Consider the following 56,236-nt stretch of genomic DNA (forward strand, 5'->3'; position numbering starts at 1 on the left):
ACATCAACTCGGACCACTTCAATGGGGGGAGATCAACGTGCTGTTCTCCACCGGTCCGAATACCGAGCTCGGCGGAGACAACGATACGCCCTGCCATCTCGACATGCCGTTGCGCGGCTGCAGCCTGTTTCTCGATGGCCAGCAGGTGCTGAAGGATGGCGAGGTGTTGATCCCGGAAATGCGCGCCCCCGGTCGCTGACGCGGGTTATTGCTGAAGGAGCGGGTTTATATGTCTGCTGATAACACATTCCTGTATGGCGCTCATCAGCGCGCCAATGGCATTCGCCAGCATTATCTGCGGTTTGGCGGCTCCGGTATGCCGTTGGTTCTGGTGCCCGGCATCACCAGCCCGGCTGCGATGTGGGGTTTTGTTGCCCGTCGGCTTGGCCGGCATTACGATACCTATGTAATGGATGTGCGCGGGCGCGGCCTGTCTGAAAGCGGAGCGCATCTCGATTATGGCCTCGATGCCTGTGCCGCCGATGTGGCGGGCTTTGCCGCCGCGATGAAGTTCGACCGTTTCGTGCTGATGGGCCATTCCATGGGGGCGCGCATCATTCTGCGTGCCGCACGCCATGCCGCCATGCCGCTCGAACATCTGGTGTTGCTCGATCCGCCGGTCAGCGGGCCTGGTCGCCGGCCTTATCCGATGCCGCTGCAACCTTATCTTGATCTGCTGCGCCACGCCGAGCAGGGCAATGCCTATGATGTACTACAGGGCAAAACCAGCTGGCCAGAGGAACTGGTAAGGCTGCGTGCGGAATGGGTGCATACCTGCGACGAGCGTGCCATCGTGGAAACCCATCGCAGTTTCCATGAGGATGATGTGCATGCCGACCTGCCGCATATCCGTTGCCCGACCGCGTTGATGGTGGCAAGCCGCGGCGATGTGATCCGTTCCGAAGATGAAACGGAAATACAGCGCTTGCTGCCGGGGATTGCCATTGCTCGGGTGCCTGATGCGGGCCATATGATTCCGTTCGAAAATTACGACGGCTTCTTCACGGCGCTTGGCGATCTGCTCAAGAAGGCGATCTAGCCCTTCAACCAGCGCACTTTGTTCATTGTCATCGATAAAAAGCCCCGGAAGTTCTGCTTCCGGGGCTTTTGCATGCGTCTTGTGCTCTAGTCGGCGGAAATCTCGAAGCGATTTTTCAGCTTACTTCTTTGATAAATATATTATTAAATTTAAATAATTATAAATTATATTCCGCATTGCGGAACTAAGTTCCATTTTATTTGCGGGTCGATTGCCGGCCCTCTAGCATCCAGCACAGGAGAAACGCCCATGAACACCAACCAGCGCGCACGCCATCTAAGGCTGCCCGAAGCGACGGCTGAGGATGAAGCCGGTGCGGCGGATCGTCAGTTCGTCGCTGCCCTGGGCCGTGGTCTCGATATTCTGCGGTGTTTCGATGAGGGCGATGCAGAACTCGGCAACCAAGATTTCGTGCAGCGTACGGGCCTTCCAAAGGCCACGGTATCGCGGCTGACCTATACCCTGGCTCGCCTCGGTTTCCTCACCTATGTGGAACGCAGCGGCCGTTACACCATCGGTGCCGGCGTGGTTGCCCTGGCGCGCACCATGTTGAACAACCTGGATATCCGACAGCTCGCCCGCCCTCAGATGCTGGAATTGGCCGAGCGTTTCGGCGCCGTGTGCTGCATGGCGGCGCGGGATCGTAATCATATCGTGTTCATCGAAATGGCGCGCAGTTCGTCTGCGATCACGCTTTCCACCGATGTCGGCTCGCGTGTGCCGATCGAAAGCACGGCACTGGGTCGTGCCTATCTTGCCGTCATGCCCGCCGATGAGCGAACGGCCTTGCTGGCCGATTTGAAGCAGGCGCGCGGCAAGGATTGGCCGGCGGCGAAAGCTGCGATCGCGCAGGGGCAGGAGCAATTCCGCCGTCAGGGTTTCGTGGTGTCGCTGCAATCCTGGCAGCGCGATGTGAATGCCGTGGCGGTGCCGCTGGTGATGCCCAATGGCAGCGGCATCTACAGTTTCATGTGCGGCGGGCCGTCTTTCCTGATCAAGCAGGCGGCGCTGGAAAACGAGATCGGACCGGCTCTGCGGCAGATGGTTTATCGGCTGGAAGTCGGTATCGGCGGACGGCGCGGCGTGCATCGCCTGCGCGATTGAAAAGTATAGAACGGAGGGGTGGGATGGCCGAACGATTGGCGGATTATATGGCGACGGGCGATGGCCCGGTTACGGTATTCCTGTTGCATGGCGGTTATGGCGCGAAGGAATACTGGCGGCCCGAAATCGCAGCGCTTGCCCAGGCCGGCTATCGCGTGATTGCGTGGGACGCGCCCGGCTACGGCCTCAGTCCCCTGCCCGAAGGCACATACAGCATCGAGCGATTGGCCGATGCGGCTGCGCAATTGATCCGTGCACGCGGCAGCAAGTGCAATGTGGTTTTCGGCCACAGCATGGGCGGCCTGATCGCACCGAAACTGGCGGCTGCCTATCCGGATCTGGTGCAGGGGATGGTGCTGTCGGCCACCATGGCTTCGCTGGCTCAGGGCGGTGCGAATTTCAAGGACGACTTCATGAAGAAGCGTCTCGATCCGATCAACATGGGGGCCACCCTGGCCGATGCGGCAATCCCGCTGGTGCGCTCCATGATGGCGCCGGGTTCGAGCGGGCCGCTGGTGGATTTGATCGTGGAAACCGCGGCGGGTACGCCATCGGCCACGTTCCGTGCCGCGCTGCAGGCCATTGCCAGTTATGACGGCACGCCGGTTCTGGCGCAGGTGAAGGCGCCGACTTTGTGCATCGCCGGCGAGCATGATCCGGTCGGTTCGCCGGCCAACATGCAGAAGTTGGCCGACATGATCAAGGATGCGGAATTCGCCGCCATCGCTGGTGCCGGCCATTATGCCTGGGCGGAAAAACCGGATGCATTCAATAAAGCCCTGTTCGATTTTCTCAAACGCCGCGTGGCGTGAGCAAGCGAGGAGAAAGCCATGCTGAACGTCGATGCGGAAATCAACCTTACGCTCCGCCCGGATACCGACAATCCTTTCCTGCTGGGGCCGTTTCAGCCGAACAGCAAGGAATATACCGCCGATTCCGACAGCCTGAAGGTAATCGGCGAGATACCGAAGGATCTGCACGGCATCTATGTGCGCAACACGCATAACCAGGTGCATGAGCCGATGGGCACGTATCATCCCTTCGATGGCGACGGCATGCTGCATGCCATGCGCTTCGAAAATGGCCGTGCGGTCTATCGCAATCGTTTCGTGCGCACCACCGGTTTCTATGCCGAGCAGGCGGCCGGTCGTTCGCTCTGGCCGGGCTTGCTGCAGCCGCATCTGGGCTCGTTGCGCGGCTGGGGCGCGATGCATTCCATGAAGGATAATGCCGGCACCGATGTGATCTGCCATGCAGGCAAGTTACTGGCTTCGATGTCGCAAGGCAGCGAACCCTGGCGGCTCGATCCGATCACGCTGGAAACCCTCGGTCCCGATCCGGCCTGGACCCGCAAGGTGCCAGATGGGCTTTCCTCGCATTACAAGGTGGATCCGGAAACCGGCGAGATGATGTTCTTCAACTATCCGGAACATTGGCCCTACATGCATTACGGCGTGATCGACCGCGAAAACCGCCTGGTGCATTACACGGCGGTGGAACTGCCCGGCGCACGCTGGCCGCATGATCTCGGCATCACCCGCAACTACACCATCCTGCATGACTTGCCGCTGTATTTTGATCCGGAGGGGTTGAAGCAGGGCCAGCATAACCTGGTGTTCAACCGCGATCAGGCGGCGCGTTTCGGCGTCATTCCGCGCCATGGCGATGGTAAAACAGTCCGTTGGTTCGAGGCTTCGCCCTGTTTCATCCTGCACCTCACCAATTGCTATGAAGAAGGCGATGAAGTGGTGATGGATGGCTGCATCATGCCGGATTTCAAGAAGCCGCCTGTGGGGGCGACGGAGAATGTCTACGAGCGCATCCGCGCGAATCTGGACAAGCATAACAACCCGACCAAGATGCATCGCTGGCGTTTCAACCTGAAAACCGGGCAGACCCGCGAGCAGTATCTGGATGACGAGATCACGGAATTTCCGGTTTGCAGCAACGATTTCGTCGGCCGGCCTTACCGCTACAGCTACAATGTTCTCTACAAGAAGGGCGATTGGTTGTTTTCCGGCTTGAAGCGTTTCGACTTGCAGACCGGGCAGACCCAGCGCCATGAATATGGCGAAGGCCGCTATGGCAGCGAGCCGCAGGTGGCGCGTCGCATCGGCGCCAAGGCGGAGGATGATGGTTATCTCATCACTTTCGTTGCCGATATGAAGGAAAACACCTCTGAATGCCTGATCCTGGATGCAGCCAATATAGATGCCGCGCCGGTTGCGCGCATTCTGCTGCCCGAGCGGATCAGCATCGGCACCCATGCCTGCTGGGTGGAAGGCGAGCGCATCCATGGCGAACGCAGCGTCGCCTGAGGCTTGATGCATGGCTGATCTGGTTCTGTTGCCCGGCGTAAACAACACCGCCGAGACATTCCATGCGGTGATTGCGGCGTTGCCCGCGAACATACGCGGCCTTGCGCTGGACTGCCCGCCGCTGGAAAGCGTGGAGGCCATTGCCGATGCATTGCTGCCCGGTTTGCCCGCGCGGTTCTATCTCGGCGGTTTCTCCTTCGGCGGTTATGTCGCTCTGGCGATGTTGGAACGCGCTCCCGAACGCGTGCTCGGCATAGCCATGATCGCCTCGGCCTCCTTCGCGGATACGCCCGAGCAGCGGCCGGCGCGCGAGGCCGCCATTGCGGCTGCGCAGCGGGGTGAGCATCTGAAGCTGGTGGCAGGCCAGGGCGCGGTGGTGATGCATCCGAAAGCCGCTGCCGATGCCGCTCTGGTGGAATTGCGCATGAAACTGGCTGCCGATTATGGCGCCCAGCGTCTTATCGCTCATGCCCGGGCGATGATGGCGCGGCCGGATCGTACCGCATTGCTGACGAATTCCGGCAGGTCTGTATTGCTGGCGGCGGCGCGGGAGGATCGGGTGGTGCCGCCGGCTTTGATGCAAAAAATGGCCGATGCCGCACCTCATGCCGTATTCGAAACCATCGCGGAATCGGGGCATCTATTGCCGCTGGAACAGCCCGCGCTGCTGGCGGCTAGCCTGGCACGCTGGATCGGCGCGGCGGAAGGCCGGAATAGCTGAAGGCGCCAGTTTGCATTCCACAGCTTGCATTCGATTGAGTGAGTTAAAAAACATAAAGCGGAGGAAAACATGTCCAAAACAATGCTTGCGCTCGCCCTGGGCGCGGTATTCGCACTGACGGCAGGCACCGGTCAGGCGCAGAACGATTGGCCGAACAAGCCGATCACCATGATCGTGCCATATCCCGCAGGCGGTTTTGCCGATAGCGTTACCCGGGCCGCCTCGGCGGAGGCGGCGCAGATCCTGAAGCAGCCTATCGTGGTGGATAACAAGCCGGGTGCCGCCGGTCGTATCGGCACCGATGCGATCACCCGCGCCGCGCCGGATGGCTACACCATCGGTATCGCGGTGCCGGCCACGCTGTCGCTGCTGCCGCTGATCGACAAGCGCTATGAGAATCTGTCGAAGCAATACACGCCGATCACCATCGCCGTGCGCACCTATTCGGCGCTGGCGGTGAATCCCGATAAGGTGTCGGCCAAGACCTTCAAGGAATTCGCCGCGCTGGTGAAGCAGAAGCAGCTCAGCTACGGCTCGGCCGGCATCGGCACCAGCTATCACCTTTGGGTGGAAAGCATTCTGAACCAGTTGGGCGCCGAAGCGGTTCATGTGCCGTATCGCGGCGAGGCGCCGGGCGTGGCCGATCTGGTGGCGGGCCATGTCGATTTCATGATGATCAGCGGCGCTTCCAAGTCGCTGATGGAAAGCGGCAAACTGCGTGTGCTGGCCACCACGGGTCCGGTGCGCTGGTCGGTCTATCCCGATGTGCCGACCTTGAAGGAGGCCGGGCTGGACCAGTTTTCCGCCATCGGCTGGCTCAGTTTCATCGCGCCGCCGGGGCTGCCCAAGCCGCTTCAGGATAAGCTGAATGCGGCCTATGTGCAGGCGTTGAAATCCGAGGCGGTGAGCAAGATGACGGTCAGCCAGGGCTACGAATTGGTAGCCAGCCCGCCGGAGGCCCTGCCGCAAACCGTGGCCGAGGATATGAAGTTGTTTGCTCCGATCTTCGCCAGCGGTCGCGTCAAATTGGAGTGAGGCTGCGAAATGGGTTCCGAGATCGGGAAACCGGTCTCGGAATCGCGGTTCTTGAAGAAAAATGCCGGCGGCCTTGAAAATCTTCGGCTGTTTCTTGGTTTCCTGTCACAGCGGGGCTGTCAGGCTCGTCTAGCTGTCATGGTGTTTAAAAAGGAGAAAGCCATGACCCCTCGCATGACCGATCATTTCAAGCGCGCGGCCCCCGGCTACAAGGCGTTGCTGGGATTCGAGATGGCGCTGAAGGAAAGCCCGCTGGAGCATACGCTGCTGCATCTGATCAAGCTGCGCGCTTCGCAGATCAACGGCTGCGCCTTCTGCCTGCAGATGCATGCCGCCGAGGCGCTGAAGGATGGCGAGACGCAATTGCGCCTGCATCTGCTGGCCGGCTGGCGCGACAGCACATTGTATTCGGCGCGCGAGCGGGCGGCGCTGGGCTGGACCGAAGCGCTTACCCTGGTGGCACAAACCCATGCGCCGGAAGCCGACTGGCAGGCGGTTTCGGCCGAATTCAACGCCGATGAACTAGCCTGGCTGTCTTATGCCATCGGCATGATCAATCTCTGGAATCGCGTGCAGGTGGGCTTCCGCGCCCCGCATGGCATGGATATGCCCAAGGAGCGTTGATGGCAGAGCGTTGCTGCCTCAGCCTGGATGCAGGAATTGCTGCAGGCGCGGCACCATGAAATCCAGAAACGCCCGCACTCGCTGGGGCAGATGCGGTCCGCCCAGATAAACCGCGTGGATTTCCTCTTCGTCGTTTTCCACCGCATCGCCTAGCACTTCCACGAGTTGACCGGCGGCCAGGTCGTCGCGGATATGATATTCCGCCAGCCTGGCCAGTCCGGCGCCGGCCAGCGCCAGTTGGCGCACCGTTTCGCCGTTATTGGCCAGCAGCAGGCTGTTGACGCTGCGCTCGACCGCGCGGCCGTTTTCACGCAATGGCCAGACCGGGGCAATGCGGCGGAAATTGAAGCTCAGGCAAATATGCCGTGCCAGCTCGTTCGCCGTTTTCGGAATACCATGGCGGGCCAGATAGGCGGGCGAGGCCACGATATGCCGACGCGGCACACCAATCCGCCGCGCCATCATGCCCGAAGATGGCAACCGGCCGGAGCGGAAGGCGATATCGGTGCGGTCGAGATACAAATCCACCACTTCATCGGATAGCGACAGGTCTACCGCGATATTCGGGTAGGCCTGCCAGAAGGCCGGCAGCAAAGGCTCCAGGCCATGCATGCCGAACGGCACCGAGGAATTGATCCGGATGATGCCGCCGGTGGCTGTTGCACCCTGCGATACCGCGCGTTCGATCTCATCCAGTTCCCCCAACAGGGCCTGGCTGCGCTCATAGTAAATCTGGCCTTCGGCAGTGAGCGAAAGGCGGCGGGTGGAGCGTTCCAGCAATCGCACCCCCAGCCGGGTTTCGATACGGGCGATCAACTTGCTGATGGTGGAGGGCGTCATGCGCAGCAGGCGAGCGGCTTCGGAAAAGCTGCCGGCTTCCACCACCCGCAAAAACACCTGCATTTCGCCGGTACGGTTATCCATGGCGCCCTCATTTGTGACTTCATTTCACAGATGATGTGGCTCCGCGCTGGATATTCAAGCACCATACCGGGGGTTATATCCAGGAATACACAAAAACCTGCCCCTAAAAACGAGCCTTCCCATGAATGCGATCACACAAGCCTCCGCCCTGCGCGGCGAATCGTCCGATCTGCCCGACACGCCGCCACGTCATGCCGGCCTGGCACTTTTTGCCCTGGCGATCGGTGCCTTCGGCATTGGCACAACCGAATTTTCTCCCATGGGCCTGCTGCCGGTGATTGCCCAGGGGGTGGATGTTTCGATCCCCACGGCGGGGTTGCTGATCAGCGCCTATGCCATCGGCGTGATGGTGGGAGCGCCGATCATGACTCTGGCATTCAGCCGCTTGGGCAAGCGGAGCGCGCTGATGCTGTTGATGGGCATCTTCACCATCGGCAATATCATGTCGGCCCTGGCGCCGGGCTATTTCACCCTGCTGTTGGCGCGTCTGGTCACCAGCCTGAATCATGGGGCGTTTTTCGGCCTCGGCGCAGTGGTGGCGGCCAATCTGGTGCCGAAAGACAAGCAGGCCAGTGCGATTGCGACAATGTTTCTCGGCCTCACCATTGCCAATGTGGGCGGCGTGCCGGCGGCCACCTGGATCGGTCAGCAGATCGGCTGGCGCATGGCCTTTGCCGGCACGGCTCTGCTCGGGCTGCTGGCGATTGCGGCGTTATGGCTGGCTTTGCCCAAGGGCCGGCCTGGCAAAGCCCCCGATCTGCGCCGCGAATTGCGCGTGCTGGTGCGGCCTGCCGTGTTGCTGGCCATGGCCACCACGGTGCTCGGTGCCAGTGCGATGTTTGCGCTGTATACGTATGTGGCGCCGACCCTGACCGAGCTTACCGCCGCATCCGATGCCTTCGTCACCCTTGGTCTGGTGTTGATCGGCGTCGGCTTCACCCTGGGCAACATGCTGGGCGGGCGGCTGGCCGATTGGTCGCTGGATCGCGCCACGAAGATTTTCCTGGCCGCGCTGGCATTGATCATGCTGCTGCTGCCGGTGGTTTTCGCCAGTCATCTGGGCGCGGCAATCGGCTTGCTGGTATGGGGCGCGGCGGCTTTTGCCATCGTGCCGCCGGTGCAGATGCGGGTGATGCAGGCCGCTGCTGAAGCTCCCGGTCTGGCTTCCTCGATCAATGTGGGCGCGTTCAATCTCGGCAATGCGCTGGGGGCTGCCATCGGCGCTGCGGTGATCAGCGCAGGCCTGGGCTATGCCGCGATTCCGATTGCGGGCGCGTTGCTCGCCGCTGCCGGTCTGTTGCTGGTCTGGCTTGGCCGGTCGCGCCGCCATGGGGTCTGACGGCAAGAAACGGCCATACATTCAGGCCGCCACGCCCTTGCGGTAGGTCGTGTAGAGGATCACCTCCGCATCCAGACCGGCCAGATGCTTTTCGATCAACGGACGCACATCGGCCCAATCCAGGCCGCCCACGCCGGTGGCCAGCCGGGGCAGCGCCACGCTGCGCGGCTTTTCATCGCCGATCATTTGCGCCAGCGCTTTCAAGGCATGGTTCACATTCGGCAGACTGGCCTTGCCGGGTTTGCCGCCGGCGCCTTCCGATGGTTCCTGCGTCAGCAGGTTGATGATCCGCACGGTGCCGCCCTCCGGCTTGGCGCCGGCCCATGACCAGATTTCGCCGGGCTTGGGATGGTTCTGCTGGCAGTAATGCCGGAAATCCTTCGCCATGGCCGGATAGCGTTCACGCAAGGCCAAGGCCAGCCCGCTATCGAAATGATCATGCGGCGCCACGCCATGGGCGATGATATCGGCCTGGCTCAAGAGGATGTCGCCTTCAACGTCGCGGATCACAGAACTCTCCTTCGTTTGATACGGGAGAAACCTTAATCGCGCGCAGCGGAAGCCGCCTTGCGTTAGATCAATGGCGCAGCCTGTTCCACACAAAAATTGATGTTCACTGGGCTGTGAGCAGCGCCTTGCGGAAACGCAGTGCGGCCAGGGCGAAGAACACCACGCCGGTGGCACCCAGCGCAATCATGCGCGGCCAGATGATGGCGATGTCGGCGCCGCGATACAGGATCGCCTGGGCCAGACCAACGAAATGCAGCGCGGGCGATACCTGCATGGCGGTTTGCAGCCAATCCGGCATGCTTTCCATCGGCGTGGTGCTGCCGGAAAGCAGATTCATCACCATCAGCAGCGGGATCGACAGCAACCCGAATTGCGCCATCGACGTGGATATGGTGGCCACCAATATGCCCAAGGCAGCCACCGAAAACATGTAGAGCGCCGATGCGGTGATAAAAAGCGGGATCGAACCCGATACCGGCACGCCCAGCAGGATTTCCACCACCACGATCAGCGAAAAGCTGGCTGCGGCCAGGATCACCAGGCCATTGGCCCAGATCTTGGCCAGCATGATTTCGATGGGCGTTACCGGCATGACCAGCAAATGCTCGATGGTGCCATGTTCGCGCTCGCGGATCAGCGCGGCGCCGGTCAGGATCACCGCCAGGATGGTGATGTTGTTGATCACCTGCATCACGGCGGTGAACCAGTCGGATTTCAGATTGGGATTGAAGCGCGCCCGCACCACCAGATCGATCGGCAAGGCTTGGGTGCTGCCAGGCAGGGCGGCAGCCACTTCCTGGTAGATGATGTTTTGCAGATAGGCCGCGCCATTGCCGGCCTGCGACATGGCTGTGGCATCTATATTGATCTGTACCGATGGGTATTGCCCGGCCAGCACATCCTGTTCGAATTTCGGCGGTATCTCGATCACGAATACATATTGTCCGGCATCCACCGCCGTATCGATCTGACGGGCGTCTATCAGTACCGGGGGTTTGAAGAAGGGCTGCTGGATCGCATCCTGCAAGCGGCGCGATAGCGGCGAACGGTCTTCATCCACCACCGCCACGGCGGCATTCTCCACCTCGAATTTCGCGCCCGTTGCCACGGCGTATACCGCGAAGGTGAAGGTGTAGACGATCAACCCAAGCAGTATGGGATCGGCGCGCAGGCTGCGCAATTCCTTGATGCCGAGGCGGAAGATACGGGCCAGGAAGCGCAGCATGCCTAGGCTCCCTGTTTGCGCAAGGCGGCCACCGAGGCCAGGATGAAACCGATGCCGAACAGCGCCAGAATGATGATGTTGCGCCACACATCGGCCAGGCCCAGCCCTTTGGCGAACACGCCCAGGCTGACCGGTTGATACCAGGCGGCGGGAAACCCCAAGCCGATCAACTGCCCGGTCCCCGACAATGATGCCACCGGCACCAGCAGGCCTGAGAAATTCACCGCCGGAATGATAGCGAGGATGGCGGTGGCGAAGATTGCCGCCACCTGGCTGCGCACGAAACTGGAAACGAACAGACCGAAAGCCGTGGTGGATAGCACATAGGCCAGCGACCCCAGCGCCAGTGCCAGGAAAGAGCCGGTAAGCGGCACCGCGAAGATTATGCGCGCCAGTATGATCAAGCAGAAGAAACTCAGGAAACCGATCACCACATAGGGCAGTTGCTTGCCGAGCAGGAATTCCAGTTTGCTCACCGGTGTGGATTGGAAATTGGCAATCGAGCCGGTTTCCTTTTCCTTCACGATGCCCAGCGCGGTCATGATCGCGGGGATCAGCACCAGCAGCAGCACGATCACGCTGGGTACGATGGCATTGGCGCTTTTGAAGGATTGGTTGTAGCGAAAGCGGGTTTCGATGCCGATGGGATAAAGCGGCTGTGCCTCGCCTTTATGGCGCCGGGTCTGATCGGCCAGATAGCTGGCGGCCAGGCCGCTGACATAGCCACGTGTGGTTTCGGCGCGGAAGGGCATGGCGCCATCCAGCCAGATGGCAATGGCCGGGGTTTCGCCGCGCATCAGCTGTTTGCCGAAATCCGGCGGAATTTCGATGGCCAGTGTAAGCTCGCCATTCTGCAGGCGGTGATCCAGTTCGTGCGCCGAAGCAATTGGTGGCTTCTCGATGAAATAGCGCGAGCCCTGAAAGCTTTCCAGCAATTGCCGACTTTGCGCCGATTGATCCTGGTCGTAGGCGGCAAAGGGCAGTTTCTCCACATCGAAGGAAATGCCATAGCCGAAAGTGAGCAGCAGCAGCGCCGGCCCCAGCAATGCAAAGGCCAGCCGCAGCGGGTCGCGCAGGATTTCCAAACTCTCGCGCAGGGCATAGGCCCAAAGCCGGCGCAGATCCACCCTTCGCGGTTTTGCCGGAGGCGCGACTGCTATCGCGGCCCGTGGCGCGGCATCCTGTTCGGCGTTGCCCATGCCGGCTTCCTGCAGGATTTCGATGAAGGCATCTTCCAGATCGGCTTTGCCGCGCGCGGCGGCCAGATCGGCGGGTTTGCCCACTGCCAGCACGCGGCCGGCATGCATCAGCGAAATGCGGTCGCAGCGCTCGGCCTCGTTCATGAAATGGGTGGACAGGAAGATCGTCACTCCATCGCGGCGCGACAGCGCGATCAGTTCACGCCAGAAATCGTCGCGGGCCACCGGATCCACGCCCGAGGTGGGTTCGTCCAGGATCAGGATTTCCGGGCGATGGATGATCGCCACGGCCAGTTGCAGGCGCTGGCGTATACCCAGCGGCAGGTCTTCCGGCCGGCTATCGGCCATCGCCGCCAGATCGAACCGCGTCAGCATCTCGTTCACCCGGGCATCTATGCTGTCGGCGGGCAGGCCGAATAATTGCGCATGTAGCAACAGGTTCTGCCGCAAAGTCAGTTCGCCATAGAGCGAGAAGGATTGCGACATGTAGCCAACCCTGCGGCGGGTTTCCATGTCGCCTGCATGCAATGGCTGGCCAAACAACAATGCGCTGCCCTCGCTGGCCGGCAGCAGGCCGGTCAGCATCTTCATCGTTGTGCTTTTGCCGCAGCCATTGGAACCGAGAAAGCCGAAGATTTCGCCTTTGCCGATGCGGAAGCTTACAGTGTCCACTGCCGTGAAGCCGTTGAAACGTCGGGTCAGGCCTTCCGCTTCGATGGCGGGCGGGCCGTCGGTTTCGGCACGGGGCGGTATTTCCGGCGGGCTGGCATCCTTGCCGGCGCGGCCGGGCATCAGCGCAATGAAGGCGCGCTCCAGGCTGGATGCTGCGGCCTGCTGCTTGATCTCGGCTGGATTGCCGGTGGCGATCACCTTGCCGCCATGCAGGGCGGCCAGCCAGTCGAAACGCTCGGCTTCTTCCATATAGGCGGTGGCAACCACCACGCTCATGCCTGGCCGTCGCGCCCGCATGCGCTCGATCAGCGCCCAGAATTGCCGGCGCGACAGCGGGTCGATGCCGGTGGTGGGTTCGTCCAGGATCAGCAGGTCGGGATCGTGGATCAGCGCCGCGCAGATGCCCAGCTTCTGTTTCATACCGCCGGAAAGCTTGCCGGCCGGCCGGTCATGAAAAGCGGAAAGCCCCGTGGCTTCCAGCAATTCCGCGATGCGCGCATCGCGTTCCGCTCCGCCCTGGCCGAACAGCCGGCCGAAGAAATGTAGATTCTCCGCCACGCTCAGGGTGGGATACAGATTGCGACCCAGGCCCTGCGGCATATAGGCGATGCGGGCGCAGATGGCGTGCCGCGCAGCAGGCTGGCCGATATCCTCGCTCAAGGCCTGGATGCTGCCCTGTTGAATCCGCGTGATGCCGGCGCCCAGGCCCAGCAGGGTGGATTTGCCCACGCCTTCCGGGCCGATCAGGCCGGCCATGCAGCCCGCCGGTACGATCAGGCTTACATCATCCAGCGCCAGCGTCTTGCCATAGCGATGCGAGACGCCATCGAAACGCAGTGCGGCCTCGCTCATTGCGGCAGTTTCACCGCTAGTTCGGCGGGCCAGGCGGCATTGCCGTCGCTGCGCACGTATCCCACGCCGCGTATGCCCACCTTCACCTGGGATTCGTATTGCTTCAGGATTTGCGGCGAGATGCGCAGTTTCACGCGGAACATCAGCTTCTCGCGTTCATCGCTGGTTTCCACTGCCTTGGGCGTGAATTGCGCTTCGGCGGCCACGAAAGAAACGCTGGCCGGCAACATGTATTCAGGGGCCGGATCGAGTTGCAGCCGCGCTTCATCGCCGATGCCCAACCGCCCCGCCACGCGGGCCGGCAGGAATACGGTCATGTACACATCCGACAAATCGAGCAAGGTTGCCACCGGCGCGCCGGCAGCCACCACTTCGCCGCCCTGCACCAGCTTGTATTCCACCCGGCCGCGTCGCGGTGCTTTCAATTCGGCATCGGCCAGTTGCGCTTGAATGCGCGCCAGATCGGCGCGGGCCGCATCGGTGCTGGCGCGGCTCTCGTCCAGGCTGGCATTGGCCGCGCGCAGGGCTGCTTCGGCGGCATGCAATTGGCTGCGGCGCAGGTCCAACTGCTGATTGGTGCCATAGCCCTTGGCATTCAGCTCGGCAGCGCGTTGATGCTCTTGCTGAGCCAGCAGCAATTCGCTCTTGCGCTGGGCGATGGCGGCCTGGGCGGCAATGCCGGCATTCTCGGCGCGCCGGATCTGTGCCTCGGCGCCGCTGCGTTGGGCCTCCAACTCGGCGGTATCCATGCGCGCCACGATGGCGCCGGCTTCCACGGTCTGGCCTTCCTGTACCAGCATCTGGGCGATGCGGCCGCCGTATTTAGCCGCCACCAGCACTTGCTCGGCTTCGATGCGGCCATTGGCCAGAGCCACGTGGGCGGGCAGTTTTCTGCCGCTCAGTTTGCTCCATAGGCTGCTCAGGCGTTCGCTCAGGCGCGCGCCTTCGCTTTGGGCCAGAGCGGGTGGGGCGCTGCCGAGCATCAGCAGGGCGCAGAACAGGATCAGGCTATGGCGCAGCAAGGCGGTACTCCAGATGTATGACAAGGGGAGGCGATGTTTTTTCATTTTCCGAGATCGAGCAGGATGCGGAAGGCCACCAGATCGGTAACCACCACCAGCAACAGCAGGATCAGCAGGATGGTGAAGCGATGGATGTCGCGCGACAGGCTGCCGCGATGGCCCAGAATGCTGCGCAGATGGCTGGAAAAGCCCTGCATCAATTCCTCGCGTTTACGGGCTTCGCCGAATTGCCAGACCTGCAGCATGCCCAGGGTGAGTATCATCGCCGCGCCGGCAAAAAGCAGGAAATACGCCACGAAATGCGCGATGCCAGCGGCCACCGGGGCCAGCGCGCAGAGCGCCACGATGCCCAGGCTGAGCAGGGTGAAATATTCCAGCACACGCCATTGCTGGCGTTTTGCGAACAGGATGTTCTGACCGCTTTCCTCGAACAGCATGCGGAATTCGGCATGGCTGAGATCATCGAGATCGCTGGGCTGATTGGGTTCGTGCCGATCTTCGGCTTCCGCCGGCGCGGCTGCGGGCTTCGGTTTGGCCGGCGCTGCGGAAGCTGCCGGGCGGGTAGTGGGTGCGGTTGCCATGATCCGTCTCCTTGTCGAAGAACTGGGTCGAAGAGCTGGGTCGAAGAACTGGGTCGAAGAGCTGGGCTCAAATCCACATCCGGGCTAGCGCCCCATCACATAACTGCCGGGCGCGTCGCCAAGCGGCTTATAGCCGGCGGCGGCATTGCCCATCTCTTTCGGTGCCGCCACCTGCTTGCCGGATTTGGCCGCCAGCCAGGCCTGCCAGGCCGGCCACCACGAGCCTTCATGCACATCCTGCCGTTCCATCCAGGAGGCGATGTCGATCTCGCCATCATGGCGGCTGCGATGTTCGAGGCGAAAGCGCCGGTTGCGCCGGCCGGGTTCGCTCACGATGCCGGCATTATGGCCGCCGCTGGTCAGCAGCAGGGTGATATCGGTATGGGTGAGGCGGTCGATCTTGAACACCGAACGCCACGGCGCCACATGGTCCTGCTCGGTGCCGATGGCGAAAACCGGCGCGCGGATATTGCCCAACGACACCAGTTCGCCATCCAGCCGATAACGGCCCTCGGCCAGGTCGTTGTTCAGGAAAAGCTGGCGCAGATATTCGCTGTGCATGCGATAGGGCATGCGGGTCTGGTCGGCATTCCAGGCCATCAGATCGTTCAACTGGCCGCGTTCGCCCATCATGTATTCATTCAGCATGCGCGACCAGATCAGATCGTTGGAACGCAGCAATTGAAACGCACCGGCCATCTGCTTGGTATCGAGAAAGCCCTGTTCCCACATCATGTCTTCCAGGAAGCGCACCTGGCTTTCGTCGATGAACAATGTCAATTCGCCGGCTTCCTTGAAATCCACCTGGGCCGCCAGCAGGGTGAGGCTGGCCAGGCGTTCGTCGCCGCGCCCGGCAAGGGCGGAGGCGGCAATCGATAGCAATGTGCCGCCCAGGCAATAGCCGGCGGCATGCAGGCGCTGGCCCGGCTGGATGGCGGAAACCGCATCGATGGCGGCCAGTGCGCCCAGCCGCAGATACTCTTCCATGCCGAGATCGCGGTCGTCGTATTCCGGATTCTTCCACGACACCATGAAGACGGTGTGGCCCTTGCTCACCAGGTAACGCACCAGCGAATTCTGCGGCGAAAGATCGAGGATATAATATTTCATGATCCAGGCCGGCATGATCAGAACCGGCTCGGCATGCACGGTCTTGGTGGTGGGTGCATACTGGATCAGTTCGATCAGGCGATTGCGATATACCACCTTGCCCGGCGTAACGCCCACATCGCGGCCGACCTGGAAGGCCTCGGCGCCCACCGGCGGCAGGCCCAGCAGATTGCGCTGGCTGTCTTCCATCAAATTCTGCCAGCCATGCAGCAGATTCTGGCCGCCGGTTTCGAGGGTTTTCTGTTGCAGCACCGGATTGGTGAGCAGGAAGTTGCTGGGCGAAAAAATGTCGAGCAATTGCCGCGCGGTGAATTCCATCACCTGCTCATGATGGCGCGAAACACCGGGCACGCCGGTGGTGGCGTTGTACCACCATTGCTGGGTGAGCAGGAAAGACTGGTAGATCATGTTATAGGGCGGTTGCTGCCAGGCCGGATCGCTGAAGCGGCGGTCTTGCGCCAGCGGCTGGATGCAGGGCTCGGGGCTGTCATTGCGGGTGGCGCAATGGGCGGCATGGGTGGCCATGCGCAACACCTTGCGGCCGGCCTTGCGCAGCAGATCGGTGCGCTTGCCGGGCGCGCTCAGCAGATGCGCGGCCCAATCGGTATAGGCCAGGGTAAGCGAGGCGGGCGACAGGCCGGCGGTGAGCCGGGCCAGAAAGGCGTTGGCAAAACGGTCGGCCAGAAAATCGCTGTGATCGGGTTCGCCGATGGCCACGGGCTGTGCTGCCTGCACAGCGGGAATGGCCACGGGCTGTGCTGCCTGCACAGCGGGAGCCGGCTTGCCGACGGGGCCGGTTCCCGGCTGGCTGGCCGATACGGGAAGATTGGTTTTGGCTTTACGCGTGGCCATAAGATGGATCCGCTTGCTTTTGGGAGGTTGCAAGCAGTATGCACCGTATTGCCAGGGCTGGCATTGACTTCTGTCAATGCCAGAAAATCCCGAAAATCAGCTATCGAAGCCTGGATCCGAGGCGGATACCCGGCGCAGAAAGGCCGCCCATTCGGTATCGGCAAGCGTGCCTGCCGCCATTCTGTCATATGTGTTGGAATATTGCCTGGCCACCTTTTCGGGTATGCCCGGCGGCACCGGCGCGGCGGGCTGACCGGCTGCCTGGAAAGCGAGCTGCGCCTGGCAGGACCGCTGCAGGTTATGCATCAGCTTGAAGGCTTCCGCTACGGAACGGCCGCAGGTGAGCAGGCCGTGATGGCGCAGGATCATCACTGGTTTTTCGCCCAGATCGGCTACCAGGCGCTGACGCTCATCCAGATCCAGGGCGAGGCCTTCATAGGTGTGATAGGCGATTTTGCCATGGAACTGCATGGCCCACTGATTCAGCGGCAGCAGGCCATCCTGCTGACACGATACGGCCACGCCGGCCACGGTATGGGTATGCAGCACGCAAGCCACATCATGCCGCGCGGCATGGATGGCGCTGTGGATGGTGAAGCCGGCTGGGTTGATGCCCAGGCCCAGTTTATCTTCGATCACATTGCCGTCGATATCCACCGCCACCAGATTGGAAGCGGTCACCTCCTCGAAGCGCATGCCGAACGGATTGATCAGAAAGCATTCGCGCCCGCTGTCATCGCTGGGCAGGCGCGCCGAGATATGGGTGAAGATACTGTCGTCCATACCCAGGCGATGAATCAGGCGATAGCAGGCAGCCAGATCCACGCGCGTCTGCCAGGCGGCATCCGAAGGCTTGGCAAGTGTGAGATGGGACGGCTTCGTTTTCATTGGCTGCATGGCGCTTTGGTTCCTGATTGGTGCCGCAGGGCGATCACTAGGCTGGGATCACTGGACTGAGATCACTGGACTGGGATCAGATGCATGTCGTTTTCGCGCCAGGCGATACGAATGGTATCGCCCTCATGCAGATGCGAAGCCTGCACGGAAGGAAGCCGTGCGCGGAGGTTCAGACCCGCGGCGCTGCCGATCAATAGCACGGAATCGCCATAATGGACCAGACCTTCGATCAGGAAGGATAGCACGCAATGGCCCTGTTCGTCGCCGCCCGTCCACAGGCCGATGGCTTCAGGCCGCACCAGGCCGTGAAACTTGCCGGCCTGCGACGGCGCGGCGATGTTCAGTGCGCCTATCCCCTGGGCAACCAGGCCGTCATTCTGGCGGGTAACGTCCAGGAAATTGCTGTCGCCGATAAAGCTGCCGACAAAACGTGTGGTCGGCCGCTGGTAGATATCCAGCGGCGGCGCAAATTGCTCCACCACGCCCTGGCTGAACACCGCGATGCGGTCAGACATGGTCATCGCTTCGCTCTGGTCATGGGTCACGTAGATCGTGGTGATGCCCAGTTCGCGGTGGATACGCTTGATCTCCACCTGCATCTGCTCGCGCAGATTTTTGTCCAGCGCGCCCAGCGGTTCGTCCAGCAGCAGCACATCGGGGCCGAAAACCAGGGCGCGCGCCAAAGCCACGCGCTGTTGCTGGCCGCCAGACATTTCGCGCGGATGCCGCCCGCCGAATGCGGCCAGGCCCACCATGTCCAGTGCTTCTGCGGCGCGCCTGGCGATTTCGGCGGCCGGGGTTTTGCGCATGCGCAGCGGAAAGCCCACATTCTCCAGCGCGGTCATGTGCGGAAACAGCGCGTAATTCTGAAACACCATGCCGATATTGCGCTTATGCGCCGGCACCGGGGCGATCTCGCGGCCGCCCAGCAGAATGCTGCCGGAGGTGGGCATCTCGAACCCGGCCACCATCATCAGCGTGGTGGTCTTGCCCGAGCCGCTGGGCCCCAGGAAGGACACGAACTCGCCCTTGCGTATATCCAGCGAAATGCCGCGCACCGCCTGCTGTTTGCCATCGTAGGATTTCACCAGATCCCGGATTTCGAGATAGGCCTGCGTCATCACCACCCCCTGGGAATGCGTTTGAGACAGTGCATTCATATGTCTATCGAAAACCGTCATGCCGCGCGGAATTGGCTGCGGGCCTTCACGATGGCACGCCAGGCCAGCGGGCTCAGCACCGCCAGCAGCACCACGGCGAACAGCAAGGTGGATACCACCGATATGATCGGGTCCGCCTCGATACGGATACTGTCGAACATCTTGCGCGGCAGCGTGGAAGCCGCCTGGCCGGAAATGAAGATCGCCACCACCGCTTCGTCGAAGGAATGGATGAAGGCGAACAGGCCGCCCACCAAGAAGCCGGGCCGCAGCACCGGGAACGTAACTTCCCAGAAGGTGCGCAGCGGGCTGGCGCCGAGATTCATCGCCGCGCGTTCCAGGTTGCGGTCGAAGCCCTTCAGCGATGCGGCGATGATCAGATAACAGACCGGCACCGAAAGGCAGGTATGCGCCAGCACCACGCCCAGCGGCGAATGGATGATCTTCAACTGGCTGAAATAGGTGTAATAACCCAGCGCCATCACGATATTGGGCACGATCATCGGCATCATCAGCAGCAGATTGATCGCGCTGCGGCCCATGAAGCGCTGGCGCACCATGGCAAAGCTGGCCGGGATCACCAGCAGCATGGTCAGCAGCATGGTGGCCAGGCCGATGCCGATGCTGTTGAAAACCGGGGTAAGCCAGCGTTCGTCGCCGAAGAACGAACGGTAATAGCCCAGCCAATAGCCCGGCGGCGGAAATTCAAAGGAATTCGCGGTGCTGAACGACATCGGCACCACGACCAGCAACGGGCCGAGCACGAAGAGCGCGACGAGCAGAGCGAGGGCGAGGGTGATGCGCATCGGCTCAGCCCCACAACTTGTCGAGACCGACAAAGCGGTTATACAGCGCAAACACCGTGAGCGTGACCGCCAGCAGGATCACCGAAGTGGCGGAGGCCTCGCCGAATTCGAGGAATTCCTCGATCTGCTGGCCGATCAGGCCGGCGATCATCTGCTCGCGCGGGCTGCCCAGCAGCACCGGCGTTACGTAAAAGCCCAGGCACATGATGAAAACCAGCGTGCAGCCATTCACGATCCCGGGCGCGCTGAGCGGCAGGAAGATGCGGCGGAAGGCATCGAAAGGCGAGGCACCCAGGCTGCGCGCGGCGCGCGTCAGGTTGGGGTCGATCTTCTTCATCACCGAATACAGCGCCAGCACCATGAACGGGATCAGCAGATGCACCATGGCCAGCGTGGACGAGAAGCGCGTGAACAGCAATTGCGGCGCAGGCACGATGCCCAGCATCTCCATGGCGGCGCGCAACGGGCCGTTATTGCCCAGGATCACCATCCAGGCAAAGGTGCGGACCAGGAAGCTGGTCCAGAAACTCATGGTCACGATCAATAGAATCGTGGTGGCGAAGGCGCCGCCCAGCCGCACCACCATATAGGCCAGCGGATAGGCCATCAGCAGCGCCAGCACGGTAACGAAAGCGGCGGTCTGGAAGGTGCCGAACAGCACCTTCCAGTAGAAGCCGTCGGTGATGAACGCGGTGTAATGCTTCAGGGTGAAGCCCGGATCCATCACGCTGAAATACAGCACCTGGCTGAGTGGGACGAGGAAGAATACGGCGAGGAAGCCCACCACCGGCAGCAACAGCAGCCAGAGCAGCGCCCTCTCATTACGAAGTGTGGTCATCCTCGCCTCCACCCAGGCAGGTTAATCTATCAGCGTGCGATCCAGCGATCGAACTGCTTGCTGGCTTCCGCCAGTTGATCGCTCGCCTTGGTGGTATCCTGCAACACCACCTTCTTGATGTTTTCCGGCGAGGTAGGCATCAGCTTGGCATCCTCGGCCGGAACGAAATCGAACGCCTTGGGATTGAGCGGACCATAAACATTGGCCAGGCTGAATTTCGATACATTGTCGCCGCGCACGGCGGTCTGCACGAATTTCCAGGCCAGCGCGGCGCGCGGCGAACCCTTGGCAACCACCCAATAGGCGCGGTCGAGCAGGGCCTTGTCCCAGATCATCTCGATCGGCTGGCCTTCGCGGATCAGGCGCACCGGATAGGTCTGCCAGATGCCGATCATGTCCACTTCGCCATCGCGCAGCAGCTGGCCGGATTGCGGGCCCTGGGTCCACCACACGCGGATATGCGGCTTGATCTTGTCCAGCTTGGCGAATGCGCGATCCAGATCCAGCGGAAACAGCTTGTCGGGATCCACGCCATCGGCCAGCAAGGCAATTGCCAGCACGCGGCCGGCATGGCGCTGCAGGCAGCGCGAGCCGGGGAATTTGATCGGATCGAAGAAGTCGGCCCAGGTCTTCGGGCCGCCATTGGGGAACTTGTCCTTGCGATACGAAATCAGCGTGGCGAAGGCGTGCGAGGCCACGCCGTTCTGGAAGATCGCGCCATCCCACAGGGCAGACTTGTCCAGCGGCGCCTTGCTCACGTCTTCCAGCAGTCCGGCCTCGTTGGCGCGCACGATATCGGCATCGCCAAGCGTGGTCACGTCGAACTCGTACACGCCGGTTTTCACCTGGGCGGCCAGTTTGGCGAAAGACACCGGGGAGACGGTCTTGATCTCCACGTTGTTCTCGCGCATGAACGGCTCGAACAGGTTCACCTTGGCGGATTCTTCCCAGGGGCCGCCCCAGGTATTCACATACAGCACGTCGCGCGCATGGGCGCGGCTGATGAACGGGCCCGGAAAGCTCAGCGCGGCAGTGGCGCCGGCCAGAGTAAGGGCCTTGCGGCGGTTCACCACCAGCTTGCTGCCCATGTTGGTTTTTTCGTCAGTCATTGTCTCACCCTCTTTGTGTTTTCCCTGCGTAAAAATAAAAGCGGTTCCTACTCGAAATCCTCAGCCGAACACGGCCTTGTAAACGCGATGCCAATTGCCATGGGTCAGCTTGGCCACTTCGGCGGCATTGAATCCGCGGCGCGCCAGGCCATCCGATACCAGGCCGAGATTTTCCGGCTCCTTGAACCAATCGGCCGGCGGCGCCTTGCCGGTATTGGTGGCCGAGCCGGCGCCGTAATCCGGGCCGCGGGTCCAGCGCCCGGTGCGCATCCAGTCCAGATCCTTCACCGTGGTGTTGTGGCTGCGGTCGGTGCCGATGCCCACATGGTCGATGCCGGCGATATCCACCGTGCGCGCCACCATCTCGCACCAATTGTCCACCGAGGCGCAGTAATGGTTGCCGGTGATGTTGCGGTAGGTGGCGCAGCCGATCACGCCGCCATTGTCGCGCAGGGCATGCAGCACGTCGTCGGTCTTGTTGCGCTTATGCGGAAACAGGCTGTCGGCATTGGCGTGGCTGATCGCCACCGGTTTCTGCGAATGCTTCACGGCATCCAGCGTGGTGCGATTGCCCACATGGGAAAGATCCACCAGCATGCCGCAGGCATTCATCTCGCGGATTACTTCCTTGCCATAGCGCGCCAGGCCGGAATCATGCTCTTCGTAGCAGCTGCCGCCCAGGTCGTTCTGATTGTTGTAGGTGAGCTGCACCACGCGCACGCCCATATCGGCGAACAATTCCACGAAGGCGATGCGGCTTTCGAACAGCACGGCATTCTGGAAGCCCAGCAGCAGGGCCAGCTTGCCCTCGCTCACCGCGCGGTCGATATCGCCGCTGGTCAGCGCGATCGAAACGATATCGCTGTTGGCGCGCGCCAGGGCCCGCCAGCGGGTGATCGATTCCATCGATTCGATGGCATTCTCCCAGAAGCCGAGCGTAACGGTGACGCAGCGCACGCCGCCCTTGAGCAGCGATTCAAACACCGCGCGGTCGAAATGCCCGCATTGCAGGCCATCATAGATGAGTGGTTTGGCAGCAGACATCCCAGGTGTTCCTTATGCGGCGGCTGTGGAATCGGCGGCGCCGGTCAGCAGCGAAAAATCGGTTTCGTCGTCGTCGGTGCGCCCGATGATGCGACCTTGATCATCCAGGATGATCGGGCCGGCATGGCGGCGCGACACCACTGAATCCGGCGTCAGCGAACGGTTGGACAATTCGTAGATATCGGCCCAGAGCGCGCGCTCGGTTGGGAAACCGCGTTTCAGCATGCCGGCCAGGAAGGCATCGGTGCCCACGCTGTCGGCTGCCGCGATCTGGCCACGCTTGTCGGCAGCGGTGATGCGATAGGCATTGCCTTCGGCCGTCACCGTCACATCTGCCTGCTGGCGCAGGGCCAGCGGCACAAGGGCGGCCAGGAATTCGCCATGCCGCACGTTGCGCAGCAGCAGGCTTGCCGACTTGCCGGTCTCGAAGGCTTGCGCCACGGCGATATCCAGCACGGCCGGGCCTACCGACCAAGCATGTTCGCCCAGGGCATCAAGCTGGGCATCAAGCTGGGCATCAAGCTGCGCATCTGGCGCGTCAACGCTCAGCAGCTTCAGCCTGGTGGGCTGCATGCCGCGCAGGCTGTCGAAATTGTCGCGCAGATGGGCCAGGCCGTTCAGGCCCAGGCCCTCGGCGGCGATCACCATTTCGCGCGCCGCTGAAACCGCACCCGGCGGCAGGCCGGTCAGCAGCATGATGCGCTCCACCATCAGGCGCGTTTCGCGCACCGACAGCAGTACATCGGGGCCGTCTTTCAGCAGGGATTCAGCGCTCATCGTGTGGGCTCCGCAGGATAGAACCAGTCGTCATGGGTGCCGGCGCGCAAATCCTCCGGCAACGGCGCGCCGTGATAGATCACGCCGCGCAGGTTGCGGTTGAGGAAGTCGCGGGTCTTGTCGATGCCGTGCAGGCCGATATTGAGCATCCGCACCATCTGGATGGGCAGGAATTCCTCGCCCATGATGTTCATGTGCGGCGAGTGGTAGCGCAGGCCATGCAGGGTTTGCACACGCGCGACGATGCTGCGGAATTGCGGCTGTTCGAGCAGGAAATAGGCCAGCATGCGGTCGGCCGGCTGCTGTGCCAGTGCGGCATCCAGTTCCTGGATCAGGCGCGGCAGATCAAGGCCCAGATTGAAAGCCCATTCCACTTCCTCGCGCGGACCGCGGCGCGGTTCCTCGGCCGTGGCCGATTTGTACCAGACATAGCGGCGCGAGGCTTCGGTGCTCAGATCCATCTTGAAGCACCAGGCATATTCATCGCGCAGAATCTGCCGCAGCAGCCCGGCCTTCATCTGCGGCTGGGTGGCGGTTTCCTCGCTCACGATCAGGCTTTCCGCCAAACCGTCGGCGATCTCCGGCACCAGGTCGATCAGCATGGAATGCAGGGTTTCCAGGGTTTCCGGCAACATGCCGGCTTCGGCATGGGCGCAAAGCGCCACGAACGGCAATTCCGGTTTGCTGCCCAGCAATTGCCCGCTCGCGGCGTAATCGGCCACCAGCTTGCGCAGGGCGGCCAGTTCTTCCGCCACGCGGGTGGATGGCACCAGTGCGTCGTAGACCATGCGGTCTTCCTGGCGGAAGCGGATGGCACGCTCCAGCAATACCAGCAGGCGCTTCACTTCGGCGCTGTCGGGCCGGGCCGACAGCGACTTGCCGTGCGCCAGCGCGGTTTCGCGCGCGGTGATGAAGCGGTCGATCAGCTTGGGGTGGTTGTTGGCGAACAGGATCAGGCCCAGCGCCGAACCATTGCCCACACCGAGGAAGCGGCGGTATTCCGGCGCCAGTTCGGCCGAGCCGGCCGAGCGATGGCGGGCCAGGCAATTCACCAGGTCGGTGGCGAATTCGCGCATCAGATAAGCGCTCAGCATCTGCGCTGCCAGCGGCTTGCGCAGGGCATGATCGTTTTCCAGCGTGAGGAACGAGCGGGTGCCGAAGGTGCCGTTGCCATCCAGGCCGGTATTGCGCATCAGGTAGCAGACCTGGGCGATGGTGGCGCTATCGGGCTGGCGGCCCTGTGCCAGGCTTTCGACGGTGTGATCGAAGGCGCGCGACGAGCGGTTGGAGCGCGCCCAGACCAGGCTGCGTTCGGTGGCGCGCCCGGCATACAGCTTGGGCAGTTCGGTCTGCGTCTGCTCGATATCGGCGGCGCTCATCGGGCCTTCCACCAGAGCGCCCATCATGTCCCACGAACGGCCGATGATGCGGCCGGTGCGGCCGCGCGGATTGTATTCGAAGGAAAAGACCGGGAAATCGAACACCCCCTTTGGGGTTTCGATGCGATATAGCGCACGGCCCTTGGCGCGCTCGTCGATATCGAATTGCAGCTTGCGCACCGACCAGCGTTCGCGGCTGGCCTCGGCGATGAAGGCGCGCGAAACGCTTACCCGGCTGGGCTGCAAGGCGGCCAGGGTTTCGGGTTTCATCAGCTTTTGCGGATCGCGCAGCGGTACCAGCGGCTGTTTCGGTAGAGCTTTCTCGGCGGCGCTCATCAGCTTTGCCCTCGCAGCATTTGGGTGATCTTGGCGGCAGTCTCGCAAAGCGCGGGACGGGTTTTTTCGGCATCGAAGCGCGGCTTCGGGCCGACCAGCGACAGCGCCGCGATGCAGCGGCCGCTGGCTTCGAAAACCGGCGCGGCACTGGCCAGGATGCCTTCCAGGCGCGGACCCGAAACCGCATAGCCATCGCGGCGCACGCGCTCCAGCAATTCGGGCGCCGGCGCGGCAATGCCGCTATCGATCATCCGTTGCAGGCGGTCGGGCGGCAGATAGGCGGCCAAGATCTGGCCGGATGCCGAATTGTCGAAGCTCAGCATGGCGCCCACTTTCAGCTCGGCGCGCAGAATGCCTTCCGATTCCACGCGCTGCACGATGCGGGCGCCTGGGCCATCCAGCACCGCCAGCGAGGCGGTTTCGGATGTGGCATCCACCAGTTGCTGCATCAGCGGCACAATCCGCACACCCAGATTGGCCTGTTCCAGGGCGGCATTGGTCAGGCGGGCGGCATGCATGGTGAGGCGGAAGCTGCCGTCTTCCAGCTGCTCCACCCATCCAGCTTCGATCAGGGTGACCAGGCGCTGATACACCGTGGCGCGTTCTGCCCCCAGCATGCGGGCCAGTTCGACCAGGCGCAGGCTCTTACGCATCTCGGCCATGGCATCCAGCACTGCCAGCGTCTTCAGCACGCTGCTCAGGGGCCTTACGCCCTTGGCGGGCTCGGAGGAATTGGGGCTGTTCATGTATTCTATTAAAATACGTTGTCTTGTATTAATATACTCACAGAGAATCCGCCCTTTGGTCAAGCAGAATTTTTCGCGTCGCTATGGCAGCGACCCGCTAATACCGGTCAGTGGGAGGGGCCTGTCAGCGGCCGATCGCTCAGGTGAGCTTGAAGCCCAGCTTGTTCAGCACGTCGCGCAGGCAATGGCGCCCCATCAGGGCTTCCGGGCTGCCCACGCGGCGCATCATCTGCCGGCTCCAGTCGATGGACGGCATGCCCTGGCTGTCCTGGAAGCGATGCATGGCGCCATCATATTCGGCCACCAGCTGCTGCTCGGTCTCGGCCGGAATTTCATAGCGTTCGCGGTGCAGGATGGCTTGCGGCTTCAGGCGCGGGCGGATCGCGGCCTCGCGCTGCGGATCGGGATAGCCCACGGTGAGGCCGAATACCACGAAGGCTTCCGGCGGCAGGCCCAGCTCGGCGGCCACTTCAGCCGGCTTGTTGCGCATGGCGCCGATGAAGCAGCAGCCCAGCCCCAGCGATTCCAATGCCACCACGGTATTCTGCGCCGCCAGCGCGGCATCCACGATGCCCAGCACGAAGCTTTCCAGATAATCCAGGCCCGGAGTTGCTGCCTGTTGTGCGTCGCCGATGCGGCGCAGGCGCGAAAGATCGGCCAGGAACAGCAGCAGCAGCGGCGCCTTGGCCACATGGGCCTGATCGCCGGCCAGGGCCGCCAGCCGTGCCTTGCGCCCGGCATCCTGCACCGCCACCGCGCTCCATACCTGCATGTTGCTGGAGGTGGAAGCGGATTGCGCGGCCGCCATCAGCGTATCCAGCAAGCCCTCCGGCAGCGGCGTATCGGCATAGGCGCGCACCGAACGATGGCTCAGCAATGCATCGATCACCGCGCTATGCGGGCCGTTCAGCAGCGCCTTGGCATCGCCGTAGCGGGCTTGCAGCATGGCATCGGTTTCGGGGTTTGCGCTGGTGGTGGTCATCGGTTCAACCTTTCATCGAGGCGCGCGCCGAAGCGCTGAGCCAGCAGGCGATAGCGGCGCCCAATCCGAACAGAATCATGGTGGCCACCATGGGCCAGGCACTGGGATGCATATCCTGCCAATGGCCGACAATCTGGCTGGCAATCGCGCCAACCACCATGGTGATGCAGCCGACAATGCCCGAGCCGGTGCCGGCCAGGCGCGGATTCACCGAAACCGCGCCGGCCATGCCATTGGGCATCGCGATGCCGTTGCTGAAAGCCACCATCATCATGGGCAGAAACAGCAGCACCGGATTGGTGGCGCTGATCCAGGCGCCCAGGCCCACCAGGCACGAGCCCAGCAGGGCCAGCAGCGCGGCAAAGGCCATCATGCGATCATTGCCGACCCGCCGCGCCATGCGCGATGTGGTGAAATTGCCGCTCATGAAGCCGATGGAAACCAGCATGAAGCACACGCCATACACCACCGGCGGATAGCCCATCACCGTCACCACCACGAAGGCGGCGCCAGACAGGAAGGAAAAGAAAATCGCCGATGAACAGGCGGTTTGCATTGTGTAGCCCAGAAAGGCCGGATTGCGCAGCAGGCTCCAATGGTCTGATATGAAACTGCCAGGGGTCCAGCGCGCTGGTGGGCCGCCCTCCGCAGTGCCGGGTTCGCGCTGCAAGGTTTCCGGCAGATACAGCAGGATCAAGCCGAAGGCGGCCAGGCCGAACAGCGTGCAGACCACAAAGCTGGTGCGCCAGCCAGCCAGTTGGTCGAACAGGCCGCCCATGGCCGGCGAGATCATCGGCACCAGAGACATCACCATGCTGATGCGGCCGATCATCATGGCGGCGTCTTCGCGGTCGTAGCGGTCGCGCACCACGGCGCGCGGAATCACCAGGCCGGCACAGCCGCCGATCGCTTGCAGCATGCGGCCCAGTATCAGCACTTCGATGGTCCAGGCGGCTGCGCAGAGCAGGCCGCCCAGCACATACAGGCCCATGCCGGATAGCAGGGCAGGGCGGCGGCCGATGCGGTCTGAGATCGGGCCATAGGCGATCTGCGCCATGCCCAGCGCCAGCAGATAGAGGGTAAGGGTGAGCTGTACGGTGCCGTAATCGGCTGAGAACACCGCCTGGATGCCGGGCATCGAGGGCAGGAAGATGTTCAGTGCCATCGGCCCCATCGCCGTGGCGACAATGAGAAGCAACAGAAAAAGCCGCCCTGAGGCGGGTTTGTATGGGAATACCATTGTCTCGAACGGGAAAGCGGGGAATGGGAACCCGGCAGAGAATAGTCTCTGCCGATGCCGGGTCAAGCATGCCCCGCATATTACATACGCATACAACATCGCCATGACGCCCTGGAATAGTTTGTCCGAAACGGCTAAAACGCCGCATTCGAGATTGCGCCACAGGGAGCGGCATGTTCGACGGCGATACATGGGCGGATCTGGCCACCAATCGGCGCGAATCCTATTTCGCTGCCGATCTGGCCCGCAATGATGCCGTGTTGCGCGATGCCGTCGCCGGTCGGCGCTTCCTGGTGATCGGTGCCGCCGGCAGCATCGGCTCGTCCACCCTGGCGCGCCTGGCCGATTACGGCCCGGCCAGCCTGCATGCCGTGGATCAGGATGAAAATGCCCTGGCCGAACTGGTGCGCCACCTGCGCAGCCGGCCCCAGCGTTTGAGCGTACCCGATTTCCGCGCGCTGCCGCTGGATTACGGCGGGTCGATCATGCGCCAATGGCTGGCGTCGCAACCGGCTTACGATGGCGTATTGAATTTTTCCGCCATGAAGCATGTGCGCTCCGAAAAGGATGCCTATTCGCTGCTGCGCATCCTTGAAACCAACGTGATCAAGCTGGCGCGTTTCCTGAGCTGGCTGCGTGAATACGGCCATGATCGCGCTTTCTTTTCGGTCTCCACCGACAAGGCGGCCAATCCCACGTCGCTGATGGGGGCCAGCAAGCGCATCATGGAGCATGCGATGTTTTCCCATATCGGCAATGCCCGTGCGGTACGCTCGGCGCGCTTTGCCAATGTGGCGTTTTCCAATGGCAGTCTGTTGCAGGCTTTTCTGGTGCGGCTGGAACGCCAGCAGCCCCTGGCGGCGCCGCGCGATACCAAACGCTATTTCGTCTCGCCGCGCGAAAGCGGCGAAATCTGCCTGCTGGCGGCCTTGGCGATTCCATCGGCCACCATTGCCGTGCCGGCACTGGATCCGGAAAAGGATCTGATCGAACTGTCCGGCGTGGCCGAACGCCTGCTGCTGCGGCGCGGATTGCAGCCGGTGCATTACGACGACGAGGCGGCTGCCGTGGCCAATGTGCAGGCCGAATTGGCGCGTGGGCGCTATCCGCTGCTGCTCACGCCGCTCGATACCAGCGGCGAAAAGCCGTATGAGGAATTCGTCGGCGCCGGCGAAAGCCTGGTCGATCTTGGCAATCTGTCCGCCCTGCGCGGCGTGCCGTATCTGCCGGCGGCCGAGGGCGCGCTGGATGCCTTCATCGCTGAAATCGAGGCCGCCATGCAGGCGGCGGAAGCGCCGTCGAAAGCCGATCTGGTGGCTGCCATGGCGCGCATGGTGCCGCAGATGCGCCATGTCGAAACCGGCAAGAGCCTGGATAACCGCGTTTAAGGCCGGCGCTTCAGCTTGTTCACCTGGGCGTGGCGATGGCAGCCCAGTGTGTGGTCGTTCACCATGCCCACCGCCTGCATGAAGGCATAAACGATGGTGGGGCCCACGAAGGTGAAGCCACGCTTTTTCAGCGCCTTCGACATCGCCTGGCTTTCCGGGCTTTCCACCGGCACCTGGTGCAAGGCGGTCCAGCTGTTGCGTTTGGGCTTGCCGCCGACGAAATCCCACAGGAAATCCGAGAAGCTGCCTTCCTGCTCCTGAATCTCCAGCCAGCCGCGCGCATTCAGCACGCTGCCCTCGATCTTGGCGCGGTTGCGCACGATGCCGGCATCCTGCATCAACCTGTCCAGCTTGCGGCGATCATAGCGCGCGATCTTGTGCGGATCGAAGCCGTCGAAAGCAGCACGGAAATTATCGCGCTTGCGCAGGATGGTGATCCACGACAGGCCGGCCTGGAAACCATCCAGTATCAGCTTTTCGAACAGCGCGCGGTCATCCCATTCCGGCACGCCCCATTCGGTATCGTGATAGGCCATGTAAAGCGGATCGGTGCCGCACCAGCCGCAGCGGCATTTGCCATCCGCGCCGATCAGGTCGCGGCGATCATCCTCTGGCCCCACCGGCATGCCATCCTCCTCAGTTTCTAGACGGCATAATCCGGCAGCGTGGCTTGCAGGGCAATGCCTTCCGCCAGTAACGGCGCGCCGCCTGCATTGGCTTTGGCCACCAATTCGTTGCGCAGCAGGGCCAGGCCCTGGCGGCCGTCATGGCTCAGCAGGATGCCGGCATCGCTGCCATCCTGGCTGATGCTGCTGCCGGTGGGCGGCAGGTCGGCTGTGGCCTGCACATGGTAAAGCTGCTTTTTCACCAGGCCGCGATACTTGGTGCGCGCGGTCACTTCCTGGCCGACATAGCAGCCCTTGGCGAAATCCACGCCCTGCAGGGCCTCGAAATGGTTTTCCAGCAGCAATCCCTTGTCGATCTCGATATCCCGGCTGCCATCGGGTACGCCCAGGCGCAGGCGCAGCGCCTCATAGGCGGCAAAATCCGCAGGAATGCCCAGGTTCGGGCTTTCGCTTTCCGGCAGCCAGAGCCGTGCCCCCAGGGCGGCCAGGCGGGGATCGATGCAGGCAAAGCCGCCGTTTAAGGCGCCGGCCGCGCCGGCCTGCTCGGGCAGATCCAGGCTCTGGGCAGCGCCCGGCCCGATCAGGGCATAGGCCCGCCAGCCGGGCTGGGCCGCGATCTCCACTTTTGCCCGCAGGCGATAGAGCTTCAGTCTTTTGGCCAGGTCTTCCAGGCGATTTTCCGCCACATCCAGCCACAGCATGCCGGCATGCTCCTGGATGAACATATCGGCCAGGAACTTGCCCTGGGGGGTCAGCAGGGCGGCATAAAGCGCATGGTCGGGCGCCGCCTTGGTCACGTTGTTGGAAACCAGACCATTCAGGAAGCCCTTGGCCTCGGGGCCCTCCAGGCGCAGCAGGGCGCGCCCCGGCAGTGCAATGATGTGCTGTGTATCGGCCATGGCGAACACTTATGGCCACCCGGCTGCCTTGGCAAGCCCGCCCCTGCCTTTTATAACCCTTGCGCCATGCGGATATTGTTCATCACGGCCAACCGGCTGGGCGACGCGGTGTTGTCCACCGGCCTGTTGCGCGCGCTCACCGAATTGATTCCCTCGGTGCGCTTCACCATCGTGTGCGGCCCTGCCGCGGCCGGGCTGTTCGATGCCGAGGCCTTCCCACAGCTCGAACGCCTGATCGTGATGCGCAAGTTGCCCTGGGCCAGGCATTGGTGGGAGCTGTGGAAACAGGTGGCGGCCACCCGCTGGGGCATGATCATCGATTTGCGCGGCTCGGGGATTTCGCAACTGCTGCTGGCGCGCCGCCGCCGGGTATTCCGTGGTTCCGCCAACATGCAGCACCGGGTGATCGATCTGGCGCGCGTGTTGCGGGTGCCGGATGTGCCGGCCCCGAAATTGTGGATCGGCGAAAAGCACCATGCCAAGGCCGCCACGCTGTGGCCTCAGAATGAAGGGCCCGTGCTTGCCCTGGGCCCCACCGCCAATTGGGGTGGCAAGATGTGGCCGGGCGAGCGGTTCGCTGAATTGGCGCTACGGCTCACTGCCGCAGACGGCATTCTGCCCAATGCCCGCATTGCGGTGTTCGGCGGCCCGGGCGAGGAAGCTTTGGCTGCCCCGGCCTTGGCGGCTTTGCCGGCGGATCGCACGCTGAATTTCATCGGCAAGCTGGGCCTGCTGGATATCGCGGCCAGCCTGCAGCGCTGCGTGCTCTATATCGGCAACGATAGCGGGCTGATGCATCTGGCGGCGGCCAGCGGGGTGCCCACGGTGGGCCTGTTCGGCCCCAGCCGCGAGTTGAATTACGGCCCGTGGGGCCAGCGCACGGCAGCCATCCGCACCGATCTCAGCTATCATGAAATTCTCGCCCAACCGGGCTATGATCACCGCAAGCAGGATAGCCATATGCTCAGCTTGAGCGTGGACAAGGCCCAGCGCGGCGTTGAACGGCTCTGGCGCTATATTCAGGATGATGACCAGTGAAACTCTCCGCCCTGGTGGTTGCCCATAACGAAGAAGCCCAGCTTGGCGAATGCCTGGGGCGGCTGGGCTTTGCCGATGAAATCGTGGTGGTGCTGGATCGTTGCACCGATGCATCCAAGCAGATCGCCCTGGCGGCCGGTGCGCGCATCCTGGAAGGCGGCTGGCCGCTGGAAGGTCCGCGCCGCAATGCCGGCATCGCGATTTGCAGCGGCGATTGGATCGTGGAAGTGGATGCCGATGAGCGCGTCTCGCCGGAACTCGCCGCCGAAATACGCGAAACGATTGCCTCTGCCACGCCGGGCTATTTCCTGATCCCGTTCGACAATTACATCGGCACGCGGCTGGTGCGTTATGGCTGGGGTGCGGCCTGGGGCGTATCCGCCGCGCCGCGCTTGTTCTCGCGCGGGGCCAAGATATGGGGCGACCAGCGCATCCATCCGGCGCTCAAACTGCAAGGCGAGAAACGCAGCCTGCGCAATCCGATGGCGCATTTTGTCGATACCAATATCTCCGACATGCTGCGCCGGCTGGATCGCTACACCACGGCGCGCGCCGCCGATCTGCGCGAGAAGGGCGATATCGGCGCCTTCTGGCCCAATCTGCGCCGCATCTTCAGCCGATTCTGGAAATGCTATGTCGCCCGCAAAGGATACCGCGAAGGGCAATACGGCTTCCTGATCGCCCTGATGGCCGGGCTGTATCCGATCTTGAGCTACCTCAAGGCCAATCTGGAACGAGAGCCCTGACGCCATGCGCCCCCTGCCCATGCGCTTATTGCAGGTGATGGCCGGTGCCCGCCAGGGCGGCGCGGAAACCTATTTCGTCAATCTGGCGCTGGCCTTTCAGGCCGCCGGGATAGAACAGCGCGCGGTGATCCGCCGCCATTATGAACGCGCCGGCCAGTTGCAGGCCGGCGGCGTGCAGGTGGATCAGTTCGGCTTTGGCGGCCGGCTGGATATCCTTACGCCTCTGCGCCTGCGTCTGCTGGCGCGCGATTACAAACCCGATATCGTGCTTACCTGGATGAACCGCGCCAGCACGATGATGCCGCGCGGGCCATATCCCATCGTGGCCCGCCTCGGCGGTTATTACGATCTGAAGAATTACGCCAAGGCCGATTGGCTGGTGGCCAACACGCCCGATATCGCGCGCCATTGCATCACGGCCGGCTTCCGCGCCGATCGTGTGCGCATGATCGCCAATTACGGCCGCTTCGAGGTTGCGCCCAAAGTGCCGCGCGCCAGCCTGGATACGCCGGAAACCGCGCCGCTGTTGCTGGCCATGGGCCGGCTGCATGTCAACAAGGCGTTCGATGTGCTGTTGCGCGCTCTGGTGCTGCTGCCCGGCGCCTATCTCTGGCTGGCCGGCGAGGGGCCGGAACGGGCGGCCTTGCAGCAACTGGCGCAGGATCTCGGCGTGGCGCACCGCGTGCGTTTTCTCGGTTGGCGCAACGACCGCGAAGCACTGGCGGCGGCCTGCGATGTGTATGTTGTGCCGTCGCGGCATGAACCGTTCGGCAATGTGATCCTGGATGCCTGGGGCGCCGGTAAACCACTGGTCTGCACCGCCAGCCAGGGGCCGCGCGATTTCGTGCAGGCCGATATCACCGGCCTGATGGTGCCGGTGGATGACGAGAATGCGCTGGCTGCCGCCATCCATGCCGTGCTGCATGACGAAGCGCTGGCGGCCCGCCTGGGCGCTGCCGGCAAGGCGCGCTTCAAGGCCGCGCATGACGAAGCCGCCATCGTGGCGCAATGGCAGGATTTGTTTATCGAGGTGCGGGCAGCATGTGCGGCATAGCCGGCCTGATGCGTGCCGATGGCGCAGCGCCGGATCCGGCGCTGCTGCGCGCCATGCTGGATGCCATCGCCCATCGCGGCCCCGATGGCGAAGGCATCTATGCTGCCGATGGCGTGGCTCTGGGCCAGCGCCGGCTTGCCATCATCGATCTGCAAACCGGCGATCAGCCTATCGTTGCGCCTGACGGCACGGCTTTGGTGGCCAATGGCGAGATTTACAATTACCGCGAATTATACGCCCGTCTGCCGGATCAGGCCTTTGCCACCAAATCCGATTGCGAGCCGCCGCTGCATCTCTATCGCAAGGAAGGCCTGGGCTTTACCGAGCATCTGCGCGGCATGTATGCGCTGGCGATTTACGATCCGGCCAGCCGGCAACTGCTGCTGACCCGAGATCCTTTCGGCATCAAACCACTCTATTACGCGCAGGCCGCCGGCCATTTGATTTTCGCATCCGAAATCGGCGCGTTATTCGCCACCGGCCTGCTGCAAAAGCAATTGCGACCCGAGGCGCGCGACGAATTGCTCAACCTGCAATTCACCACCGGCGCCGAAACCATCTTCAAGGGCGTCTACCGTCTGCTGCCGGGCGAATTGCTGGTCTGTGCCAAGGGCGAGATCATCGGCCATCACCGCCGCGCCGCGCTGGCGCCCGCTGTGCCCGATGCGATGGATGAACAGGCCGCGCTGCTGCGCCTGAATGCCGAACTGGCCGAGGCGGTGGATTTGCATCAGCGCTCCGATGTGCCGTATGGATTGTTTCTGTCGGGCGGCATCGATTCCAGCATCCTGCTGGCCATGATGGCGCGGCTGAATGATCGTCCGGTGCTCAGCTATTCGCTGGGCTTTCCCGATAGCGGCCTGCATGACGAACGCGGCCTGGCGGAAAAACTGGCCCGGCAAGTTGGCGCGCAGCATCGCAGCGTGGATTTCGTGGAGGCGGATTTCTGGTCGCTGCTGCCGGTCATGGCACAGGCGATGGACGATCCGGCCGCCGATTATGCCTGCCTGCCCACGCTCAAGCTGGCGCAGCTTGCGGCCAGTGAAGTGAAGGTGGTGCTGTCGGGCGAGGGCGGCGACGAAATCTTCGCCGGCTATGGCCGCTATCGGTCGGCCACGCGATTTTTCTGGCGCAAGCCGATGCGGGCCAAGGGCACGCTGATCGGCCAGGGCCTGTATCGGCAGGATCCGGCCGAATGGCGCGCCGGTTTCGCCCAGGCCGAAGCCATGGCGGCAGAGCCGGGCGAAGATCGACTGCAAACCGCACAGCGCCTGGATATGGCCGATTGGCTGCCCAACGATCTGCTGCTCAAGGCCGATCGCTGCCTGATGCGCCATGCCCTGGAAGGCCGCACGCCGTTTCTGGATTGCGGCGAGGCCAGCCGCGCCGGGCTTTCGGCTTTTGGCTTCGGCCTGGCCGACAAGCTGAAGCTGCGCCATGGCCAAGGCAAATATCTGCTGCGGCAATGGCTGGCCCAGCATTTGCCCGAGGCCGAACCGTTTTCGCGCAAACGCGGCTTCACCGTGCCGGTGGGCCGGTGGATGGCCCATCGCGGTGGCAAGCTGGCACCGCTGGTGGCGGCCCAGCCCGGCGTGGTGGAATGCTTCCGGCCCGAGGCGGTGCAGGCGTTGTTTGCCTCCGGGGCGGAAAAACACGCCGCTGCTGCCTGGTCGATCTTGTTCTACGCGCTTTGGCACCAACATCATGTGATGGGCCGGTCTGCGGAAGGCGATGCCTTCGCTCTGCTGGCCGCATAGGAGACTCTCATGGCTTACGATCTGCTGCTGCGTCATGGCATGGTGGCGACCCCGAATGGCATCGAGGCCACCGATATCGGCGTGCTGAATGGCCGTATCGTTGCCATCGGCGATCTCGGCCGGGCCGATGCCGCTGAGGTTTTCGATGCCAAGGGGCTTACGGTGCTGCCCGGTGTGATCGACACCCAGGTGCATTTCCGCGAGCCCGGGCTGGAGCATAAGGAAGATCTGAAAAGCGGCACGGCGGCTGCGGCTCTGGGCGGCGTGACGGCGATTTTCGAAATGCCCAACACCAAGCCGAATACGGCGACCGCCGAGGCGCTGAACGAAAAGCTCACCCGCGCCAAGGGCCGCACCTATACCGATCATGCGTTTTTCATCGGCGCCACCGGCGACAATATCGCCGCATTGCCCAAGCTGGAGCGCCTGCCCGGCTGTTCGGGCGTGAAGGTATTCATGGGTGCTTCCACCGGCGACCTGCTGGTACAGGATGATGCCACTTTGGAAAAGGTGCTGCGCAGCGGCAATCGCCGCGTGGCGATCCATGCCGAGGATGAGGATCGCATGCGGGCGCGCCGGCCGATTGCCGAAGCGCCTGGCGCCACCGCGCACGCCCATGCCGAATGGCGCGATGCCGAATCCGCGCGGCTGGCAACGGAACGCTTGCTGCGCCTGGCGCGCCGCGCCGGCCGCCGCGTGCATGTGCTGCATATCACCACCGGCATTGAACTGCCGCTGCTGGCGCAGAATCGCGATATCGCCACGGTGGAAACCACGCCGCAGCACCTGACCTTGTTCGCACCCGATTGTTATGACCGCCTGGGCACGCTGGCGCAGATGAATCCGCCGATCCGCAGCAAGGAGCATCGCGATGCGCTGTGGCAGGCGGTGCGCGATGGCGTGATCGATGTGATCGGTTCCGACCACGCGCCGCATACGTTGGAGGAAAAGGCGCAGCCCTATCCGGCCAGCCCCAGCGGCATGCCTGGCGTGCAAACCCTGCTGCCGCTGCTGCTGGATCATATGAACCAGGGCCGCCTCACCTTGCAGCGCCTGATCGATCTCACCTCGGCTGGGCCGCAGCGTATCTACGGCATCGCCGGCAAGGGCCGCATCGCGCTGGGCTATGATGCGGATTTCACCATCGTGGATCTGAAGGCCCGGCGGGTGATCGAGAAAGACTGGCTGGCCTCGAAATGCGGTTGGTCGCCCTTCGAGGGCATGCAGGTTACCGGCTGGCCGATGGCCACCATCGTGCGCGGCCATTTTGCCATGCGCGATGGCCAGCTCGGCGCGCCGATCGGCGAGCCGGTGCGGTTCGTCGAAACATTTCCCGCCCAGGCATGAGACCCAGTAATGAGGCTGCTTGCCTGGCTGGCGCGCTGGCTGCTGCATCGCAGATTGGAGAAGGCCGGCATGGATTGGGTGAAGATCGAACATCTTGAGGTCGATCCGCCGGCCAAGCGCATAACGGCGCTGCTGCGGCTGGAAGGCGAAGCCGAGCCGGTGCGCCTGGTGCTGCATTATCGCAACGACGCCGATCGCCTGGTGGCCGAACGCGTGGATGTGAGCAAACCCTGGGCGCAGAAGCTGGCCATGCAATGGCTGAACGACATCAATGCCCAGGCCGCGAAAAGCCAGGCCGAGAATCCGGCCATCGCCAAATTGCTGCGCGCGCTGCTTTAGCCGCGCTCCGAGCCGATGCGACGCGGTCGCTGAACCATGGACCACCGGAACACGTCCGGTGGTGACGGATTTAGGCCGGGTCTCTTATTCGGCGTCACCCTCGGATTTATTCCGAGGGTCCATGCCCGATGCGGCGCGCGGTCAATGCAGCCGCAATTCGGCCTCGGCCGCGCGGAATTGCGCCGGCCGTACCAGTTGCGCCGAAACCACCCGCACCGAATGCAGCTTGCCATCCAGCCTGGCTTCCCAGAAAGCCAGGAATTTCTGCAGGCTGGGGAATTTCGGCGCCAGATCGTATTCCTGCCACAGATAGGTTTGCAGCAGGGCGGGATGATCCGGCATGTGGTAGAGGATTTCCGCCGTGGTCAGGCGGTAGCGCAGCATCTTTTCAAGCTGCTCGGCTTCGGTGGAAGTCCGTGAAACGGAACCGGCATCAAACTGCATGTCGCCTCCATGAATCGCATACTCAGCGTGTAAAAGCCTGCCGAATATTCTGGATGCGATGCAACGGGATTTTCACATCACGGCAAAGATTGGCACTCGCCTGAATCGAGCGCCAATAATCGCCTAGCCGCGGCCCACGAAAGGCATCGTGGTGGCCATGATGGTCATGAACAGGATGTTCGATTCCGGCGGCAGGGTGGCGATCTGCACCACGGCGGCGGCCACATGGTTCACATCCATGCGCGGCTCGATCATCATCTCGCCATTGGGCTGCAGCACGCCCTTGGTCATGCGTTCGGTCATTTCGGTGGCGGCGTTGCCGATATCGATCTGGCTGCATGTGATGCCGAATTTGCGGCCATCCAGCGCGGTGGATTTGGTCAGTCCGGTGATGGCATGCTTGGTGGAGGTGTAAGGCGCCGAAAAGGGGCGCGGCGCATGGGCCGAGATCGAGCCGTTATTGATGATGCGGCCGCCGCCCGGCTGCTGCCGGCGCATCAGGCCGAAGGCTTCCCGCGTGCAGAGGAAGGCGCCGGTCAGGTTGGTGTTCACCACTGCCAGCCATTGCTCCACGCTCAATTCGTCCATCGGCACGGCGGGCGCACCGATGCCGGCATTGTTGAACAATACATCAAGCCGCCCGAAGCGTTTTTCGGTTGCCGCAAAAAGATTGCGCACCACCACGGCATCGCCCACATCGCCGGCAACGCCGATGGCATCGGCGCCGGCTTCCTGGCAGGCGCGCACGGCGGCATCCAGCTCGGCCATGCGGCGCCCGGTCAGCGCCAGGTCGAATCCGGCCTTGGCCAGAGCGATGGCCGATGCCTTGCCGATGCCGGCGGTGGCGCCGGTAACCAGGGCGACTTTACGCTGGGTGTTCATACGCGGTTTCCTCCGATGGCGTTTCCGCCATCAGTCTGGCGCGCAGCCAGCCGGGAAACAAGCGTCGTTATTCCGCCATTTCGGAGCGAATCTTCTGGCGCAGCAGGTCGATGGAGCGCAATTCGCCCTCCACCACGAAATGCCAGAAGGCCCAGCCGTTGCAGGCCGTGGCGCCCTGCACATGGGCGCCGATCTTGTGGATCGATCCCACCGCATCGGCGCAGGCCAGGCTGCCATCGGCCCGCACTTTCGCGGTATAGCGCCGGCTCTGATCGGTCAGCACGGTGCCCGGATTGAGCAGCCCGCGCTCCACCACGGAGCCGAACGGCACGCGCGGCTCTTCCTTCTTGGAGCGGGTGACATCCAGATCGTCCGGCGCCATCGGTTGCACGGTGCGGATGCGGCGCTCGGCGGCCTTGGCATAGGCTTCGTCGCGCTCCAGGCCGATCCAATGCCGGCCCAGGCGCTTGGCCACCGCGCCGGTGGTGCCCGAACCGAAGAACGGGTCCAGCACCACATCGCCGGGCTTGGTGGAGGAGAGCAGCACGCGATGCAGCAGGGCTTCCGGCTTCTGGGTCGGATGGGTTTTGCCGCCATCCTCGCCGCGCAGGCGTTCGCCGCCGGCACAGATCGGGATCAGCCAGTCGGAGCGCATCTGCAGGTCGTCGTTCAGCGCTTTCATGGCTTCGTAATTGAAGGTGTATTTGGCGTCCTTGTTCTTCGAGCACCAGATCAGGGTTTCATGGGCATTGGTGAAGCGGCGGCCCTTGAAATTCGGCATCGGGTTGGATTTGCGCCAGATCACGTCGTTCAGCATCCAGAAGCCGATATCCTGCAGCTTGGCGCCGACGCGGAAAATATTGTGATAGCTGCCGATCACCCAAAGCGCGCCATTCGGCTTCAACAGGCGATGGGCGGCGCGCAGCCAGGCTTCCGAAAAAGTGTCATAGCTGGCGAAGCTGTCGAACTTGTCCCAGGCATCGTCCACCGCATCGACCAGGCTGTCGTTGGGCCGGCGCAATTCGCCATTGAGCTGCAGATTGTAGGGCGGGTCGGCGAAGATGCAGTCCACCGAGGCTTCCGGCAGGCTGTTCATCAGCGCGATGCAATCGCCGCGCAGGATGCGGTCCAGCGGCAGGGCGGAATGCGGCTTGGCCGGCTCGATGGCCGGCATCGGCGCCGGCTTGGCGCGGCTGACACGCCGGGCGGCATCGGGGCCGGGCTGGCCCACCAGGCGCAGATGGCCTTTGCGATGGGGCTTGGCGGGGCTTTCGGTGCGGATCGGCGGCATGCAGGGCCTCTTGTGGAAAAAAGACCCTAAACCATTAGATTCTCTGGGTTATTTAATGGTTAATGAGTGGCAAATCCTAGATTTGGTGGGCAAACCGCCTAAGCGGCGCGAAATCTAGTCTGTGATGCCGTGTGGCGCCCAACCGCTCCAGCCCCTCGCGGTGAATTGCCGTGCCATACCCCTTGTTGCTGCCCCAGCCATAACCGGGATAGCGGCCATCCAGCCGCTGCATCAGGCGGTCGCGGATCACCTTGGCGATGATCGAGGCGGCGGCAATCGAGAGGCATTTGGCATCGCCGTCCACCACGGCGGTGGCCGGGCAGGGCAGATCGCGTGGGCAATGCTTGCCATCGATCAGCGCATGGCCGGGCTGTTGCGGCAGCGCCAGAACGGCGCGGCGCATGGCCAGCAGGCTGGCCTGCAGGATGTTGAATTGCGAAATCTCCGCCACGCTGGCGGCGCCCACGCCCACCAGGGCATTGGCCCGGATCGCTGCGAACAGGGCTTCGCGCTTGGCTTCGCTCAGGGCTTTCGAATCATCGATGCCGCTGGGCAGGCGTGCGGGATCCAGAATGGCGGCTGCCGCCACCACCGGTCCGGCCCAGGGGCCGCGCCCGGCCTCGTCTACGCCGCAGATCGGGCCGCAGATCGGGCCGCCGCCGGCACCGGACAGGCGGATTTCCATGCTCAGATCGGGTTGGGGCCGTTTTGTTGCCATGATCGCCTATTATATCTGCTGCGCGCTTGCCCGGTATCGGCGGCAGTGAAAGAATTACAGGGAAAGCTTGGCGGCCAATAGGGAGACGTTCATGAGCCAGATTGATCCGGATGGCGAAATCCTCACCCGTCTCGAAGACGGCGTGTTCGTCATCGGCATCAACCGGCCGGCCAAGTATAACGGCTTCACGCCAAAAATGCTGCGCGAGTTGTCTGCCGCCTATACCGCCTTCGAGCGCGAGGACAAGGCGCGCGTGGGTCTGCTCTATGCCGAGGGCCCGCATTTCACCGCCGGGCTGGATCTGCCCAAGGTGGCGCCGCTGATGGGCAAGAACAATCTGCTGGTCGGCCTGGGCCAGATCGATCCTTGCAATAACCAGTCGCCGTTTCGCAGCAAGCCGCTGGTGGCTGCCGTGCAGGGCATCACGTATACGCTGGGCATCGAATTGATGCTGGCGGCCGATATGGTGGTGGCGGCCAGCGATTGCCGCTTCAGCCAGTTGGAAGTGAAGCGCGGCATCATGGCCACGGGCGGTGCCACCATCCGCATGGTGGAGCGCGCCGGCTGGGGCAATGCCATGCGCTATCTGCTCACCGGCGACGAATTCGATGTGGCCACCGCTTTGCGGTTCGGCTTCGTGCAGGAAGTGACCGAGCCCGGCGGCCAATATGCCGAAGCCATGCGGCTGGCGCGCAGTATCGCCGCGCAGGCGCCGCTGGCTCTGGCTGCCACCATCCGCAATGCGCGGCTGGCGGTGGAACATGGCCCGATGGCGGCGGTGGAGGATTTCCGTGCCACGCAGCAGGTGTTGATGCAAAGCCAGGATGTGAAGGAAGGCGTGGCCAGCTTCGTGGAGCGCCGGCCGGCGCGGTTCACCGGGCAATGATCGGGATGAATGGCATGAAGCTGCTACGCGGCCTTGTCCTGCTCTGTGCGCTGCTGGCATTGCCGGTCTGTGGGCCGGCGCAGGCGCAGATTTTCATGTCGCCGGAAAAAGCCAAGCAGGTCGGCGCCGAAGAGCATCCGAAAATCCTGAAAGAGTTCGGCGGGGTTTACGACGATCCGGAAATCGGCGCCTATGTGGCCACGATTGCCGGCAGGCTGGCCGGGCAATCGGGCATTCCGGCCGGCGAGTTTCATTTCACCGTGCTGGATAGCCCGGTGGTGAATGCCTTCGCGCTGCCGGGCGGCTATGTCTATATCACGCGCGGCACGCTGGCCCTGGCCAATAACGAGGCCGAGGCCGGCGCGGTGCTGGGCCATGAGATCGGCCATGTGGTGGCCAAGCATTCCGAACAGCGTTACGACCGCGCCATCGGCACCAATATCCTCACCGCCGGCGGCGCCATTCTGGGCTCGATCTTTCTCGGCCAGGGCGCCGGCGATTTGATCGGCCAGGTCGGCAGCGTGGCGGGCGGCGCCTATCTGGCCGGTTTCAGCCGCGAGAATGAATTCGAGGCCGATCTGATCGGTCTGCGCCTGCTCGGCCATGTCGGTTATGCGCCGATCGCCGCTGCCGGCTTTTTGCAATCGCTGTCGGATTATTCCGATCTGGAAACCCGCATCGCCGGCCAGGCCGGGCGCGACCGCACCATGGATATGTTCGCCACCCACCCGCGCGGGCCCGACCGCGTGCAGCGTGCCATGGATGAGGCGCAAAGCCAGCCGGCGCATCCGATTTATCGGCGCGATGAATATCTCGACCGCATCAACGGCCTGCTCTATGGCGACGATCCCAAGCAGGGTGTGGTGCGCGGCAATACGTTCAGCCATCCCGATCTGCGGCTCAGCTTCACCGCGCCCGATGGCTGGCGCATCATCAACCGCCCCGATGCGGTGCTGGTGCGCGGGCCGGATAGCATCGGTCAATTGCAATTCGACATGGAACGCGACAAGCGCAAGCGCGATTCCGCGCGCGACATGCTAGATTACATCACCCGCAGTTGGGCCAGCAATCTGCGTTTTTCCAGCACCGATCGGTTCGATGTGAACGGCATGCCGGCCGCCCTTGCCGCCAGCCGCATCCAATCCAAGGATGGCAGCACGCTGGATGTGCGGCTGGTGGCGGTTCGCATGCCCGATGGGCAGATCGTGCGTTTCGTCATCTCGGCGCGTCCGCAATCCATGGCCGGCATCGAACCTTCGATGATCCGCGCCGTGCATTCCTTGCGCTATCTCACCCCCGATCAGGCCAAGGCGATCCAGCCGCTGCGCCTGAAGGTGATCAATGCGCAGGCCGGCGATACTTCGGATACGCTCGCCCGCCGCATGCCGGCCGGCAATTTCCAGCGCGAGCGGTTCCGTGTGCTCAACGGCTTGCGCGAGGGCGAGGAAATCCGCCCCGGCGAACGCGTGAAGATCGTGGAATAGCCATCGGTCGCATTGCCATGAACCTGCGCCAGATGGAGTTGTTTCATGCGATCATGCGCACCGGCTCGATCACGGCTGCGGCGCGGCTGCTCAATGTGACCCAGCCGGCGGTGAGTGCCGGGCTGAAACATTGCGAAACCCAGTTGAAGATGAAGCTGTTCGAGCGGGTGAGCGGACGTTTGCAACCCACGCCCGAGGCCGAGGCGCTGTTTCCCGAGATCGAGGGGATTTTCGCCAAGGTGGAGGCGGTGGGCCATCTCACCAAGGATTTGCAGGGCGGCCGGCTGGGCAACCTGTCGATTGCCGCCGGCTTTCCCATGGCCAACAGTTTCGTGGCCCAGGCCTTGTCGGGTTTCCTGGTGCAGCGGCCGCGTTTGCGAGTGACCGTGCAGGCGCTTACCTCGCAGCAGGTGATCAATCAGGTGGTGAACCGCGAGGCCGAACTCGGCATCATTTACGAACCGGTGGTGAGCGAGGCCATCGAGACCGAGAAGCTCGCCCAGGCGCGGCTGGCCTGTATCATGCGGCCCGATCACCCGCTGGCCCGCCTGCGCGAAATCCGCATCCGCGATCTCGCCGGCCAGCCGCTGATCACCTATCTGCCGCAGGCCATGCTGCGCGCCCATGTGGATCACGCCTTCAGTCGCGCCGGTTTCGTGCCCGATATCGTTGCGCAGGTGGATCGGTCGATCACCGGCGCCATGATGGCGCGCTATGGCGCCGGCATTGCCCTGGTGGAGCCTTTCCTGGTCTCGGCGCTGGAAACCCCGCATCTGGTGGCACGCCCGTTGCGTCCGGCCATCGAGATCGGCGTGTTGCTGATCCGCAATCGCGCCGCGCCGCGTTCGCGTATCGGCGATGCCTTTGTTGCGCATCTGAAGACGCTTCTGCGCCAGCGCGGCACGCATAAATAGCAGTTATGGATTTCCGCTGATTTTTGATTGGACGCTTATGGCCTTGCTTGCCAGACTGCCGGCGTTTCCGAATCAGATGCGTTGATGGCAGCGAGTAATCATGGCGGCTGGTAATCTCAAGCGGCGGCTCAAGGCCGGCGAAACCCTGTTTGGTATTTTTTGCGATATTCCATCGCCGCAGATTGTCGAACTGGCCGGATTGATCGGCTACGACTTCGCCTTCATCGATGCCGAACATACAACCGCGAGCCTGGATGGTGTGGAGCATATGGTGCGCGCCGCCGATACGCGCGGCCTGGCCTCGCTGGTGCGTGTGGGCCATAACCATCATTCCAGCATCCTGCGCCACATGGATAGCGGTGCCAATGGCGTATTGATGCCGTTGGTGAACAGCGCCGAGGATGTGCTGGATGCGGTGGCGGCGGTGAAATATCCGCCGCTGGGCCGGCGCGGCCTGGCCCATGTGCGCGCCGCCGGCTATGCGGTGAATACCGGGCTTGGCGCATTCATGGCGCAATCCAATGCCGAAACCGTGGTGATGGTGCAGATCGAAACCGCCGAAGCGGTGAAGAATCTGGATGCCATCTGTGCGGTGGAGGAGTTGGACGCGGTGTTTTTCGGCGCCACCGACCTGGCTGCGTCGCTGGGTTATTCGACGCAATTGCAGGCCAGCGGCAGCGAGCATCCAGAGATCATCAAGCTGGTGCTCGATCTCGGCTACAAGGCGATGAAGGCCGGCAAGCCGGTGGGTATCAGCGCGCATTCGCTGGCTGCCTATAACCGCTGGCGCAGCGCCGGATTCCAGATCATGGCAACGGTTGCCAGCTTGCAATTCGTGGCGGGTGCGCGCGGTTTGCTGAAGGATTGCCGGCCGGGCTCGTAAACCGGCCGCGGTATTCGGGAGGAAAAAAAGAATGAAACGTTTTGCGATTGCTTTCGCCATTGCCGCCCTGCTGCCGGCTGGGCTGTTGCCGGCTGCCGGCCATGCCCAGGCCGGCTATCCATCGAAGCAGATCACCATCGTGGTGCCGTTCGGCGCCGGCGGTGGCACCGATGTGCTTACCCGCATCGTCGGCGCCCGCATTTCCGAACAGGTGGGCCAGCCGGTGATCGTGGAAAACAAGCCCGGCGCCAGCGGCATCATCGGCACCAACCAGGTGGCCAAGGCGCCGGCCGATGGCTATACCGTGCTGATGGTGCCATCCTTGCTGGCGATCGGCCAGGCGATCCGGCCCAAGCCGCCTTATGATCTGCAGAAGGATTTCGCCTCGGTGTCGATCATCGGCGAAACCCCCTTCGTGCTGATCTCCAGCCCGGATTTCGCCGCCAAGTCGCTGCCCGATCTGGTGCGGCTGGCCAAGGCCCAGCCCGGTAAATTCAGCTATGCCTCCACCGGCCAGGGCTCCACCGCGCATCTGGCGGTGGAGTTGCTGAAAAACACCGCCGGCATCGACCTGCTGCATGTGCCGATGAGCCGCGAGCCCGAAGCGGTGACCGAAGTGATGACCGGCCGCATCGATGTGATGTTTGCGTCATTGCAAGCCGCCAGCGCCCATGTGAAGGCCGGCAAGCTGCGCGGCCTGGCGGTGGGCTCGCAAAAGCGCGTGTCCGTGCTGCCGGATGTGCCATCCACCGCCGAGGCCGGCTATGCGGCCGTGCAGGCGGTGTCGTGGTACGGCCTGATGGTGCCGGCTGGCACGCCCGCCGATACGGTGAGCAAGCTGCATGGCGAGGTGGCCAAGGCGATTGCCGCGCCCGATGTGGCCAAGCGTTTCCTCGATATGGGCACCGAGCCTTCGGCGCTCACGCCTAAGGAGATGGATGCGGTGATCGCCGCCGAACTGGTGCGGTGGAAAAACACCGCCGATGCCATCGGCCTCAAGGTCGAGTGATTAGAGCGGATAGATCAGCGAGTTGAGAATCATCTCGCTGTCGAACACGCAGATCCGTTCGGCCAGTTTCGGGCCTTCAGGCGTGGCCTTGAAGCGGTCGATATAGCGGCCGACATTGAACACTTCGCTTATCCCGCCGGGCCTGGTGCGGAACACCGCGTAATTGGCCTCGGCCGTTGCGCTGCCATCCGTATGATGTTCCAGCAAAGCCGTGCCGATCACATGGCGCTGGTAATACGGCGCGTGATACAGCGTGTTCTTGATGCCATACACGCGGTCGCGCAGCATGCCATGGCCTTCCAGCGCCAGGATGCAAAGCGGCAGGCCGGCATCGTAATTCTCCCGCGCCACGATTTTGTACATCGCATCGGGCAGGAAGAAATCCGGCCAAGCGTCGAACTCGCCGGCATCCAGGCAGGCGGCATAGCGGGCATTGAAGCGATCTATGGCGGCTTGATCCAGAGCGCTACTCACAGCCCAAGTTCCTTGCGCCAATAGCCATACATACCGCGGATCAGGGTTTCGGTCACCATATGCTCGGTGGGGGCCACGTCGCGGCCATCCAATTCGCAGAGCGTGCTGCCATCCGCGCCGCGCTGGCGGAAGCCATCCTGGCTCAGTTCGATCACCTCGCCATCATCGGCGGAAACGAAACCGGCCGGGCCGAACAGGTTGGCCTGGCGCAGGCGGCGCTGCGTCATCTCCTCGCTATCGTCCTTGAAGCCGAAATGCGTCCAGATGAAATCGAAGGCGCCGGGGCCGGCCGGCACGATATGGCGGGTGGACAGCGAATTCACCTGCTGCTGGATGATCAGGCTGGGAAACAGCGTGATCATGGTAACGCTGGGTCCGTTCCACCACGGCTCGGGCACCACATCCAGCAGACGCGGATCGTTCAGCGCCATGTCGGCCTTGAAGCTGGTCACGCCCTGGGTCACGTCGCTGGCGCCGCCCTGGTTGCGCTGCGAGATCATCACCGCATGGCGGCCATGCTCGTCCATCACCATGCGCGAGCGCTGATCGGCGCGCCACAGGCCGAAGGTGACAAACCAGGTATGCAGCAGGCCGGGATGATAGGGATCCTTGATATTCTCCATCATCAGTTTCCAGTTGCCCGGAATGCGCTGGCGGTTCACGCCCAGCAGGGTCAACTCGCGGCCTTTGAAGATGCGGTCCAGCCAGGGCATCACGGCGGGGCCGATATACTCCTCGAAGCTGGGCGTCTGGTCGCTGAAGCTGGCGAAGATCAGCCCGCCATAGCGCGCCACCCGCAGTTTCACCAGGCCATGCGCCTTCATGTCGAAATCCGCCGGCATGCCGCCCTGTTTTTCGCCGTCACGTTCCACGCCCTGGCGGAAGGGCAGGCCGGCCAGGTCGCCGTTCAGCTTGTAGGTCCATTGATGATAGGGGCAGACGAAGCTGCGCGCCTTGCCGCGCTGCTGCTGGCAGAAGCGCACGCCGCGATGGGCGCAGCGGTTTTCCATCACGGCGATCTCGCCATCGCGTTGGCGCACCACGATCACCTGCCGCTCGCCCACGAAGCTCAGGCGGTAATCGCCGAAGGCCGGAATCTCGGCCTCCAGGCCGACATAGCACCAATGCGGGCCATAGAAGAAATACTGCAATTCGCGCTGATAGATGTCCGGGTCGGTATAGGCCCAATAGGGAATCCGGCTGGAGCCCGGTTCAGCCCAGCGGCTGACGGCCTCGGGGATGCGATTCTCTGGATTGCGATGTGGGGCGTTCATCGTGTTTCCTCCCGCAGTTTATTTGTATTTACAAATAAAACCAAATTGAGGCCCTGTCAATTCAATATCTTATCGCCATGCAAGCAGCGCGTGTCCACGTAAATGCCCAAATTCGGCCCAGCTTTTGCGCCCTTCGCCGGTCAGTTTCGCCCCGTAACCAACAAGGAGACGCTCTCATGACCGCTTCCACCCCGACCCTCAAAACCGCTTCCCGCTCGCCTGTATCCAGCTCATCTGTATCCGGTTCGCTGGCGCCCCGCTTGCTGGCAGTCGCTTTGCTGGCCGTGGCGGCCACCGGCTGTTCGGGCCTGAACAAGCAAGAACAGCGCGCGCTTTCCGGCGGTGCCATGGGCGCGGCCGGCGGTGCGGCCTTGGGCATCATCACCGGCGGCAGCGCCTTTACCGGCGCCTTGATCGGCGGTGCCGGCGGCGCTGCCGTGGGCGCCCTGATGAAGGATAAATAACGGTATATTTCCGGAATACTTATTGACGGCCCATCGCGGGCCCCGTTAGGTCTTGGAAGCGCCTGTTGCGGCGCAACAGGGCCGGCGGGGGCGCGATGGGCGATTTATTCTGGGAGTGGATCAATCTGGTGCTCCGCTGGATGCACCTGATTTTCGGCATCGCCTGGATCGGCTCGTCTTTCTTCTTCGTCTGGCTCGATAACAGCCTGCGTTCCAACAACAAGGAAGGCGTGCTGGGCGAAACCTGGATGCTGCATGGCGGCGGCTTCTATTTCACCGAAAAATACTCGGTCGCGCCGCCGCATATGCCGGCCGAACTGCACTGGTTCAAATACGAAAGCTATTTCACCTGGCTGTCCGGCTTTTTCCTGATGGCCGTGCTGTATTACCTGGGCGCCGATCTCTACATGATCGACGAGAAGGTGATGCATCTCGGCCGTGCCGAGGCCATCGGCTTCAGCCTGGTTTCGCTGGCCATGGGCTGGATCGTCTATGATCTGCTCTGCCGCTCGCCGCTGGGCAAGAACACCGCCGTGCTGGCGATCTGCGGCTTCGTGCTGCTGGTGGGCGCGGCTTATGGCTATACCCATCTGTTTTCCGCCCGCGCCGCCTATGTGCATGTGGGTGCGCTGATCGGCACCATCATGACCGCGAATGTGTTTTTCGTGATCATCCCCAATCAGCGTTTCACCGTGGACGACATGCTCGCCGGCCGCACGCCGGATCCGATCTGGGGCAAGCAGGCCAAGCAGCGTTCGCTGCACAACAATTATCTCACCCTGCCGGTGCTGTTCGCCATGATCAGCAACCATTATCCGGTCACCTATGGCCATCCCTATGGCTGGGGCATCCTGGCCGGCGTGTTCATCGTCGGCTTTCTGGTGCGGCATTTCTTCAATCTGAAGAACCAGGGCCATGGCATGCAGTTCCGCTATCTGGTGGCGGCTTTCCTGGTGATGACCGGGCTGTTCTTCTTCTCGCAATGGGATCCGCACAAGGCCGCCCGCGCCGCCCTGGCCGGCGAAGTGACGGTGGAAGACGTGCAGGCCATCGTGGCCGCGCGCTGTGTGGCCTGCCATGCCGGCAAGCCTACTTTCGACGGCATCACCGAAGCGCCCAAGGGCGTGATGCTGGAAACCCCGCAACAGATGCGGCGTTTCGCGGCCAGCATCAATCAGCAGGCGGTGCGCGCCGAGGCGATGCCGCCGGGCAATGTTACCGAGATCACACCTGAGGAACGCGCCAAGCTGGGTGCCTGGATCGAGGGCGGCGCGAAGCTGAATTAGAGCGTTTCGCCATGCCCGGACATGCTGAGAGGGTGGCGGATTTACTCAGTGTCATCCTCGGATTTATTCCGAGGATCCATGCCTGACATAGCGCGGCCGCTGAACCATGGACGCTGGGGACAAGCCCGAGGGTGACGCGAAGGGATCGGTTCAATACGGCCCAGGCTTCAATACGGTCCAGACTTCAATACGGTACCTTGCCGGGCAGGGTGCGCCATTCCTCGAACACGCCGATGGCTTCCTCGCGCAGCAGCGGATCGCAGGGCAGGCTGCGCTGATCCATCGGCAGCGCCAGTTCGCGATACAGGAACGCATCGTCGAAATCGATCGCCGCCGCATCGGCCTGGGTGTTTGCGTAGAATACCCGGTCGATGCGCGCCCAATAGGTGGACGACAGACACATCGGGCAGGGCTCGCAACTGGTATAAAGCATGCCGCCGCGCAGATCGAAGCGGCCCAGTTGTTTGCAGGCGGCGCGGATCGCCACCACTTCGGCATGGGCGGTGGGGTCGTTGCTGGTGGTTACCTGGTTCCAGCCTTCGCCCACGATCTTGCCATCCATCACCACAACGGCACCGAACGGCCCGCCATGGCCGGCCCGCATATGGTCGCGGCTCAGTGCGATGGCCCGGCGCATATAGGCGGCATGATCGGTCATGAGGGTCAGCTCCCGCGATAGGTGGAGTAGCTCCAGGGCGAAGCCAGCAGCGGCACATGATAATGCCCATTGGCATCGGCGATACCGAAGCGCAGCGGGATTTCGTCCAGGAAATTCGGTTGCGGCAACACCGCGCCGGCGGCGGCGAAATAATCCCCGATGCGAAACACCAGTTCATACACGCCGGGCTGCACTTCATCGCCGGTCAGCAGCGGTGCGTCGGTGCGGCCGTCGGTGTTGGTGACGGTGCTTTTCAGCAAGTCGCGATGTTCGCCGCGCAGCCGGTAAAGATCGATCTCCACGCCGCTGGCGGGTTTGCCATGCATGGTGTCCAGCACATGGGTGCTCAGGCGGCCCATCGCTATCTCCTTCACAAGATGAGGGCGTCCAGCCGCATGCGGGCGATCTTGCCCACTTCGGCCAGGGCCAGGGAAAATTCCGCGTCGCTGGGCGCGGCGATGCGGCGTTCGAAGGCGGCGAAGATCTGGCTTTTCGTGCGCAGCTTCACCGCGATGATGAAGGGAAAACCATGCTTGGCACGATAGGCGCGATTGAGATCGACGATGCGCGCCTTTTCTTCCGGGCTCAGGCGGGTGAGGCCCACGCTGTCCTGCTCGCCGGTGGAATGGCTGGTCAGCGTGCCGGCATCGGCTTCCTTGCCGGCCAGTTCGGGATGGGCATTCAGCAGGGCCAGCTGCGCGGTCCGCTCGGCGCGCCACATGGCGCCAGCCAGGGCGCTGTGCAGGGTTTCGATATCGCCGAACGGTCGCAGGCCGGCCACGGCCGCCGGCACCCAGGGCGAATGCTCGAAAATATCCTTCAGCGCCGCAACGAAATCCGCCTCCGGCAAGGCGTTCAGTTTATCAAGCATGGGGCCTCCTGAGCCCCAGCTTAGCGCAACTCGCCGGCTATAGCAGCACTAGTATGGGGCAGCACCAGTATCGGGCAGCACCAGTATGGCGCGGAAGTCATTCACGTTGGTCAGGGTCGGGCCGGTCTGCACCAGGCCGCCTGCCGCCTGGAAAAAGCCATAGCCATTGTTGGCCGCCAGCGCCGCCTTGGCGTTTACGCCCTTGGCCGCCGCCTGCGCGATGCTGTCTGGATGCAGGATGGCGCCGGCATTATCCTCGCTGCCATCGATGCCATCGGTGTCGCAGGCCAGGGCATGGATGCCGGCCTCGCCCTCCAGCTTTACCGCCAGGCTGAGCAGGAATTCGCTGTTGCGCCCGCCGCGCCCCTTGGGCGCATCCGGCGGCTGCTTGCGGATCGTCACCGTGGTTTCGCCGCCCGAAAGCAACACACAGGGCGCCGGCAATGGCTGGCCATGGCGGCGCACCTGGCGGGCGATGCCGGCCATCACGATGCCCAACTCGCGCGCTTCGCCTTCCAGCGCATCGCCCAGGATCAGCGGCGCGATGCCGGCTGCGCGGGCGGCCTGGGCCGCGGCTTCCAGCGCCATTTGCGGCGTGGCCACCATGATGTTTTGCACGCCGGCCAGGCGCGGATCGCCCGGCTTTGCGGTTTCATCCATGCCGCGTTGCAGATGCGTGGTCACGCCCGGCGGCGGTGTGATGCGGTATTTTTCCAGCACCGCGCGGGCATCGGCAAAGCTGGTGGGATCGGCCACCGTGGGGCCGGAAGCGATCACCGCGGGGTCGTCGCCCGGCACATCGGATATCAGCAGAGCCACCACTTTTGCCGGTGCTGCCGCCATGGCCAGCCGGCCGCCTTTGATGGCCGAGAGATGTTTGCGCAGGCAATTCATCTCGGCAATCGTGGCGCCCGAGGCCAGCAGCGCCTGGTTCACGGCCTTTTTATCGGCCAGGCTCAGCCCTTCGGCGGGCAAAGCCAGCAAAGCCGAGCCGCCGCCCGAGATCAGGCAGAGCACCAGATCCTGTGCGCTGAGGCCTTGCACGGCTTGCAGGATTTCGGCCGCCGCCGCCGCGCCGGCTGCGTCCGGCACCGGATGCGATGCCTCGCGCACGGTTATGCGCCGGCAGGGCACGCCATGGCCATAACGCGTTACCACCACGCCGGAAAGCGGCGCATCCTCGGGCCAGGCTTGCTCCACCGCCCGGGCCATGGTGGCGGCTGCCTTGCCGGCGCCCACCACGATGGTGCGGCCGGGCGGCTTGGGGGGGGCAGGCAGGAAGGGCCCCAGGCAGCGGGCCGGGTCGGCGGCAGCCAGGGCGGCATCGAACAAGGAACGGAGGAATTTGTCGGCATCCAGCATGGTTTTTCTTATCCCGGCCCGGCTAATATGGTGCCTGCAATCTATACGGTTCTTCCAGCGAGGCCGCCATGTCCGTGACCCCGATTTTTTCTGACCGCGTGATGGCACGGCTGGACGAACTCGGCCGTATCAGCGATGTAGCCGAGCATCTCACCCGCACCACTTATACCCCGGCCCACAAACAGGCCAACGATCTGGTGGGCGGCTGGATGCGCGAAGCCGGCCTGCGCGTGCACCAGGATGGCATCGGCAATCTGATCGGCCGGCTGCCCGCCGTTGATAATGGCGCCCCCTGGCTGATGCTGGGGTCGCATCTCGATACCGTGCGCAATGCCGGCAAATACGATGGCATGCTGGGCGTTATCGCGGCGATTGCCTGCGTGGAGGAAATCCGCAAGCAGGGCCTCAGCCTGCCATTCGGCATCGAACTGGTGGGTTTCACCAACGAGGAAGGCACCCGTTTCGGCACCGCGATGACCGGCAGCCGCGCCATTGCCGGCACATTCGAGCCCGCCATGCTGGCCGCCAAGGACCGCGATGGCATCAGCTACGAACAGGCGATGCGCGAATTCGGCCTCGATCCCGCCGATATCGCCTCGTGCAAATGGCCGGCCGATATCGCTGGCCGCAAGCTGGCCGCCTTCATGGAATTGCATATCGAGCAGGGCCCGGTGCTGGAAGCCAACAATCTGGCGCTGGGCGTTGTTACCGCGATTTCCGGCGCCCGGCGCTATCGCGTGGAATTCAAGGGCCTGGCCGGACATGCCGGCACGGTGCCGATGGGCAGCCGCCGCGATGCCCTGCTGGCCGCAGCCGAAGCCGCGTTGTATATCGAGCGCCGCTGCACCGGCACGCCCACGCTTGTGGGCACCGTGGGCCAGATGGAAGCGCTGCCCGGCGCGGTGAACGTGATCCCCGGCCTGGCGCGGTTCTCCATCGATATCCGCGCCGGGGTGGATGCCGTGCGCGATCTGGCTGCCGATGATGTGCTGGCGGAAGTGCAGGCGATTGCCAAACGCCGCAATGTGGAGGCGACCGTCACGCCGCTTTACAACAGCGCCGCCACGCCCTGCGATCCGCGCCTGATGGATGCCGTGGAGGCCGCCATCAAGGCGCAGAATGTGCCCGGCATGCATCTGCCCTCGGGCGCGGGGCATGATGCCATGACGATTGCCGATCTCTGCCCGGTGGGTATGATCTTCATGCGCTGCACGCGCGGCATCAGCCATAATCCGCTGGAAGCCGTGTTGCCCCAGGATGTGGAACTGGCCACGGCGGCGCTGTATCACTTCATCACGCATTTTGACCCGGCCGCGCTCGCGGCCTGAGCTTTCCGGAGTCCGTCATGCCCGTTTCCTCGCATGTTTCCCTGCATGCCTTCATCGCCAGCCAGCAGGATGCCATGCGCAGCATGCTGGCCGAATTGGTGAAGGTGCCATCCGACAATCCGCCCGGCGATTGCGCGCCCCATGCCGCCCGCGCCGCGCAATTGCTGGAAGCCTTGGGCCTGGAGGTGGAGCGCCATCCGGTGCCGGAAGCCGAATGCCGTGCCAATGGCATGATCTCCTGCACCAACCTGATCGTGCGCCATCGCTTCGGCCCCGGCGGCCCGGTGGTGGCGCTGAATGCCCATGGCGATGTGGTGGCGCCGGGCGAGGGTTGGAGCGTCGATCCCTATGCCGCCGTGGTGAAGGATGGCGTGATGTATGGCCGTGGTGTGGCGGTGTCGAAATCCGATTTCGTCACCTATGCCTATGCTTTGCTGGCGCTCAAGGCCGCCGGCAATCTCAAGCGCGGCGCCATCGAACTGCATCTCACCTATGACGAGGAAGCCGGCGGCGCCATCGGCCCGGAATGGATTCTCGCCAAGGGCCTCAGCAAGCCCGATTACGCTTTCTCGGCGGGTTTTTCCTATGCCGTCACCACCGCGCATAACGGCTGCCTGCATCTGGAAGTGACGGTGAGCGGCAAATCCGCCCATGCCGCCCGGCCCGATACCGGGCATGACGCGCTGGAAGCCGCCACGGCGGTGCTGAACGCGCTCTATGCCTATCGCGATGGCCTGGGCGCACAGCGCTCGCAGGTGCCGGGCATCGTGTCGCCGTCCATGGTGGTGGGGCTGATCAAGGGCGGCATCAACACCAATGTGGTGCCGGATAAGGTCAGCTTCCGGCTGGATCGCCGCATGATCCCGGAGGAGCAGCCGGAAGCGGTGGAAGCTGGTCTGCGCGAGGTGATCGCCAAGGCGGTGGCCGGCCTGCCCGGCATTTCCGTGCGGGTGGATCGCATCATGCTGGCGCGGCCCTTCAGCGCCGTGCCGGGCGTGGAAAAACTGATCGCTATCCTCACCCAAGAGGCCACGCGCATCATGGGCGTGGCGGTGGGCACCGAAGGCATCCCGCTTTATACCGATGCGCGGCATTATTCGGCGGCCGGCATCAAAACCGTGCTGTATGGCGCCGGCCCGCGCAATCTGCTGGAAGCCAATGGCCACCGCGCCGACGAAAAGCTGATCCTCACCGATCTCTACAAGGCCACCGAAGTGGTGGCGTCCACGCTGGAAAAACTGCTGGGGGAAGCATGAGCCGCAAGCTTGCCGCCAAGGCCGGGCTGTTGAAGCTGCCCATGGGCAAGACGCCCTATCCGCGCGATCTGAAAGGCTATGGCGCGCATCCGCCCGATCCGCGCTGGCCCGGCAATGCCAATGTGGCGGTGTCCTTCGTGGTGAATTTCGAAGAGGGCGGCGAGCGCAACATCCTGCATGGCGATGCGGAATCGGAAGTCTTTCTGCATGAAGTGCCGGGCGGCACGCCGCGCCGGCGCATGCGCGACGAACAGGTGGAATCGGTTTACGAATACGGCACCCGCGCCGGCTTCTGGCGCATCATGCGCCTGTTTCAGGAACGCCGGCTGAATTTCACCTCCTACGCCGTGGGCATGGCGGTGGCGCGCTATCCGGAAGCCGTGCGGGCGATGGTGGAGCAGGGCCACGAGATCGCCTCCCATGGCTGGCGCTGGATCGATTACAGCCGCGTGCCGATTGCCACCGAACGCGCCCATATGAAGCTGGCGATTGCCGCCATCGAACAGGCAGCCGGCGAACGCCCGGTGGGCTGGTATACCGGGCGGCTATCGTCCAACACCCGCAAGCTGGTGATCGAGGAGGGCGGCTTCCTTTACGATTCCGATGCCTACGACGACGACCTGCCTTACTGGGTGCCGGCTTCAGGCGCGGGCAAAGGCAAGCAGGGCGCGAAGAAATCGCATCTGGTGATCCCCTATACGTTCGACAACAACGACATGAAATTCGCCACGCTCAACGGCCTCGGCACCGGGCAGGATTTCTACGATTACCTCAAGGATGCCTTCGATTGCCTCTACGACGAAGGCCGCCGCGGCGCGCCGAAGATGATGTCGGTGGGCCTGCATTGCCGGCTCGCCGGCCGCCCCGGCCGCGCCCAGGCGCTGGCGCGCTTCCTTGATTACATCCAGGCGCATGACAATGTGTGGATCTGCCGCCGCTGCGACATCGCCGAACATTGGCATCGCGTGCATCCGCCGAAGTGATTTTCAGCCTGTCGGTGCGGGCTCAAACAAACAGGGAGACGCTATAATGCTGCGCAAGATTCTGATTGTTGCCATGGCCGCGCTTTTGCAATGCGCCAGCCTGCCGATCTCGGCCTGGGCCGCCGGCGCGATTG

The 56,236-nt window shown here is 63.1% G+C and carries 56 protein-coding genes and 1 pseudogene (1 of these 57 cut by a window edge); 27 read left to right on the forward strand and 30 right to left on the reverse strand.

Features of this window, described 5'->3' with window-relative positions; translation table 11 throughout:
* The 8 genes and pseudogenes from KF827_RS04230 to KF827_RS04265 all read left to right on the forward strand — a co-directional run.
* Nucleotides 1-199 (forward strand): annotated as a pseudogene (locus KF827_RS04230) (hypothetical protein); the annotation flags it as partial.
* Nucleotides 200-229: 30 nt separating this feature from the next.
* On the forward strand, nt 230-1,039 hold the full coding sequence (locus KF827_RS04235) for an alpha/beta hydrolase (protein ID WP_291000657.1): 810 nt from the start codon (nt 230-232) through the stop codon (nt 1,037-1,039).
* 249 nt (nt 1,040-1,288) lie between these two features.
* Nucleotides 1,289-2,143, forward strand: a complete 855-nt coding sequence (locus KF827_RS04240; RefSeq protein ID WP_291000659.1) for an IclR family transcriptional regulator — start codon at nt 1,289-1,291, stop codon at nt 2,141-2,143.
* Between the two features lie 23 nt (nt 2,144-2,166).
* The gene (locus tag KF827_RS04245) at nt 2,167-2,955 is read left to right on the forward strand and encodes an alpha/beta fold hydrolase (protein WP_291000663.1); all 789 of its coding nucleotides are present in this window, start codon (nt 2,167-2,169) and stop codon (nt 2,953-2,955) included.
* An 18-nt stretch (nt 2,956-2,973) separates the two neighbouring features.
* A complete protein-coding gene (locus KF827_RS04250) occupies nt 2,974-4,461 on the forward strand; it encodes a carotenoid oxygenase family protein (protein ID WP_291000666.1) in 1,488 nt (495 codons plus the stop codon).
* Nucleotides 4,462-4,471: 10 nt separating this feature from the next.
* The gene (locus tag KF827_RS04255; RefSeq protein ID WP_291000669.1) at nt 4,472-5,182 is read left to right on the forward strand and encodes an alpha/beta hydrolase; all 711 of its coding nucleotides are present in this window, start codon (nt 4,472-4,474) and stop codon (nt 5,180-5,182) included.
* Between the two features lie 69 nt (nt 5,183-5,251).
* Complete coding sequence (locus KF827_RS04260; RefSeq protein WP_291000672.1) at nt 5,252-6,217, forward strand: tripartite tricarboxylate transporter substrate binding protein; 966 nt, start codon at nt 5,252-5,254, stop codon at nt 6,215-6,217.
* Between the two features lie 162 nt (nt 6,218-6,379).
* Nucleotides 6,380-6,841: a carboxymuconolactone decarboxylase family protein gene (locus KF827_RS04265; protein ID WP_291000675.1), complete on the forward strand. Its 462-nt coding sequence runs from the start codon at nt 6,380-6,382 to the stop codon at nt 6,839-6,841.
* A gap of 18 nt (nt 6,842-6,859) precedes the next feature.
* On the opposite strand, the gene KF827_RS04270 is transcribed toward KF827_RS04265, so the two are convergent.
* Nucleotides 6,860-7,765 carry a LysR family transcriptional regulator gene (locus tag KF827_RS04270; RefSeq protein WP_291000678.1) on the reverse strand — a complete coding sequence of 302 codons (906 nt, stop codon included), beginning with the start codon at nt 7,763-7,765 and terminating at the stop codon, nt 6,860-6,862.
* A 121-nt stretch (nt 7,766-7,886) separates the two neighbouring features.
* Between KF827_RS04270 and KF827_RS04275 the strand changes: the two genes are divergently transcribed.
* On the forward strand, nt 7,887-9,104 hold the full coding sequence (locus tag KF827_RS04275) for an MFS transporter (protein WP_291000681.1): 1,218 nt from the start codon (nt 7,887-7,889) through the stop codon (nt 9,102-9,104).
* A gap of 21 nt (nt 9,105-9,125) precedes the next feature.
* Here KF827_RS04275 and KF827_RS04280 read toward each other — a convergent pair whose 3' ends face one another.
* The 17 genes from KF827_RS04280 to KF827_RS04360 form a co-directional block, all read right to left on the reverse strand.
* Nucleotides 9,126-9,614: a macro domain-containing protein gene (locus KF827_RS04280; RefSeq protein WP_291000686.1), complete on the reverse strand. Its 489-nt coding sequence runs from the start codon at nt 9,612-9,614 to the stop codon at nt 9,126-9,128.
* A gap of 103 nt (nt 9,615-9,717) precedes the next feature.
* Nucleotides 9,718-10,839 (reverse strand): ABC transporter permease, encoded by a 1,122-nt coding sequence (locus KF827_RS04285; protein WP_291000689.1) that lies wholly within the window; start codon nt 10,837-10,839, stop codon nt 9,718-9,720.
* 2 nt (nt 10,840-10,841) lie between these two features.
* On the reverse strand, nt 10,842-13,562 hold the full coding sequence (gene rbbA, locus KF827_RS04290; protein WP_291000692.1) for a ribosome-associated ATPase/putative transporter RbbA: 2,721 nt from the start codon (nt 13,560-13,562) through the stop codon (nt 10,842-10,844).
* Nucleotides 13,559-14,584, reverse strand: a complete 1,026-nt coding sequence (locus KF827_RS04295; protein WP_291000695.1) for an HlyD family efflux transporter periplasmic adaptor subunit — start codon at nt 14,582-14,584, stop codon at nt 13,559-13,561. The genes rbbA and KF827_RS04295 overlap by 4 nt, the downstream gene beginning before the upstream one ends.
* Nucleotides 14,585-14,625: 41 nt before the next feature.
* Complete coding sequence (locus tag KF827_RS04300; protein WP_291000698.1) at nt 14,626-15,165, reverse strand: hypothetical protein; 540 nt, start codon at nt 15,163-15,165, stop codon at nt 14,626-14,628.
* 84 nt (nt 15,166-15,249) lie between these two features.
* Entirely contained in the window at nt 15,250-17,127 is a 1,878-nt protein-coding gene (locus KF827_RS04305; RefSeq protein ID WP_291000701.1) for an alpha/beta fold hydrolase, read from the reverse strand.
* Nucleotides 17,128-17,223: 96 nt separating this feature from the next.
* The gene (locus KF827_RS04310) at nt 17,224-18,015 is read right to left on the reverse strand and encodes a class II aldolase/adducin family protein (protein WP_291000704.1); all 792 of its coding nucleotides are present in this window, start codon (nt 18,013-18,015) and stop codon (nt 17,224-17,226) included.
* A gap of 71 nt (nt 18,016-18,086) precedes the next feature.
* Complete coding sequence (locus KF827_RS04315; RefSeq protein ID WP_291000707.1) at nt 18,087-19,184, reverse strand: ABC transporter ATP-binding protein; 1,098 nt, start codon at nt 19,182-19,184, stop codon at nt 18,087-18,089.
* Nucleotides 19,185-19,201: 17 nt separating this feature from the next.
* On the reverse strand, nt 19,202-19,990 hold the full coding sequence (locus KF827_RS04320; protein ID WP_291000710.1) for an ABC transporter permease: 789 nt from the start codon (nt 19,988-19,990) through the stop codon (nt 19,202-19,204).
* A gap of 4 nt (nt 19,991-19,994) precedes the next feature.
* Nucleotides 19,995-20,828 (reverse strand): ABC transporter permease, encoded by an 834-nt coding sequence (locus KF827_RS04325; protein ID WP_291000713.1) that lies wholly within the window; start codon nt 20,826-20,828, stop codon nt 19,995-19,997.
* Nucleotides 20,829-20,857: 29 nt separating this feature from the next.
* The gene (locus KF827_RS04330) at nt 20,858-21,937 is read right to left on the reverse strand and encodes an ABC transporter substrate-binding protein (RefSeq protein ID WP_291000716.1); all 1,080 of its coding nucleotides are present in this window, start codon (nt 21,935-21,937) and stop codon (nt 20,858-20,860) included.
* 60 nt (nt 21,938-21,997) lie between these two features.
* The gene (locus KF827_RS04335) at nt 21,998-22,981 is read right to left on the reverse strand and encodes a membrane dipeptidase (RefSeq protein ID WP_291000720.1); all 984 of its coding nucleotides are present in this window, start codon (nt 22,979-22,981) and stop codon (nt 21,998-22,000) included.
* Between the two features lie 12 nt (nt 22,982-22,993).
* Nucleotides 22,994-23,758 carry a hypothetical protein gene (locus KF827_RS04340; protein WP_291000723.1) on the reverse strand — a complete coding sequence of 255 codons (765 nt, stop codon included), beginning with the start codon at nt 23,756-23,758 and terminating at the stop codon, nt 22,994-22,996.
* Nucleotides 23,755-25,473: a hypothetical protein gene (locus KF827_RS04345; RefSeq protein ID WP_291000731.1), complete on the reverse strand. Its 1,719-nt coding sequence runs from the start codon at nt 25,471-25,473 to the stop codon at nt 23,755-23,757. The genes KF827_RS04340 and KF827_RS04345 overlap by 4 nt, the downstream gene beginning before the upstream one ends.
* Nucleotides 25,473-26,219 (reverse strand): IclR family transcriptional regulator, encoded by a 747-nt coding sequence (locus tag KF827_RS04350; protein ID WP_291000734.1) that lies wholly within the window; start codon nt 26,217-26,219, stop codon nt 25,473-25,475. The genes KF827_RS04345 and KF827_RS04350 overlap by 1 nt, the downstream gene beginning before the upstream one ends.
* 139 nt (nt 26,220-26,358) lie before the next feature.
* Nucleotides 26,359-27,201: a nitroreductase family protein gene (locus KF827_RS04355; RefSeq protein WP_291000737.1), complete on the reverse strand. Its 843-nt coding sequence runs from the start codon at nt 27,199-27,201 to the stop codon at nt 26,359-26,361.
* Nucleotides 27,202-27,205: 4 nt separating this feature from the next.
* Entirely contained in the window at nt 27,206-28,399 is a 1,194-nt protein-coding gene (locus KF827_RS04360; protein WP_291000740.1) for a multidrug effflux MFS transporter, read from the reverse strand.
* Between the two features lie 215 nt (nt 28,400-28,614).
* Here KF827_RS04360 and KF827_RS04365 point away from each other — a divergent pair, with 215 nt between their 5' ends.
* Complete coding sequence (locus tag KF827_RS04365) at nt 28,615-29,829, forward strand: polysaccharide biosynthesis protein (protein ID WP_291000743.1); 1,215 nt, start codon at nt 28,615-28,617, stop codon at nt 29,827-29,829.
* Here KF827_RS04365 and KF827_RS04370 read toward each other — a convergent pair.
* Complete coding sequence (locus KF827_RS04370; protein WP_291000745.1) at nt 29,826-30,455, reverse strand: DNA-3-methyladenine glycosylase I; 630 nt, start codon at nt 30,453-30,455, stop codon at nt 29,826-29,828. The genes KF827_RS04365 and KF827_RS04370 overlap by 4 nt on opposite strands.
* 17 nt (nt 30,456-30,472) lie before the next feature.
* The gene (locus KF827_RS04375; protein WP_291000749.1) at nt 30,473-31,354 is read right to left on the reverse strand and encodes a folate-binding protein; all 882 of its coding nucleotides are present in this window, start codon (nt 31,352-31,354) and stop codon (nt 30,473-30,475) included.
* Nucleotides 31,355-31,420: 66 nt separating this feature from the next.
* On the opposite strand from KF827_RS04375, the gene KF827_RS04380 reads away from it, so the two are divergent.
* Genes KF827_RS04380 through KF827_RS04405 form a run of 6 tightly spaced genes read left to right on the forward strand, consistent with a single transcriptional unit; the run spans nt 31,421 to nt 37,635 of the window.
* Complete coding sequence (locus tag KF827_RS04380) at nt 31,421-32,392, forward strand: glycosyltransferase family 9 protein (RefSeq protein WP_291000752.1); 972 nt, start codon at nt 31,421-31,423, stop codon at nt 32,390-32,392.
* Nucleotides 32,389-33,138, forward strand: coding sequence for a glycosyltransferase family 2 protein (locus tag KF827_RS04385; protein ID WP_291000755.1), 750 nt, complete (start codon nt 32,389-32,391; stop codon nt 33,136-33,138). Before KF827_RS04380 ends, KF827_RS04385 begins: the two co-directional genes overlap by 4 nt.
* Nucleotides 33,139-33,142: 4 nt before the next feature.
* Nucleotides 33,143-34,192 (forward strand): glycosyltransferase, encoded by a 1,050-nt coding sequence (locus KF827_RS04390; protein ID WP_291000758.1) that lies wholly within the window; start codon nt 33,143-33,145, stop codon nt 34,190-34,192.
* Entirely contained in the window at nt 34,180-35,949 is a 1,770-nt protein-coding gene (gene asnB / locus KF827_RS04395) for an asparagine synthase (glutamine-hydrolyzing) (protein WP_291000761.1), read from the forward strand. Before KF827_RS04390 ends, asnB begins: the two co-directional genes overlap by 13 nt.
* A gap of 9 nt (nt 35,950-35,958) precedes the next feature.
* On the forward strand, nt 35,959-37,296 hold the full coding sequence (locus tag KF827_RS04400; protein ID WP_291000765.1) for a dihydroorotase: 1,338 nt from the start codon (nt 35,959-35,961) through the stop codon (nt 37,294-37,296).
* A gap of 9 nt (nt 37,297-37,305) precedes the next feature.
* The gene (locus KF827_RS04405; protein ID WP_291000768.1) at nt 37,306-37,635 is read left to right on the forward strand and encodes a hypothetical protein; all 330 of its coding nucleotides are present in this window, start codon (nt 37,306-37,308) and stop codon (nt 37,633-37,635) included.
* 141 nt (nt 37,636-37,776) lie between these two features.
* On the opposite strand, the gene KF827_RS04410 is transcribed toward KF827_RS04405, so the two are convergent.
* From KF827_RS04410 to KF827_RS04425, 4 genes are all read right to left on the reverse strand, one after another.
* Nucleotides 37,777-38,079 carry an usg protein gene (locus tag KF827_RS04410; RefSeq protein ID WP_291000771.1) on the reverse strand — a complete coding sequence of 101 codons (303 nt, stop codon included), beginning with the start codon at nt 38,077-38,079 and terminating at the stop codon, nt 37,777-37,779.
* Between the two features lie 123 nt (nt 38,080-38,202).
* Entirely contained in the window at nt 38,203-38,961 is a 759-nt protein-coding gene (locus KF827_RS04415) for an SDR family oxidoreductase (protein WP_291000774.1), read from the reverse strand.
* A gap of 67 nt (nt 38,962-39,028) precedes the next feature.
* Nucleotides 39,029-40,135 (reverse strand): site-specific DNA-methyltransferase, encoded by a 1,107-nt coding sequence (locus tag KF827_RS04420; protein ID WP_291001035.1) that lies wholly within the window; start codon nt 40,133-40,135, stop codon nt 39,029-39,031.
* A 193-nt stretch (nt 40,136-40,328) separates the two neighbouring features.
* Nucleotides 40,329-40,937, reverse strand: a complete 609-nt coding sequence (locus KF827_RS04425; RefSeq protein WP_291001038.1) for a ribonuclease HII — start codon at nt 40,935-40,937, stop codon at nt 40,329-40,331.
* A gap of 124 nt (nt 40,938-41,061) precedes the next feature.
* On the opposite strand from KF827_RS04425, the gene KF827_RS04430 reads away from it, so the two are divergent.
* From KF827_RS04430 to KF827_RS04450, 5 genes are all read left to right on the forward strand, one after another.
* The gene (locus KF827_RS04430; RefSeq protein WP_291000777.1) at nt 41,062-41,856 is read left to right on the forward strand and encodes a crotonase/enoyl-CoA hydratase family protein; all 795 of its coding nucleotides are present in this window, start codon (nt 41,062-41,064) and stop codon (nt 41,854-41,856) included.
* 14 nt (nt 41,857-41,870) lie between these two features.
* Complete coding sequence (locus tag KF827_RS04435) at nt 41,871-43,340, forward strand: M48 family metalloprotease (RefSeq protein WP_291000780.1); 1,470 nt, start codon at nt 41,871-41,873, stop codon at nt 43,338-43,340.
* Nucleotides 43,341-43,357: 17 nt separating this feature from the next.
* Nucleotides 43,358-44,254, forward strand: a complete 897-nt coding sequence (locus KF827_RS04440; RefSeq protein WP_291000783.1) for a LysR family transcriptional regulator — start codon at nt 43,358-43,360, stop codon at nt 44,252-44,254.
* Nucleotides 44,255-44,354: 100 nt separating this feature from the next.
* The gene (locus KF827_RS04445; protein WP_291000786.1) at nt 44,355-45,137 is read left to right on the forward strand and encodes an aldolase/citrate lyase family protein; all 783 of its coding nucleotides are present in this window, start codon (nt 44,355-44,357) and stop codon (nt 45,135-45,137) included.
* Nucleotides 45,138-45,168: 31 nt separating this feature from the next.
* On the forward strand, nt 45,169-46,146 hold the full coding sequence (locus tag KF827_RS04450) for a tripartite tricarboxylate transporter substrate binding protein (protein WP_291000791.1): 978 nt from the start codon (nt 45,169-45,171) through the stop codon (nt 46,144-46,146).
* On the opposite strand, the gene KF827_RS04455 is transcribed toward KF827_RS04450, so the two are convergent.
* Both KF827_RS04455 and KF827_RS04460 read right to left on the reverse strand, forming a co-directional pair.
* Nucleotides 46,147-46,620 (reverse strand): aromatic-ring-hydroxylating dioxygenase subunit beta, encoded by a 474-nt coding sequence (locus tag KF827_RS04455; protein WP_291000794.1) that lies wholly within the window; start codon nt 46,618-46,620, stop codon nt 46,147-46,149. It abuts the gene before it with no gap.
* Nucleotides 46,617-47,894 carry an aromatic ring-hydroxylating dioxygenase subunit alpha gene (locus tag KF827_RS04460; RefSeq protein ID WP_291000797.1) on the reverse strand — a complete coding sequence of 426 codons (1,278 nt, stop codon included), beginning with the start codon at nt 47,892-47,894 and terminating at the stop codon, nt 46,617-46,619. Before KF827_RS04460 ends, KF827_RS04455 begins: the two co-directional genes overlap by 4 nt.
* 176 nt (nt 47,895-48,070) lie before the next feature.
* Between KF827_RS04460 and KF827_RS04465 the strand changes: the two genes are divergently transcribed.
* Nucleotides 48,071-48,358, forward strand: coding sequence for a hypothetical protein (locus KF827_RS04465; protein WP_291000800.1), 288 nt, complete (start codon nt 48,071-48,073; stop codon nt 48,356-48,358).
* A 95-nt stretch (nt 48,359-48,453) separates the two neighbouring features.
* Nucleotides 48,454-49,644, forward strand: a complete 1,191-nt coding sequence (locus tag KF827_RS04470; protein WP_291000803.1) for a urate hydroxylase PuuD — start codon at nt 48,454-48,456, stop codon at nt 49,642-49,644.
* Between the two features lie 184 nt (nt 49,645-49,828).
* Here the strand turns inward: KF827_RS04470 and KF827_RS04475 are convergent, their stop codons facing one another.
* From KF827_RS04475 to KF827_RS04490, 4 genes are read right to left on the reverse strand one after another with little or no spacing between them, the layout of a single operon-like run.
* Nucleotides 49,829-50,302, reverse strand: a complete 474-nt coding sequence (locus KF827_RS04475) for a nucleoside deaminase (RefSeq protein ID WP_291000806.1) — start codon at nt 50,300-50,302, stop codon at nt 49,829-49,831.
* 5 nt (nt 50,303-50,307) lie between these two features.
* Entirely contained in the window at nt 50,308-50,661 is a 354-nt protein-coding gene (gene uraH, locus KF827_RS04480) for a hydroxyisourate hydrolase (protein WP_291000809.1), read from the reverse strand.
* A gap of 11 nt (nt 50,662-50,672) precedes the next feature.
* Nucleotides 50,673-51,173, reverse strand: coding sequence for a 2-oxo-4-hydroxy-4-carboxy-5-ureidoimidazoline decarboxylase (uraD, locus tag KF827_RS04485; protein ID WP_291000812.1), 501 nt, complete (start codon nt 51,171-51,173; stop codon nt 50,673-50,675).
* Nucleotides 51,174-51,221: 48 nt separating this feature from the next.
* On the reverse strand, nt 51,222-52,535 hold the full coding sequence (locus tag KF827_RS04490; RefSeq protein WP_291000815.1) for a glycerate kinase: 1,314 nt from the start codon (nt 52,533-52,535) through the stop codon (nt 51,222-51,224).
* Nucleotides 52,536-52,603: 68 nt separating this feature from the next.
* Between KF827_RS04490 and KF827_RS04495 the strand changes: the two genes are divergently transcribed.
* The 4 genes in view from KF827_RS04495 to KF827_RS04510 are tightly spaced (at most 46 nt apart) and all read left to right on the forward strand, a layout consistent with a single transcriptional unit that may run on beyond the window.
* Complete coding sequence (locus tag KF827_RS04495) at nt 52,604-53,863, forward strand: allantoate amidohydrolase (RefSeq protein ID WP_291000817.1); 1,260 nt, start codon at nt 52,604-52,606, stop codon at nt 53,861-53,863.
* 17 nt (nt 53,864-53,880) lie between these two features.
* Nucleotides 53,881-55,119 (forward strand): M20/M25/M40 family metallo-hydrolase, encoded by a 1,239-nt coding sequence (locus tag KF827_RS04500; RefSeq protein WP_291000820.1) that lies wholly within the window; start codon nt 53,881-53,883, stop codon nt 55,117-55,119.
* Nucleotides 55,116-56,102, forward strand: coding sequence for an allantoinase PuuE (gene puuE / locus KF827_RS04505; protein WP_291000825.1), 987 nt, complete (start codon nt 55,116-55,118; stop codon nt 56,100-56,102). The genes KF827_RS04500 and puuE overlap by 4 nt, the downstream gene beginning before the upstream one ends.
* A 46-nt stretch (nt 56,103-56,148) precedes the next feature.
* Nucleotides 56,149-56,236, forward strand: the 5' portion of a protein-coding gene (locus KF827_RS04510) for a DUF4189 domain-containing protein (RefSeq protein ID WP_291000827.1). The gene runs 281 nt beyond the window's last position; only the first 88 of its 369 coding nucleotides appear in the window; the start codon lies at nt 56,149-56,151; its stop codon lies beyond the right edge, outside the window.

Origin of the sequence: Ferrovibrio sp., assembly GCF_019636075.1 — a bacterium.
In the GTDB taxonomy this organism is placed as follows: Bacteria; Pseudomonadota; Alphaproteobacteria; order Ferrovibrionales; family Ferrovibrionaceae; genus Ferrovibrio.

Coding starts and splice junctions, on each gene's coding strand:
- KF827_RS04235 (WP_291000657.1), top strand. CDS start 230: ATGTCTGCTGATAACACATTCCTGTATGGCGCTCATCAGCGCGCCAAT.
- KF827_RS04330 (WP_291000716.1), bottom strand. CDS start 21,937: ATGACTGACGAAAAAACCAACATGGGCAGCAAGCTGGTGGTGAACCGC.
- KF827_RS04285 (WP_291000689.1), bottom strand. CDS start 10,839: ATGCTGCGCTTCCTGGCCCGTATCTTCCGCCTCGGCATCAAGGAATTG.
- KF827_RS04270 (WP_291000678.1), bottom strand. CDS start 7,765: ATGGATAACCGTACCGGCGAAATGCAGGTGTTTTTGCGGGTGGTGGAA.
- KF827_RS04390 (WP_291000758.1), top strand. CDS start 33,143: ATGCGCCCCCTGCCCATGCGCTTATTGCAGGTGATGGCCGGTGCCCGC.
- KF827_RS04370 (WP_291000745.1), bottom strand. CDS start 30,455: ATGCCGGTGGGGCCAGAGGATGATCGCCGCGACCTGATCGGCGCGGAT.
- KF827_RS04475 (WP_291000806.1), bottom strand. CDS start 50,302: ATGACCGATCATGCCGCCTATATGCGCCGGGCCATCGCACTGAGCCGC.
- KF827_RS04245 (WP_291000663.1), top strand. CDS start 2,167: ATGGCCGAACGATTGGCGGATTATATGGCGACGGGCGATGGCCCGGTT.
- KF827_RS04445 (WP_291000786.1), top strand. CDS start 44,355: ATGGCGGCTGGTAATCTCAAGCGGCGGCTCAAGGCCGGCGAAACCCTG.
- KF827_RS04470 (WP_291000803.1), top strand. CDS start 48,454: ATGGGCGATTTATTCTGGGAGTGGATCAATCTGGTGCTCCGCTGGATG.
- KF827_RS04335 (WP_291000720.1), bottom strand. CDS start 22,981: ATGTCTGCTGCCAAACCACTCATCTATGATGGCCTGCAATGCGGGCAT.
- KF827_RS04440 (WP_291000783.1), top strand. CDS start 43,358: ATGAACCTGCGCCAGATGGAGTTGTTTCATGCGATCATGCGCACCGGC.
- puuE (WP_291000825.1), top strand. CDS start 55,116: ATGAGCCGCAAGCTTGCCGCCAAGGCCGGGCTGTTGAAGCTGCCCATG.
- uraD (WP_291000812.1), bottom strand. CDS start 51,173: ATGCTTGATAAACTGAACGCCTTGCCGGAGGCGGATTTCGTTGCGGCG.
- KF827_RS04425 (WP_291001038.1), bottom strand. CDS start 40,937: ATGGAAATCCGCCTGTCCGGTGCCGGCGGCGGCCCGATCTGCGGCCCG.
- KF827_RS04320 (WP_291000710.1), bottom strand. CDS start 19,990: ATGCGCATCACCCTCGCCCTCGCTCTGCTCGTCGCGCTCTTCGTGCTC.
- KF827_RS04305 (WP_291000701.1), bottom strand. CDS start 17,127: ATGGCCACGCGTAAAGCCAAAACCAATCTTCCCGTATCGGCCAGCCAG.
- KF827_RS04340 (WP_291000723.1), bottom strand. CDS start 23,758: ATGAGCGCTGAATCCCTGCTGAAAGACGGCCCCGATGTACTGCTGTCG.
- KF827_RS04500 (WP_291000820.1), top strand. CDS start 53,881: ATGCCCGTTTCCTCGCATGTTTCCCTGCATGCCTTCATCGCCAGCCAG.
- KF827_RS04405 (WP_291000768.1), top strand. CDS start 37,306: ATGAGGCTGCTTGCCTGGCTGGCGCGCTGGCTGCTGCATCGCAGATTG.
- KF827_RS04355 (WP_291000737.1), bottom strand. CDS start 27,201: ATGACCACCACCAGCGCAAACCCCGAAACCGATGCCATGCTGCAAGCC.
- KF827_RS04350 (WP_291000734.1), bottom strand. CDS start 26,219: ATGAACAGCCCCAATTCCTCCGAGCCCGCCAAGGGCGTAAGGCCCCTG.
- KF827_RS04255 (WP_291000669.1), top strand. CDS start 4,472: ATGGCTGATCTGGTTCTGTTGCCCGGCGTAAACAACACCGCCGAGACA.
- KF827_RS04310 (WP_291000704.1), bottom strand. CDS start 18,015: ATGAAAACGAAGCCGTCCCATCTCACACTTGCCAAGCCTTCGGATGCC.
- KF827_RS04430 (WP_291000777.1), top strand. CDS start 41,062: ATGAGCCAGATTGATCCGGATGGCGAAATCCTCACCCGTCTCGAAGAC.
- KF827_RS04420 (WP_291001035.1), bottom strand. CDS start 40,135: ATGCCGGCCATCGAGCCGGCCAAGCCGCATTCCGCCCTGCCGCTGGAC.
- KF827_RS04490 (WP_291000815.1), bottom strand. CDS start 52,535: ATGCTGGATGCCGACAAATTCCTCCGTTCCTTGTTCGATGCCGCCCTG.
- KF827_RS04415 (WP_291000774.1), bottom strand. CDS start 38,961: ATGAACACCCAGCGTAAAGTCGCCCTGGTTACCGGCGCCACCGCCGGC.
- KF827_RS04250 (WP_291000666.1), top strand. CDS start 2,974: ATGCTGAACGTCGATGCGGAAATCAACCTTACGCTCCGCCCGGATACC.
- rbbA (WP_291000692.1), bottom strand. CDS start 13,562: ATGAGCGAGGCCGCACTGCGTTTCGATGGCGTCTCGCATCGCTATGGC.
- KF827_RS04460 (WP_291000797.1), bottom strand. CDS start 47,894: ATGAACGCCCCACATCGCAATCCAGAGAATCGCATCCCCGAGGCCGTC.
- asnB (WP_291000761.1), top strand. CDS start 34,180: ATGTGCGGCATAGCCGGCCTGATGCGTGCCGATGGCGCAGCGCCGGAT.
- KF827_RS04450 (WP_291000791.1), top strand. CDS start 45,169: ATGAAACGTTTTGCGATTGCTTTCGCCATTGCCGCCCTGCTGCCGGCT.
- KF827_RS04410 (WP_291000771.1), bottom strand. CDS start 38,079: ATGCAGTTTGATGCCGGTTCCGTTTCACGGACTTCCACCGAAGCCGAG.
- KF827_RS04435 (WP_291000780.1), top strand. CDS start 41,871: ATGAAGCTGCTACGCGGCCTTGTCCTGCTCTGTGCGCTGCTGGCATTG.
- KF827_RS04315 (WP_291000707.1), bottom strand. CDS start 19,184: ATGAATGCACTGTCTCAAACGCATTCCCAGGGGGTGGTGATGACGCAG.
- KF827_RS04465 (WP_291000800.1), top strand. CDS start 48,071: ATGACCGCTTCCACCCCGACCCTCAAAACCGCTTCCCGCTCGCCTGTA.
- KF827_RS04240 (WP_291000659.1), top strand. CDS start 1,289: ATGAACACCAACCAGCGCGCACGCCATCTAAGGCTGCCCGAAGCGACG.
- KF827_RS04345 (WP_291000731.1), bottom strand. CDS start 25,473: ATGAGCGCCGCCGAGAAAGCTCTACCGAAACAGCCGCTGGTACCGCTG.
- KF827_RS04260 (WP_291000672.1), top strand. CDS start 5,252: ATGTCCAAAACAATGCTTGCGCTCGCCCTGGGCGCGGTATTCGCACTG.
- KF827_RS04300 (WP_291000698.1), bottom strand. CDS start 15,165: ATGGCAACCGCACCCACTACCCGCCCGGCAGCTTCCGCAGCGCCGGCC.
- KF827_RS04365 (WP_291000743.1), top strand. CDS start 28,615: ATGTTCGACGGCGATACATGGGCGGATCTGGCCACCAATCGGCGCGAA.
- KF827_RS04380 (WP_291000752.1), top strand. CDS start 31,421: ATGCGGATATTGTTCATCACGGCCAACCGGCTGGGCGACGCGGTGTTG.
- KF827_RS04495 (WP_291000817.1), top strand. CDS start 52,604: ATGTCCGTGACCCCGATTTTTTCTGACCGCGTGATGGCACGGCTGGAC.
- KF827_RS04375 (WP_291000749.1), bottom strand. CDS start 31,354: ATGGCCGATACACAGCACATCATTGCACTGCCGGGGCGCGCCCTGCTG.
- KF827_RS04265 (WP_291000675.1), top strand. CDS start 6,380: ATGACCCCTCGCATGACCGATCATTTCAAGCGCGCGGCCCCCGGCTAC.
- KF827_RS04325 (WP_291000713.1), bottom strand. CDS start 20,828: ATGACCACACTTCGTAATGAGAGGGCGCTGCTCTGGCTGCTGTTGCTG.
- KF827_RS04400 (WP_291000765.1), top strand. CDS start 35,959: ATGGCTTACGATCTGCTGCTGCGTCATGGCATGGTGGCGACCCCGAAT.
- KF827_RS04275 (WP_291000681.1), top strand. CDS start 7,887: ATGAATGCGATCACACAAGCCTCCGCCCTGCGCGGCGAATCGTCCGAT.
- uraH (WP_291000809.1), bottom strand. CDS start 50,661: ATGGGCCGCCTGAGCACCCATGTGCTGGACACCATGCATGGCAAACCC.